Source organism: Hymenobacter sp. DG25B (genome assembly GCF_000801315.1).
GTDB lineage: Bacteria > Bacteroidota > Bacteroidia > Cytophagales > Hymenobacteraceae > Hymenobacter.
Genome location: NZ_CP010054.1, coordinates 2,413,348 through 2,470,396, shown reverse-complemented (window position 1 = coordinate 2,470,396; position 57,049 = coordinate 2,413,348). Strand labels below are relative to the sequence as shown.

General features: G+C 58.0%; 51 protein-coding genes and 1 pseudogene (2 of these 52 running past the window's edge). 24 read left to right on the top strand and 28 right to left on the bottom strand.

Features of this window, described 5'->3' with window-relative positions:
• Positions 1-254, bottom strand: the start of a protein-coding gene (gene dprA, locus PK28_RS10525; protein WP_044513676.1) for a DNA-processing protein DprA. 886 nt of this gene lie to the left of the window's left edge; 254 of the gene's 1,140 nt are visible here — the first part of the coding sequence; the start codon lies at positions 252-254; its stop codon lies off the left edge, out of view.
• A gap of 175 nt (positions 255-429) precedes the next feature.
• On the bottom strand, positions 430-786 hold the full coding sequence (locus PK28_RS10520) for a MerR family transcriptional regulator (protein WP_044513675.1): 357 nt from the start codon (positions 784-786) through the stop codon (positions 430-432).
• 290 nt (positions 787-1,076) lie between these two features.
• On the opposite strand from PK28_RS10520, the gene alaS reads away from it, so the two are divergent.
• Together alaS and PK28_RS19025 are read left to right on the top strand one after the other, a co-directional pair.
• Positions 1,077-3,761, top strand: coding sequence for an alanine--tRNA ligase (gene alaS, locus PK28_RS10515; RefSeq protein WP_044513674.1), 2,685 nt, complete (start codon positions 1,077-1,079; stop codon positions 3,759-3,761).
• Between the two features lie 114 nt (positions 3,762-3,875).
• Positions 3,876-4,598, top strand: coding sequence for an energy transducer TonB (locus PK28_RS19025; protein WP_048825876.1), 723 nt, complete (start codon positions 3,876-3,878; stop codon positions 4,596-4,598).
• A 130-nt stretch (positions 4,599-4,728) separates the two neighbouring features.
• On the opposite strand, the gene PK28_RS10505 is transcribed toward PK28_RS19025, so the two are convergent.
• The gene (locus PK28_RS10505) at positions 4,729-5,502 is read right to left on the bottom strand and encodes a PPK2 family polyphosphate kinase (RefSeq protein WP_044513673.1); all 774 of its coding nucleotides are present in this window, start codon (positions 5,500-5,502) and stop codon (positions 4,729-4,731) included.
• A 178-nt stretch (positions 5,503-5,680) separates the two neighbouring features.
• On the opposite strand from PK28_RS10505, the gene gatB reads away from it, so the two are divergent.
• Positions 5,681-7,138 (top strand): Asp-tRNA(Asn)/Glu-tRNA(Gln) amidotransferase subunit GatB, encoded by a 1,458-nt coding sequence (gene gatB / locus PK28_RS10500; protein WP_044513672.1) that lies wholly within the window; start codon positions 5,681-5,683, stop codon positions 7,136-7,138.
• A gap of 262 nt (positions 7,139-7,400) precedes the next feature.
• On the top strand, positions 7,401-8,549 hold the full coding sequence (locus PK28_RS10495) for a TlpA disulfide reductase family protein (protein WP_052430552.1): 1,149 nt from the start codon (positions 7,401-7,403) through the stop codon (positions 8,547-8,549).
• Between the two features lie 77 nt (positions 8,550-8,626).
• Here the strand turns inward: PK28_RS10495 and PK28_RS10490 are convergent, their stop codons facing one another.
• The 4 genes from PK28_RS10490 to PK28_RS10475 all read right to left on the bottom strand — a co-directional run bounded on the left by PK28_RS10490 (position 8,627) and on the right by PK28_RS10475 (position 10,714).
• The gene (locus PK28_RS10490) at positions 8,627-9,100 is read right to left on the bottom strand and encodes a hypothetical protein (RefSeq protein WP_044513671.1); all 474 of its coding nucleotides are present in this window, start codon (positions 9,098-9,100) and stop codon (positions 8,627-8,629) included.
• A 56-nt stretch (positions 9,101-9,156) separates the two neighbouring features.
• Positions 9,157-9,366 (bottom strand): hypothetical protein, encoded by a 210-nt coding sequence (locus PK28_RS10485; protein ID WP_044513670.1) that lies wholly within the window; start codon positions 9,364-9,366, stop codon positions 9,157-9,159.
• A 23-nt stretch (positions 9,367-9,389) separates the two neighbouring features.
• Positions 9,390-9,911 (bottom strand): acyl-CoA thioesterase, encoded by a 522-nt coding sequence (locus PK28_RS10480; protein ID WP_044513669.1) that lies wholly within the window; start codon positions 9,909-9,911, stop codon positions 9,390-9,392.
• Between the two features lie 149 nt (positions 9,912-10,060).
• Positions 10,061-10,714: a protein-L-isoaspartate(D-aspartate) O-methyltransferase gene (locus PK28_RS10475; RefSeq protein ID WP_044516819.1), complete on the bottom strand. Its 654-nt coding sequence runs from the start codon at positions 10,712-10,714 to the stop codon at positions 10,061-10,063.
• Positions 10,715-10,872: 158 nt separating this feature from the next.
• On the opposite strand from PK28_RS10475, the gene PK28_RS10470 reads away from it, so the two are divergent.
• From PK28_RS10470 to PK28_RS10460, 3 genes are all read left to right on the top strand, one after another.
• The gene (locus PK28_RS10470; protein ID WP_231576138.1) at positions 10,873-12,291 is read left to right on the top strand and encodes a sugar transferase; all 1,419 of its coding nucleotides are present in this window, start codon (positions 10,873-10,875) and stop codon (positions 12,289-12,291) included.
• A gap of 91 nt (positions 12,292-12,382) precedes the next feature.
• Positions 12,383-12,973, top strand: coding sequence for a riboflavin synthase (locus tag PK28_RS10465; RefSeq protein ID WP_044513667.1), 591 nt, complete (start codon positions 12,383-12,385; stop codon positions 12,971-12,973).
• A gap of 65 nt (positions 12,974-13,038) precedes the next feature.
• Positions 13,039-13,239 carry a hypothetical protein gene (locus PK28_RS10460; protein WP_044513666.1) on the top strand — a complete coding sequence of 67 codons (201 nt, stop codon included), beginning with the start codon at positions 13,039-13,041 and terminating at the stop codon, positions 13,237-13,239.
• 80 nt (positions 13,240-13,319) lie between these two features.
• Here the strand turns inward: PK28_RS10460 and PK28_RS10455 are convergent, their stop codons facing one another.
• The 3 genes from PK28_RS10455 to PK28_RS10445 all read right to left on the bottom strand — a co-directional run bounded on the left by PK28_RS10455 (position 13,320) and on the right by PK28_RS10445 (position 15,647).
• The gene (locus PK28_RS10455; protein ID WP_044513665.1) at positions 13,320-13,913 is read right to left on the bottom strand and encodes a phosphatase PAP2 family protein; all 594 of its coding nucleotides are present in this window, start codon (positions 13,911-13,913) and stop codon (positions 13,320-13,322) included.
• 2 nt (positions 13,914-13,915) lie between these two features.
• Entirely contained in the window at positions 13,916-14,872 is a 957-nt protein-coding gene (hemF, locus tag PK28_RS10450) for an oxygen-dependent coproporphyrinogen oxidase (protein WP_044513664.1), read from the bottom strand.
• 253 nt (positions 14,873-15,125) lie between these two features.
• Positions 15,126-15,647: a GNAT family N-acetyltransferase gene (locus PK28_RS10445; protein ID WP_044513663.1), complete on the bottom strand. Its 522-nt coding sequence runs from the start codon at positions 15,645-15,647 to the stop codon at positions 15,126-15,128.
• A 94-nt stretch (positions 15,648-15,741) separates the two neighbouring features.
• Between PK28_RS10445 and PK28_RS10440 the strand changes: the two genes are divergently transcribed.
• Complete coding sequence (locus tag PK28_RS10440; RefSeq protein WP_044513662.1) at positions 15,742-16,356, top strand: hypothetical protein; 615 nt, start codon at positions 15,742-15,744, stop codon at positions 16,354-16,356.
• 172 nt (positions 16,357-16,528) lie between these two features.
• Complete coding sequence (locus PK28_RS10435) at positions 16,529-18,640, top strand: alpha-ketoacid dehydrogenase subunit alpha/beta (protein WP_044513661.1); 2,112 nt, start codon at positions 16,529-16,531, stop codon at positions 18,638-18,640.
• Between the two features lie 60 nt (positions 18,641-18,700).
• On the opposite strand, the gene tamL is transcribed toward PK28_RS10435, so the two are convergent.
• Positions 18,701-21,238 carry a translocation and assembly module lipoprotein TamL gene (gene tamL, locus PK28_RS10430; RefSeq protein ID WP_156126345.1) on the bottom strand — a complete coding sequence of 846 codons (2,538 nt, stop codon included), beginning with the start codon at positions 21,236-21,238 and terminating at the stop codon, positions 18,701-18,703.
• Between tamL and PK28_RS10425 the strand changes: the two genes are divergently transcribed.
• Positions 21,229-21,975 (top strand): TrmH family RNA methyltransferase, encoded by a 747-nt coding sequence (locus tag PK28_RS10425; protein ID WP_044513660.1) that lies wholly within the window; start codon positions 21,229-21,231, stop codon positions 21,973-21,975. The genes tamL and PK28_RS10425 overlap by 10 nt on opposite strands.
• A gap of 83 nt (positions 21,976-22,058) precedes the next feature.
• On the opposite strand, the gene PK28_RS10420 is transcribed toward PK28_RS10425, so the two are convergent.
• The 5 genes from PK28_RS10420 to PK28_RS10400 form a co-directional block, all read right to left on the bottom strand.
• On the bottom strand, positions 22,059-23,264 hold the full coding sequence (locus PK28_RS10420) for an outer membrane beta-barrel protein (protein WP_044513659.1): 1,206 nt from the start codon (positions 23,262-23,264) through the stop codon (positions 22,059-22,061).
• Between the two features lie 13 nt (positions 23,265-23,277).
• Complete coding sequence (locus PK28_RS10415; protein ID WP_044513658.1) at positions 23,278-24,093, bottom strand: hypothetical protein; 816 nt, start codon at positions 24,091-24,093, stop codon at positions 23,278-23,280.
• Positions 24,074-24,652: an RNA polymerase sigma factor gene (locus PK28_RS10410; protein WP_044513657.1), complete on the bottom strand. Its 579-nt coding sequence runs from the start codon at positions 24,650-24,652 to the stop codon at positions 24,074-24,076. The genes PK28_RS10415 and PK28_RS10410 overlap by 20 nt, the downstream gene beginning before the upstream one ends.
• Before the next feature lie 177 nt (positions 24,653-24,829).
• Positions 24,830-25,195 (bottom strand): CoA-binding protein, encoded by a 366-nt coding sequence (locus tag PK28_RS10405; RefSeq protein ID WP_044513656.1) that lies wholly within the window; start codon positions 25,193-25,195, stop codon positions 24,830-24,832.
• Positions 25,196-25,290: 95 nt separating this feature from the next.
• Complete coding sequence (locus PK28_RS10400) at positions 25,291-25,701, bottom strand: hypothetical protein (protein ID WP_231576137.1); 411 nt, start codon at positions 25,699-25,701, stop codon at positions 25,291-25,293.
• Between the two features lie 167 nt (positions 25,702-25,868).
• Between PK28_RS10400 and PK28_RS10395 the strand changes: the two genes are divergently transcribed.
• On the top strand, positions 25,869-26,528 hold the full coding sequence (locus PK28_RS10395) for an RNA polymerase sigma factor (protein WP_048825871.1): 660 nt from the start codon (positions 25,869-25,871) through the stop codon (positions 26,526-26,528).
• Between the two features lie 16 nt (positions 26,529-26,544).
• Here PK28_RS10395 and PK28_RS10390 read toward each other — a convergent pair whose 3' ends face one another.
• A complete protein-coding gene (locus tag PK28_RS10390; protein ID WP_044513654.1) occupies positions 26,545-28,122 on the bottom strand; it encodes an NAD(P)/FAD-dependent oxidoreductase in 1,578 nt (525 codons plus the stop codon).
• Between the two features lie 200 nt (positions 28,123-28,322).
• On the opposite strand from PK28_RS10390, the gene PK28_RS10385 reads away from it, so the two are divergent.
• Both PK28_RS10385 and PK28_RS10380 read left to right on the top strand, forming a co-directional pair.
• Positions 28,323-29,165: an oxidoreductase gene (locus PK28_RS10385; protein WP_044513653.1), complete on the top strand. Its 843-nt coding sequence runs from the start codon at positions 28,323-28,325 to the stop codon at positions 29,163-29,165.
• 299 nt (positions 29,166-29,464) lie between these two features.
• Positions 29,465-30,019: a DUF2911 domain-containing protein gene (locus PK28_RS10380; RefSeq protein WP_044513652.1), complete on the top strand. Its 555-nt coding sequence runs from the start codon at positions 29,465-29,467 to the stop codon at positions 30,017-30,019.
• Between the two features lie 131 nt (positions 30,020-30,150).
• Here the strand turns inward: PK28_RS10380 and PK28_RS10375 are convergent, their stop codons facing one another.
• Positions 30,151-31,131, bottom strand: a complete 981-nt coding sequence (locus PK28_RS10375; RefSeq protein WP_044516814.1) for a tryptophan 2,3-dioxygenase family protein — start codon at positions 31,129-31,131, stop codon at positions 30,151-30,153.
• A gap of 165 nt (positions 31,132-31,296) precedes the next feature.
• Here PK28_RS10375 and sdaAB point away from each other — a divergent pair, with 165 nt between their 5' ends.
• The 6 genes from sdaAB (at position 31,297) to PK28_RS10345 (ending at position 37,636) form a co-directional block, all read left to right on the top strand.
• Positions 31,297-31,977: an L-serine ammonia-lyase, iron-sulfur-dependent subunit beta gene (sdaAB, locus tag PK28_RS10370; RefSeq protein ID WP_044513651.1), complete on the top strand. Its 681-nt coding sequence runs from the start codon at positions 31,297-31,299 to the stop codon at positions 31,975-31,977.
• A 24-nt stretch (positions 31,978-32,001) separates the two neighbouring features.
• The gene (locus tag PK28_RS10365; protein ID WP_048825870.1) at positions 32,002-33,513 is read left to right on the top strand and encodes a TolC family protein; all 1,512 of its coding nucleotides are present in this window, start codon (positions 32,002-32,004) and stop codon (positions 33,511-33,513) included.
• Positions 33,514-33,671: 158 nt separating this feature from the next.
• Positions 33,672-35,081 (top strand): efflux RND transporter periplasmic adaptor subunit, encoded by a 1,410-nt coding sequence (locus PK28_RS10360; RefSeq protein WP_044513650.1) that lies wholly within the window; start codon positions 33,672-33,674, stop codon positions 35,079-35,081.
• A gap of 171 nt (positions 35,082-35,252) precedes the next feature.
• A complete protein-coding gene (locus PK28_RS10355) occupies positions 35,253-36,242 on the top strand; it encodes an NAD(P)H-dependent glycerol-3-phosphate dehydrogenase (RefSeq protein WP_231576136.1) in 990 nt (329 codons plus the stop codon).
• Positions 36,243-36,290: 48 nt separating this feature from the next.
• Entirely contained in the window at positions 36,291-37,163 is an 873-nt protein-coding gene (locus PK28_RS10350; RefSeq protein ID WP_044513649.1) for a glycosyltransferase family protein, read from the top strand.
• Positions 37,164-37,207: 44 nt separating this feature from the next.
• Positions 37,208-37,636, top strand: a complete 429-nt coding sequence (locus PK28_RS10345; RefSeq protein ID WP_044513648.1) for an EamA family transporter — start codon at positions 37,208-37,210, stop codon at positions 37,634-37,636.
• On the opposite strand, the gene PK28_RS10340 is transcribed toward PK28_RS10345, so the two are convergent.
• The 7 genes from PK28_RS10340 to pdxH all read right to left on the bottom strand — a co-directional run bounded on the left by PK28_RS10340 (position 37,633) and on the right by pdxH (position 44,191).
• A complete protein-coding gene (locus tag PK28_RS10340; protein WP_044513647.1) occupies positions 37,633-38,091 on the bottom strand; it encodes a hypothetical protein in 459 nt (152 codons plus the stop codon). The two genes, PK28_RS10345 and PK28_RS10340, sit on opposite strands and share 4 nt — an antisense overlap.
• Complete coding sequence (locus tag PK28_RS10335; protein ID WP_156126344.1) at positions 38,091-39,428, bottom strand: glycosyltransferase family protein; 1,338 nt, start codon at positions 39,426-39,428, stop codon at positions 38,091-38,093. The genes PK28_RS10340 and PK28_RS10335 overlap by 1 nt, the downstream gene beginning before the upstream one ends.
• Complete coding sequence (locus PK28_RS10330) at positions 39,425-40,003, bottom strand: Maf family nucleotide pyrophosphatase (RefSeq protein WP_044513645.1); 579 nt, start codon at positions 40,001-40,003, stop codon at positions 39,425-39,427. Before PK28_RS10330 ends, PK28_RS10335 begins: the two co-directional genes overlap by 4 nt.
• Positions 39,981-41,291: a DUF1015 domain-containing protein gene (locus PK28_RS10325; protein ID WP_044513644.1), complete on the bottom strand. Its 1,311-nt coding sequence runs from the start codon at positions 41,289-41,291 to the stop codon at positions 39,981-39,983. The genes PK28_RS10330 and PK28_RS10325 overlap by 23 nt, the downstream gene beginning before the upstream one ends.
• A 43-nt stretch (positions 41,292-41,334) precedes the next feature.
• Positions 41,335-42,465: a dTDP-4-amino-4,6-dideoxygalactose transaminase gene (gene rffA / locus PK28_RS10320; RefSeq protein WP_044513643.1), complete on the bottom strand. Its 1,131-nt coding sequence runs from the start codon at positions 42,463-42,465 to the stop codon at positions 41,335-41,337.
• Between the two features lie 45 nt (positions 42,466-42,510).
• Positions 42,511-43,470, bottom strand: coding sequence for a glycosyltransferase family 2 protein (locus PK28_RS10315; protein ID WP_044513642.1), 960 nt, complete (start codon positions 43,468-43,470; stop codon positions 42,511-42,513).
• Positions 43,471-43,537: 67 nt separating this feature from the next.
• Positions 43,538-44,191, bottom strand: coding sequence for a pyridoxamine 5'-phosphate oxidase (gene pdxH / locus PK28_RS10310; protein WP_044513641.1), 654 nt, complete (start codon positions 44,189-44,191; stop codon positions 43,538-43,540).
• Between the two features lie 232 nt (positions 44,192-44,423).
• Between pdxH and PK28_RS10305 the strand changes: the two genes are divergently transcribed.
• The 3 genes from PK28_RS10305 (at position 44,424) to PK28_RS10295 (ending at position 48,619) form a co-directional block, all read left to right on the top strand.
• On the top strand, positions 44,424-44,981 hold the full coding sequence (locus PK28_RS10305; RefSeq protein ID WP_044513640.1) for a YqgE/AlgH family protein: 558 nt from the start codon (positions 44,424-44,426) through the stop codon (positions 44,979-44,981).
• Positions 44,982-45,038: 57 nt separating this feature from the next.
• Complete coding sequence (locus tag PK28_RS10300) at positions 45,039-47,324, top strand: DUF349 domain-containing protein (protein WP_044513639.1); 2,286 nt, start codon at positions 45,039-45,041, stop codon at positions 47,322-47,324.
• A gap of 875 nt (positions 47,325-48,199) precedes the next feature.
• Positions 48,200-48,619, top strand: coding sequence for a DUF4890 domain-containing protein (locus PK28_RS10295; protein WP_044513638.1), 420 nt, complete (start codon positions 48,200-48,202; stop codon positions 48,617-48,619).
• A gap of 615 nt (positions 48,620-49,234) precedes the next feature.
• Here the strand turns inward: PK28_RS10295 and PK28_RS10290 are convergent.
• The 3 genes from PK28_RS10290 to PK28_RS10275 form a co-directional block, all read right to left on the bottom strand.
• Complete coding sequence (locus PK28_RS10290) at positions 49,235-49,606, bottom strand: VOC family protein (protein ID WP_044513637.1); 372 nt, start codon at positions 49,604-49,606, stop codon at positions 49,235-49,237.
• Positions 49,607-49,872: 266 nt separating this feature from the next.
• On the bottom strand, positions 49,873-50,193 hold the full coding sequence (locus tag PK28_RS20440) for a hypothetical protein (RefSeq protein WP_156126342.1): 321 nt from the start codon (positions 50,191-50,193) through the stop codon (positions 49,873-49,875).
• Between the two features lie 291 nt (positions 50,194-50,484).
• Entirely contained in the window at positions 50,485-53,172 is a 2,688-nt protein-coding gene (locus PK28_RS10275; protein WP_044513634.1) for an ATP-binding protein, read from the bottom strand.
• A gap of 457 nt (positions 53,173-53,629) precedes the next feature.
• Between PK28_RS10275 and PK28_RS20135 the strand changes: the two are divergent.
• Positions 53,630-54,970, top strand: a pseudogene (locus tag PK28_RS20135) (DUF7149 domain-containing protein); the annotation flags it as partial.
• Between the two features lie 141 nt (positions 54,971-55,111).
• Positions 55,112-57,049, top strand: partial view of an Eco57I restriction-modification methylase domain-containing protein gene (locus PK28_RS10270; RefSeq protein WP_502213708.1) — the 5' portion only. 423 nt of this gene lie beyond the right edge of the window; 1,938 of the gene's 2,361 nt are visible here — the first part of the coding sequence; it begins with the start codon at positions 55,112-55,114; its stop codon lies beyond the right edge, outside the window.

Here is a 57,049-nt window from a genome sequence, read left to right as displayed (position 1 = left end):
CCGTCTTTTTCGGCTTTAAGCAGCGTGGCCTCGGCTTGTTTTAAGGCATTGGTGCGCTCCGCACCGGTGAGAATGGCCACCGTGGCGGGCCCCACGCCCGGAATCTTGCGCAGCTTGCCCGGCGGCAGGTGCAGTACGTTCTTGGCCGAGCCACCATAGCTCATCAGCTGCCGCGTGAGCTGCGGACCAATGCCGGGGAAAAGGGTGAGGGCTACTTCGTGCAGCAGGGTATCAGTAGGGGTAACAATAGACATTCAGAACTCCGATAAACTAAAAATAAAATAACCTCAAATCTTCTGTCATCCTGAGCTGGCGAAGGACCTTCTCACGCATGCACAGGTCGTTATGAGTAAAGTCGTTCAACTGTGAGAAGGTCCTTCGGCTACCGCCTCAGGATGACACAGAGGGTTTTTGAAAAGGGAGTTTATGCTACTCCGCCTTCCCCGCCGCGTCCACTTCCTTTTTCATCTTCACTAAGAAGCCGCGGATTTTCTCCAGGCTTTGAATCACGTCGATTTTCTCTTTTAGCTGGGGGCCTTTCTGGCGGAGCATGTCGCGGGCGCCGGGAATAGTGTAGCCGCGCTCCTTTACCAGGTGGTAAATGGTGCGAAAAATATCAATGTCCTGCGGGGTATACAGGCGGTTGCCTTTCTTGCTTTTGCGGGGGCGCAGCTCGTCAAACTCCGTCTCCCAGAAGCGAATCAGCGAGGGAGCCACGTTGAATTGCTGGGCTACTTCGCCAATGGTGAAATATTGCTTCTCGATGTCGCGCTCTTTATAGGGCATTTTGTAGGGCTTAGCGAGTTAGACCTTAGGTCTTTGGTTGGGGCTTTAGCTCAGGGGGTTGGCCGGAATTCAGGTAGTCTTTGGCTTTTCAGCAAGGTGCTCAACTGCCCGGAGCGGGTTGCCAAAATCCGGGCTGGGGCTGAAGACCTAAAATCTAAGCCCTAATACCTAATGGCTAATCCCTATTTTTGCGAAAAGTAGCCAAAATCCCGGCGGCCGCCAATTCATTGTCCGGCCGGTTTGTTCTAAGAAATTAACTATGCGCCCGGCCCTGGCCGGCGCTTCTGCCCATGTCACTTCCCTCAGCCTCCCACGTCCGCCAGCAGTTCCTGGATTTCTTCGCCTCCAAAGGTCACCACATTGTGCCCTCGGCGCCTATTGTGGTGAAGGACGACCCCACGCTGCTGTTCATTAACTCGGGCATGGCCCCGTTCAAGGACTATTTCCTCGGCAACAAGCCCGCGCCCTACAAGCGCATTGCCGATACGCAGAAGTGCCTGCGCGTGAGCGGCAAGCACAACGACCTGGAAGAGGTAGGCTACGACACCTACCACCACACCATGTTCGAGATGCTGGGCAACTGGTCGTTTGGGGATTACTTCAAGACCGATGCCATTGCCTGGGCCTGGGAACTGCTCACGGAAGTGTACAAGCTGCCCAAAGAGCGCCTGTACGTGACTTATTTTGAAGGTGATGCCGGCGACAAGCTGGAGGCTGACACCGAAACCCAGAACCTGTGGCGCCAATTCACCACCGACGACCGGATTTTGCCCGGCAACAAGAAGGATAACTTCTGGGAGATGGGCGACACCGGTCCCTGCGGCCCCTGCACCGAAATCCATATTGACCTGCGCGACGAGGCCGAACTGGCCCTGAAAGGCGGCGCCGAGCTGGTAAATGCCGACCACCCGCAGGTAGTCGAAATCTGGAACAACGTGTTCATGGAGTTCCAGCGCAAAGCCGATGGCTCGCTGGTGAAACTGCCGGCCCAGCACGTAGATACGGGCATGGGCTTTGAGCGCCTGATGATGGCCGTATCGGGTGTGAAGTCCAACTACGACACCGACGTTTTCCAGCCGCTCATCCAATTCATTGCTTCGGAAGCCGGCCTGAAATATCATGGCACCGCGCCGGCCACCGTCAACGACCAGCCCGCCACCGAAGAGGAGAAAACGGACATTGCCATCCGCGTCATTGCCGACCATATCCGCACCATTTCCTTCGCCATTGCCGATGGGCAGCTGCCCAGCAACGTGAAGGCCGGCTACGTAATTCGCCGGATTCTGCGCCGCGCCGTGCGTTATGCGTTTTCCTCGCTGGGCTTCAAGCAGCCCTTCCTCTACAAGCTGGTGCCCGTGCTGGCCGACCAGATGCGCCTGATCTTCCCCGAGCTGAAAGCCCAGACGGCTTTTGTGCAGCGCGTGATTGAGGAAGAGGAAATTGCCTTCCTCAAAACCCTGGAAAACGGCCTGCGCCGCATTGATGCCCTGGAAGAATCAGTTCGCGCTCAGGGTGGTGTAATTGATGGCAAAACCGCTTTCGAGCTGTCGGATACCTTTGGCTTCCCGTTGGACCTCACGGCCCTGATTGCCCGTGAAAAGGGTCTTTCAGTGGACGAGGCCGGCTTCCAGAAGGCCCTGGAAGAGCAGAAAACCCGCAGCCGCAACGCCCAGGAGTCGGAGCAGAGCGACTGGACCATTGTAATGCCCTCCGAGGAGCAGCCTGCCTTTGTGGGTTACGATTTGGAAGAAGCGCCGGCCCGCATTCTGCGCTACCGCAAAACCACCACCAAAGGCAAAACCGAATACCACGTGGTACTCGACCAGACTCCGTTCTACGCCGAATCAGGCGGACAAGTAGGCGACACGGGCTACCTGGAGTCGGACTTCACCCGGGTGCGCGTCATCGACACGAAAAAGGAAAACGACCTCATCGTGCACACCGTGCTGGATTTGCCGGAAGATCTGAACGTGCCCTTCAACGCCCGCATTGACCAGGCCCGCCGCGACCTGATCCGCAAAAACCACACGGCCACGCACTTGCTGCAGGCCGCCCTGCGTGAGGTAATTGGCACGCACGTGCAGCAGAAAGGCTCGTTGGTAAACGAGAAGCTGCTGCGCTTTGACTTCTCGCACTTCACCAAAGTAACCGACGACCAGCTGCGCGATATTGAGCGCCTGGTAAATGAGCGGGTCCGGCAGCAAATTTCCTTGGATGAGCGCCGCAATGTGCCCATTGAGGAAGCCAAGCAGCTGGGCGCCATGGCCCTGTTTGGCGAGAAGTACGGCGAGTTTGTGCGCGTTATCACCTTCGGCAAGGACCACTCCGTAGAGCTGTGCGGCGGCACCCACGTGCGTACCACGGGCGACATAGGCTTCTTTAAAATCACCTCGGAAAGCGCCGTAGGCGCGGGCGTGCGCCGCATTGAGGCCGTAACGGCCGGCGTAGCCGAAGCCTACGTGAACCAGCAGCTGGATGTGCTGCAACAAGTGCGCGAGGCCCTGGGCAACCCCCAGCACCTCATTCCTAGTATCGAAAAGCAGACGGAGGAAATGGCCGCCCTGCGCAAGCAGCTGGAGCAATTTGAGCAGCAAAGCATCAATCAGCAGAAAGACCAGCTGGTAAGCCAGGTAAAACCGCTGAACGACGTGAACTTTCTGGCCGCGCAGGTGCAGGTTTCGTCGGCTGATGGCCTCAAAACGCTGGCGTATAACCTGCGCCAGGCCGTTCCCAATCTAGTGGCGGTGCTGGGTGCTGAGATAGATGGTAAACCGCAACTAGCCGTGATGCTGGACGATGAACTGGCTAAAGCCGGCAAGCTGAACGCCAGCACGCTGGTGCGCGAGCTGGCCAAGGAAATTCAGGGCGGGGGCGGCGGTCAGCCGTTCTTCGCCACTGCCGGCGGGAAAAATGCGGCTGGTTTAGGCGCGGCTATTGCCAAGGCTGAGGAGCTGGTAGGTAAAACACTCCAGTAGATTTGATGTCAGTTCGTTAAGTAAACGGCTATTTTAATGGGCGTTATGTTGCATAACATAGCGCCCATTTTATGTAAATAATAAAGTGAAAAATCTGATTCTAGTTGTAAGCCTGTGTTTGCTGGCGCGTTTGAGCAGTGCCCAGGCAACACCCAGCAACAAACTCTATTCTTTGCCCAGCTAGACTCAGAAGCTGTAGACGAGCAGGAGGCCATATACCATGTGGTGCGGATGGAGGTACCAGGAAAATCCCGCTTGGATAGTGTGTTCTTTGTGGCCTCCCGAAAACTATTAAAAGTTCGAAAAAGCCTTTGGCAGCCCAACGGCGATACATTGACTGAAACAGTTCAATGGCGGGCAAACGGTAAAAAGCAATTCATACGGCACGAAGTAGGGAGTAAAACGCACGGCGAATACCTGAGCTTTTATGATAAGGGCTCAGTTCAAAAAAGGGCCCTCTATGATCATGATGTGGAGGTAAGTGCCGAATGCTTTTCAGAATCCGGTTCTTCCATTTCCTGTAAGGAATACAAATACAGTGAAAGGATGCCTGAGTTTCCCGGTGGTCAGCGTGCGTTGCTAAACTTCATTGGTAGTACTATTCGTTATCCAAAAGCAGCACTAAAGAGGCACCAGGAAGGGAAAGTATATATCACATTTGTGATTGACGAGACGGGTAAAGTCCGAAATGCTCAGGTGAAACAAGGTATTTCGCCGGAGCTGGATGCAGAGGCTCTTCGGATTATAAAGGCTATACCTGCCTTCAAACCAGGGCAGCAAGACGGTGAAAATGTGCCGGTTTACATGACTGTCCCCATAACTTTTGCTATTCGATAGTAGTCTGAATAGGAGCAGACTACTTTAAATTGTTTGGTTGATTCACTGCATTAGCTAGGGGCTACTTGCTTAACAGGCCGCAGTAGGCTGTCCTTTTCTGGGAACAGAAAAAAATAAAACCGTGGCCGTGCTATTTTGGCCGGTCGGTTTTGTGCTCTGGATATTTTAAGTTCAGCGTCACCAGCGCATGGCGCAGCGTACTGGCCACAACGTAGGCTTTGTACCAGTTCTGATCAGCGGGTACTATGTGCCAGGGGCAGCTCTCGGGGTTGCAGTAACGAAATACGTCCTCGTATACCTTCTGGTACTGGGGCCACTGCTCCGCTTTTTTCGTGTCGCCGGCTTCGTATTTCCAGCGCTTTGTAGGATCGGTGACGCGCTCCATCAACCGCTCGTGCTGCTCCTCCTGGGAAATATGTAGGTAGAATTTGAGGATGGTGGTGCCGGCATTCTGCAGGAGCTTTTCAAAGGCATTGATAGCCGCAAAGCGCCGCATGGCTTCCTCGGGAGTAATCAGGCCGGCTACCCGGGTAATCAATACATCCTCGTAATGTGAGCGGTTGAAGACCTGCATCATACCCCGGCGAGGCGTATGTTGATGTATCCGCCATAGGAAATCGTGGGCTAGTTCCTCATCGGTTGGCTCTTTAAACGAATGTACCTGCACGCCCTGGGGGTTTATTCCACTGAATACCTTTCGGATGAGGCCGTCTTTCCCGCTGGCATCCATTCCCTGCAGAATGATAAGAATACTGTGCTGGTTTTCGGCGTAAAGGCAGTTTTGGAGCGCAGACAGCTCCTGCACGAGGCGTTTTAACTCCACTTTGCTGGGCGCCTTGTGCATGGTGAGCGGGGCCCGCGTAGGCAGCTTGCTCAGATCGAAGCCAGTGGTAGCGTTATCCATAGTTCAGGTAGAAAAAGGGTTGGGCACTCAATCACGCATCAGACTAGCTTCATTATACCATACTACCAAGCCTGCTACGAATGTTGCTTTGCTTTTTGCCTGAATTAGGGCAGGAATAGTTTTTATCTTGCAGCCCGGTTGCAACTTCAACAGTTGTTCCCGCTCTCAATCTGCCCTCATGGACGAAAACATAAAATCAAAATACCAGCCCGTCATCGGCCTCGAAGTACACGCGCAGCTGCTCACGCAGAGCAAAATGTATTCTTCGGATGAGAATGAGTACGGCGCGCTGCCCAACCACAACCTCTCGGTTATTACCCTGGGCCACCCCGGCACGCTGCCGCGCGTGAACTACTCCGCCGTGGAGTTTGCCATGAAAATGGGCCTGGCTACCAGCTGCCACATCACGCGCACCAACCTGTTTGCGCGCAAAAACTATTTCTACCCCGACCTTCCTAAGGGCTACCAGATTACCCAGGACAAAACTCCCATCTGTACGGGCGGCCACGTGGTTATACGCCTGTCCGATGGTACGGAGAAGAAAATCGGCATTACGCGCATTCACATGGAGGAAGACGCGGGCAAAAGCATGCACCTGGCCGGCGAAACCGAAACCCTGGTGGATTTGAACCGCGCCGGCGTGCCGCTTATCGAAATTGTGTCGGAGCCCGACATCCGTACCTCGGAAGAAGCCTACGCCTACCTGGCCGAAATTAAGAAGCTGGTGCAGTACCTGGGCATCTGCGACGGCAACATGGAAGAAGGCTCGCTGCGCTGCGACGCCAACATTTCCGTAATGCTGAAGGGCGCCGACCAGTTTGGCACCAAGGTGGAGGTGAAAAACATGAACTCCTTCCGCAATGTGCAGCGCGCCATTGAGTACGAAATAGAGCGGCAAATTGCCTTGGTGGAAGCCGGCGAGATAATCGACAGCGAAACCCGTGGCTTTGACGCTACTACCGGCACCACCAGCGGCCAGCGCAGCAAGGAAACCATGAACGACTACCGGTACTTCCCGGAGCCGGATCTGCCCCCCGTAATTATTGATGATGCCTGGCTGCACCGCATGCAGCAGGAGCTGCCCGCGTTGCCGCACCAGCTCTACGCCCGCTTCACCGGCGAGCTGGCCCTGTCGGACTATGACGCCTCGGTGCTGACGGTGGAGAAAGACGTGGCCCTGTTCTTTGATGAGCTGACCCGCCTGACGCCCAACGCCAAAGCTGCCGCCAACTGGGTGCAGGGCCCGGTGAAGTCGTTCCTGAACGAGCGCGCCCTCACGCTGGACCAGTTCCCGCTCAGCGCCCGCCAGCTGGCCGACATCATCCAGCTCATCGACGACAACAAAATCAGCCACTCCGTAGCCGCCAAGCAGCTGTATCCTTATCTGCTGGAAAACCCCACGCAAACGGCGGCCGCTGCCGCTGAGGCGCAGGGTTTATTGCAGCAGTCGGATGCCGGGGCGCTGGAAGCCATGGTGCAGCAGGTGCTGGACGCCAACCCGGCCAAAGTGGCTGAGTACCGCGCCGGCAAGAAGAGCCTGACGGGCATGTTTATGGGCGAGCTGATGAAGCTGACCGGCGGCAAAGCCGACCCCAAGCTGGCAAACCAGCTGCTGCGCCAGAAGCTGGACGCATAGCTTTTCTTACCAATTACAGTAAACTGAAAAACCGCCAACAGTCCCATGCTGTTGGTGGTTTTTCGCTTTTAAGTTTCTCTTCTATACCTTGTTGTACAGGCTGGCTGCCAGGCTTTGCTGACAGCAGAAACCGCCGGAATGTAATTTGCAAAAGGCATGCTGCCCGGATAAACCCGAATTCAAACGAAAACCGGCAACTTGCAGCTCCAAACCTGGTCTTTGACCAAACGGCCGGTAAGCCCGCAGCTTGCCAAGACGACTGATGCTGAAAAATCCGAAAAGTCTGCTCCTGATTGGGTCTGTGCTGTGCATGGCCAATGCCTGTAATAAATCCAATGTGCCCACCACTACTGCTACCACTCCCGGCGCTGGCTACCAGATCAGCGGGCAGCTGAGCAATGCGCCGGCGGGTACCAAAGTGTATCTGGCGGAGCTGGGGGAGGCCCAGTTCGTCTCGCGCGATACCGCCTCGGTAGATGACAAAGGCCACTTCACCTTTAAAGGCACGGTGCCGGAGCCTAGCTTATACCAGGTAAAGCTGAACGACCAGAACCAGGCCCTGGTAGCCCTGGATAACAGCACCAATCTGGAGTTGAGCGGTGATGCCACCCGCCTCTCGGAAGGCTATACCGTGAAGGGCTCCGAGGACTCCGAGATGCTGCGCCAATTGGGTGCGGTGCTGGGTAAAGGCCGGGCTTCGGCGCAGGCACTGGAGCAGCGCTACAACGCCGCCGCCTCGGCCGGCCGCGCCGATTCTATGCAGGCCATTGAAGCCCAATACATGGCGGCCCAGGCCCGCAACTCGGCGGCCATCAAAAAGCTGGTGCGCCAGCGGCCTACATCGGTGGCCTCGGCCTTCGTGGTGAATAACCTCATCAACCCCGACGAAGAGTTTGCCTTCGCCGATTCTATGGCCACGCTTTTCAAAAAAGCCATGCCGGAGTCGCGCTACACCAAGGCCCTGGTAGCGCGCCTGGACCCCATGCGCGTAACGGCCGTGGGAGCCGAAGCCCCGGAAATTAACCTGAATTCGCCAGATGGTAAGCCCGTAGCCCTCAGCAGCCTGCGCGGCAAATATGTGCTGCTGGACTTCTGGGCCTCGTGGTGCGGCCCCTGCCGCAAGGAAAACCCCAACGTGGTAAAAGCCTATCAGAAGTTCAAAGGCAAAGGCTTTGAAATCTACAGCGTATCCCTGGACCAAAACCGCGACAAGTGGCTGAAAGCCATTAAGGACGACAACCTGACCTGGACCCATGTTTCGGACCTGAAGGCCTGGGACAGCGCGGCCGGCAAAGCCTACGGCATTACCTCTATTCCTATGTCTTTGCTGCTGGATCCGCAGGGACGTATTATCGCCAAAAACCTGCGCGGCCCCGCCCTGGAAGCCAAGCTGGCTTCGGTGCTGAAGTAAGTCTACCTATTTAATACATAAAAAGGCCTGCCAACAATGTTGGCGGGCCTTTTTATTATGGATATTTGATGAAATTCCTAGCTCAAAAACATGCGCTGCATGGCCTGCCAGAGTAGCTTTTTGCGGCTGTTGTCTTCTTCTATCAGCTCTATTTCGGCGGCGGGCAGGTAGGCAGCGTCGCCTACCAGCAGCACGGGTTCATACAGCTGGGTTTTGTGCACGGCTACGTCCAGCAGGTTTTTGCCGAAACCGATAATTTGTTTGCCGGCCAGCTTCTGCCGCAGCGTGCTCAGGGCCACCGGCAGGTGCGACTCCACATTTATCAAAACCACATCTTCCATCACCAGCCGAATAGCTTTCAGTAGGTTGTTGAGGAAGAAGTTGCGGGGCAGGCGCTGAAACCGTACGGGGTCCATGCGCACCAGGATAAGCAGGCCGTTGGGGTTGCTGCCCAGCGTAGTGAAGGGCGTTTCGGTAAGTGGGGGAGCGGTGCGTACCGGTGGCGCCGGAGCCGCTGGCACCGGTACGGCGGATGGAATGGGCGCGGCCATGGGGGCTACCGGTGGGGTTGGCTGAGGCTTTAACTGACCTAAGGAAGGCAGTCGACTTACGCTAACGGCGGGAGCAGGAGCCGGAACAGGAAGGGGGGCGCTACCGGCAGAACCGGCGTGGCTACTGGTGGGGTCACCAGCGTAGGAGCCATAGCCGGAGCTGCCACCGCCGGTTGAGCAGTGGGTTCGGTGGCTTCTTCCCCCACCGTGTACAACGTCACGTTGGCGTAGAACTCCTGAAAAAAAGCAAGGTTAGCTTCCTGCATGGTGGTAGCTCCGCGGGGGCTTACTACAGTTCGAAAAGGGCTTTCAGCTCGGTAGCATCGGTGGGCTGCATGCGGCCGGCCAGAATCAGACGCAGCTGGCGGCGGCGCAGGGCGCCATCATACAGCTTAATTTCCTCGCTGGTTTCGGGTACGGCCTCGGGTACATCAATCGGGCGGCCCGACTGGTCTACGGCCACAAACGTGAAGAAGGCTTCGTTGCTTTTCACCTTCGTGCCGCTGGGAATGTCCTCGGCCCACACATCAATGTGCACTTCCATGGAAGAGCTGAAGGCCCGCGTAACCTGCGCCTGCAGCGTTACCACGTTGCCCAGACGGATGGAGTCGCGGAAGGAAACGTTGTCGACGGAGGCCGTGACCACAATGCGGTTGGAGTGCTTTTGCGCGGCAATGGCGGCGGCTATGTCCATCAAATGCATCATGCGGCCACCCATCATGTTGTTGAGGGTATTGGTATCGTTGGGCAGGACCAGCTCGGTCATGTTTACGAATGAGTCTTTGACGGGCTTCTGTTTGCGCGCGAGCATGTATCGGTGTTAGGCAGGTTAGAGGTACTAAGGCCGCAAAGATACGAGCGGTGAAGTGGTGAAATAGTGAAAGGGTGAGTTTGTTGTTCTGGCGGCGTGGCCTTGCGTAATCAGAACATCAAAACTCACCCTTTCACTATTTCACCATCTCACTTCTGCCAGCCGGCTTCGCCCAGCAGGGGCACAAACCGGAAAACCTCAAAATCTTCCCGGGCAAAGGATTCTTCTGACTCCCGCACCACGCGCACCATACGCTGGCTGTTGGCGTCGCCCACGGGAATAACCAGCGCGCCGCCCACGCGCAGCTGGCGCAGCAGGGGGCGGGGCAGGGTAGGCGAGCCGGCCGTTACCAGAATCTTGTCGTAGGGGGCGTAGTCGGGCAAGCCCAGGGAACCATCACCACAAAACAAGTGGGCGGGCGCCTGCATGCGGGCCAGCAGGCGCTGCGTGCGCTCAAACAGCACGCGGTTGTACTCTATGCTATAAACCTGCGCCTGCAGGGCCAGCAGCACGGAGCACTGATATCCTGAGCCTGTCCCGATTTCCAGTACCCGGTCGGTGGGCTGCACCTGCAGCAGCTGCGACTGATAAGCCACCGTATAGGGCTGCGAAATGGTCTGGCCCTCGCCAATGGGAAACGCCTTGTCCTGATAGGCATGCTCCCGGAAGCCGGGCTCAAAAAACAGGTGGCGCGGCACCTGCTCTATGGCCGCCAGCACCCGCGCATCCTGAATACCTTTCTGGCGCAGCTCGGCAACCAACGCTCGGCGCTGTCCACGGTGCCGGTAAGTGTCAGTTTGCATATGCGCAGCAGGTTTAGGGTTCACCAGAATGCCTACCTTTGCGCGGCCCACCGGCACTTCGCAACGGAACTGGAGTCAGCAAAACTATCATTTGCCGGCCAGAAAACCGCGTTTTACTGGCCAGGGCTTCTTCATTTCCTAACCCGTATTTCCCTCGCTTGATCCGTACTTTCCAGAAGCTCAAACTTATGGCCGCCGACTTCGCCGGTGCATTCCTGGCCTGGATGGCGTTTTATCTGCTGCGCAAATACCTGCTTGGCGAGCTAGTGGAAGGATATCAGTTCACCAGCGGGGAGCTGTTTACGGTGGTGGGCTCGGCCCTGATGATTGCCTGCTTCTGGCTTATTCTCTATACCCTTATCGGCGAATACCGCGACATTTTCCGCAAGTCCAGGCTGGGCGAAATCATCCGGCTGGCGCAGATGTCAATGCTGGGGGCGCTGGTAATTTTCTTTGCCCTGCTGCTCGATGACCAGGGCGTGAGCAACTACCGGCTGTACTACCGCACCATTACCTCCTACTTTCTGCTGCATTTCCTGATTACGGCCGTGTTTCGCACCTGGGCCGTTACCAGCGTGCAGCACCTGGTGCGCCGGGGAGTTATTGCTTTCAATACGCTGATTGTGGGCTCCAACGGCCTGGCCTGCGAGGTGCACAAGGAGCTGAACCGCACCACCCGCTACCTGGGCCTCAAGGTTATCGGGTATGTGCCGGTGGGCAACTCGGTGGCCCCGGCGCTGGCGGAGGTACTGCCGCACCAGGGCAACTACCAGGAGTTGCCGGAGCTGATCCGAAGCCTGCAGGTGGAGCAGATTGTTATTGCCATGGAGCCCGGCGAGCATCGACTGGTGCAGGATATTCTTACCCTGCTGGAAGGCACGCCTGCCCGCATCAGCATTCTGCCCGACCTCTACCAGATGCTGCTGGGCTCCGTGAAGGTGAACCACGTGTTTGGCACTCCGCTCATTGAGATAAAGCAGGATTTACTGCCCGTGTGGCAGGAGGTGGCCAAGCGCGGCCTGGATGTGTTAGGTTCGGTGCTGTTTCTGCTGGTAGCCTGGCCCATTTATGCCTTCACCGCTATTATGGTGAAGCTCTCCTCGCCGGGGCCTATCTTCTACAGTCAGGAGCGCGTTGGCCGACAGGGCATTCCTTTCCTGATTTACAAGTTCCGCTCCATGTACGTGGATGCGGAGGAGCGCGGGCCGGCGCTTTCCTCGCAGAACGACCCGCGCATTACGCCCTGGGGCCGCTTTATGCGCAAAGTGCGCCTGGATGAGCTGCCCCAGTTCTGGAACGTGCTGAAGGGCGACATGAGCCTGGTAGGCCCGCGCCCGGAGCGCCAGTACTACATCGACCAGATTATGCTGGTGGCCCCGCACTACCGGCACCTGCACCGCGTGCGCCCCGGCATTACCAGCCTGGGACAGGTGAAATACGGCTACGCCGAAACCGTGGAGCAAATGGTGCAGCGTCTCAAATTCGATATCCTCTACATCGAAAACATGAGCCTGGCCATGGACTTCCGCGTGATGCTGTACACCCTCAAGATTATTCTGGAGGGCCGCGGCCAGTAGTTATTGATTTTTGAAGGGATTGGTCAAACAGTTTCGGCCCCAATCTATTTCATAGCGCAGCATACATACTTCATCAGCTAAGAACAACCTCATGTTCACCGGAATCATAGAAGGGCTGGGTACCATCCAGGATATAAAGCGCGAAGGCACCAACCTGCATTTCACCGTGGCCTCGCCGTTTGCCGCCGAGCTGAAGATTGACCAAAGCGTAGCCCACGACGGCGTGTGCCTGACCGTAGTGGCCGTGGATGGCATAGCCGGCACGCACGTAGTTACGGCCATCGACGAGACCCTGCAGAAAACCAACCTGAGCCAGTGGCAGCCCGGCCGCCGGGTAAACCTGGAGCGCTGCCTGGCCGCCAACGGCCGCTTTGATGGCCATATTGTGCAGGGCCACGTGGACCTCACGGCCACCTGCACCGCCGTGGAAGACCAGAACGGCAGCTGGGTTTTCCGCTTCCGCCACGAGCCCGGTCCCGGCCGCGTTACCGTAGAAAAAGGCTCCATCTGCATCAACGGCACCAGCCTCACCTGCTTCGACAGCACCGACGACACCTTTGCCGTGGCCATCATTCCCTACACCTACGAGCACACCACCTTCCAGGACCTGAAGCCCGGCGACAAAGTGAACCTGGAATTTGATATCGTGGGTAAGTACGTGGCCAAGCTCCTGGGGCGCTAGAGCGCTAGTGCTCAACATAGTACCGGGCATCTGCGTAGCAAGCTTTTCACCAGCCTTGTTATCCTATGTCTAAACGCGAATTAATAGAACCGAACGAAGGAGATAAGCGCTACATCCGCCGGGATAAAGACGGGCGCATTGAGCAGTCCGTTGACCAGCATAAGTCGCTTTCCCAGGATGATCAGCATAACTCTAAAAAGACCAGCCAATCCGGTCAGGGTGATAAGGGAGACGGCCACACCGGCAACCGGAAGCCGGCTAAATAAACCCAAATGCCTCATAAACAAACAGCCCCGCCTGATTCAGGCGGGGCTGTTTGTTGCTGTAGTATGATAAAGATATTTTCTCAGGCGTTGGAACGCTCTTTCTGCACGGCATGTGGCACTCGTACTACCAGCCGCTCATACAGCAAGGCAGCCAGCCAGGCCAGCAAACTGCCTAACAAAGCCCCGGCCGCAACGTCGCTGGGATAGTGCGCCCCCAGGTAAATGCGGCTATAGCTCACCAGGGCCGCCCACACAAACAGGATAACCTTGGCGAGGCGGAAGCGCCGGGGGAGAATAATGCACAGAAATACCGCCAGGGCAAAGGAGTTGGCCGCGTGCGAGGACAGAAAGCCGAATTGCCCGCCGCACCCATGCACCAGATTAAGCGTAGCGGAAAGCTCCGGGTCGTGGCAGGGACGCAGGCGGGCGAAGTACGGTTTGAACAGGCGACTGGAAATGCTGTCGGCCAGAGCTACCACCAGACCCAGCAGAGGCAGCGCCACCAGCGCCCGCCGCTGCAGGAAGTAGCCCAGCACTACTATAATGACAAGGTAGGACGGAAACCACACAAAGCGTTCCGAAAAGAACACCATCAGGCCATCAAGCCAATGCAGGTGGCGGGAATTGGCGGCTACCAGCAGCCAGCGGTCTAAGCCTTGCAGCAGTTCAATCAAACTTAAGAATGGGTGGCAAGCCAGTCTACTCCTTTGCGCAGCCAGGTTTGGGTGGCAGCTTCGGGCGAGCCGGGCTCGGGTTGCAGGTTATAGTGCCACTCGCACTGGGGCGGCAGGCTCATCAGAATGCTTTCGGTGCGGCCACCGGTTTCCAGGCCAAATTTGGTGCCCCGGTCGATGGCCAGGTTGAACTCGGCGTAGCGGCCGCGGCGCACCAGCTGCCATTTTTTCTGCTCTTCTGTGAAGGGCAGGGCCGCGTTGCGGCGCATGAGCTCCGTGTAGCTGTGGCCATAGACTTCGCCTACTTCGCGCACGAAGGCAAATAATTCTTCCTGGCTGCCGTCTTTGCCCACAGTGAGGCGGTCGAAGAAAATGCCGCCTACGCCGCGCGTTTCCTGGCGGAAGGGGATATAAAAGTACTCATCGGCCCACTCCTTGAAGCGGGTGTAGTAGGCAGGGTTGTGGCGCTGGCATACCTCCGCAATCTGCTCATGAAACCAGCGGGCCTGCTCCACATCCACGTAAATGGGCGTGAGGTCTAAGCCGCCGCCAAACCAGGCTTCCCCGTTGCCGGCCTCAAAATAGCGCACGTTCATGTGCGAGATGGGCACCATGGGGCTGCCCGGGTGTTGTACCACCGATACACCGGTGGCAAAATACTCCGGGTTAGGCATCAGCAGCACGCGGGCCGCCTGCTCGCTCATGGTACCCGATACGGCCGAAAAATTTACGCCGCCTTTCTCCAGAACATTCCCGTTGCTGATTACGCGGGAGCGGCCGCCGCCCCCACCGTGGTGTTGCCAGGCATCTTCCTGAAAGCGGGCCAGCCCATCGGCTTCTTCCAGCTGCTGGCACAGCCAGTCCTGAAACTGGCGCATCCAGTCGGCTACCGAGTCGCGGAAGGCAGGAGCGGGGGTGGGAATGGGGAAAGTAGGAGCGGAAGCGAGCATAGTATGCATAAAACAGTGGGGCTTAAGTTTGGGGCAAACCTCGGGGGTAAAAAGAACCCGAAACCTGATAAAAGTCAGGGCCGCCGCTGTTTTTTATTCTGCAAAGATAGGCAGTTTGGTCTGTAGCGCGAAGCTCCGGCTTCGCGTATGAGCGAAGAGAGTAATCCGGAAAGGAGCCGCTGGTATCAACATGCTGGAACTCGCTGCGCTCGTACGCGAAGCCGGAGCTTCGCGCTACTTATCGTTGTGACAGCTATCCACCTTAAATAGCTTTTTCCAGTACCAGCAGCTCCAGGGGCTGGCGGGGCAGGCCAAAGCGTGGGTCGGTGGGGAAGGGCACGGTGGCGCCGGTGCGCTGGTAGCCATGCCGCTCGTACCAGGCCAGCAGCTCGTGCCGCACAGAAATAACCGTCATGCGCACCAGCGGCAGGCCCAGCTGCCGGGCCCAGTTTTCGCCGGCCTGCATCAGCTGTTTACCAATGCCCAGCGCCTGCTTATCGGGGGCCACGGAAAGCATCCCCAGATAAAGCGCATCAGGAAGGTGCTGCAGATATACGCAGCCCACCAATGAACCATTGGTGGTGCGAGCCAGCAGAATGGTAGCGTTTTCCGGGGCCAGCAGGTCGCGCAGGTTATCGGCATCGGTGCGCTGCCCGCCCAACAGGTGAGCTTCGGTGGTCCAGCCTTGTTGAGATGCCTCGCCGCGGTAGGCGCTGTTTACCAGGGTAACAAGTTCTGGAATATCGGCTGGGGTAGCGGGAGAAATGCGTAGAGGGGTTGGCATGGGACAAAGGTAGTGCCTGGAAGATTTTTAGGATTCCTGCAACGCCTGGTTCTTGTTGGGGCTCTCCCCATAACAATCTTATACATTTTGCTCTATGAAGAAGAAACTATGTTTTAGCTGGCTGCTGGTCGGTAGCCTGGCATCAAGCGGAGCGGCGCAGGCCCAAACAGCCCCGGCTGGCGAAGCTCCCACCGGAAAGCCAGCCTTCCTCCGGCTGGGGTTAGGCACGACCTACGACATTGAGGGGTACTACCGCAGCGCCCGGGTGAGCGTGGAATACGCGCCCATGCTAACCCGGAAAATTGGTCTGGCCAGCCGGGTAGTGGGCATTGGGGGCAAACCCACCAGTGGTATGGAAACCCAACTGCCCAACCAGAACTACAAGGCCGGCTATCTGGAGCAGGAAGTGGTGTTTTATCCCTTCGGGAATAGCCAGCGGCTGAACCTGGGCATCGGAGCCGGCGGCTTTGCTGGTTTCTATCGGCTCAATGGCTTTAACAACTTCACCGCAGAGTCCGGCAAAGTCACGGACTACACCTTGGAGCGGAAGCAGGGCTTTCATGGCGGCTACCTGCTGTCTCTTAACCTAGACGTAGCCCTGGGCCAGGAGCAGCGCTGGCGGGTAGGAACGAAAGCCACGCTGCAAAACGGCGCGCTGGGCAACCGCCACAGCTCTACCTACAGTCTCACCCTGGCTCGCCGCCTCTAACCGGCCATTTTAGTAAAGTCAGCCACAAAAAGCCCGCTTGGCCATTCTGGCTAAGCGGGCTTTTTGTTGTCTTTTTTCAACGGGAAGCTGCCGGTACGGTATTCTGCAGGCAGCCTGTTAGCACCCCATCACCTTCATTCCGTAACTTCGCGCCAGCACCCACCCCTTGCCCATGACTTCTGAACCTGTTGCTGCGCTGAAAGCCGAAGTTACGAACACCCAGCCCAACCGTGCCACCCTCACGCGGGCCTACCGCCTCATGCGCACGGCCGATGAGATGGCCCGCCTCTACGAAGAAAACAAAGCCGTAACGGCCAAATACGTGCACGCCACGGCCCGTGGCCACGAAGCTATTCAACTGGCCGCCGCCTTTCACCTCACCGCCCAGGACTACGCCGCCCCTTATTACCGCGACGACGCCATGCTGCTGGGCATGGGTCTGCAGCCCTATGAGCTCATGCTGCAGCTCATGGCCAAGCGCGACGACCCCTTTTCCGGGGGACGCACCTACTACAGTCACCCGTCTTTGCGCCGCGCCGGCTTTCCAGTGATTCCGCACCAAAGCTCGGCTACCGGTATGCAGGCCATTCCGGCCACCGGCACGGCCCACGGCATTAAGTATCTGGAAAGCCAGGGGCTGCTGACGGATAAAAATGGCACGCAGCATTTCCCGGTTTCGCTGTGCTCCATCGGCGACGGGGCCATGACCGAAGGCGAGGTTTCCGAAGCCCTGCAAATGGCCGTGCTGCATCAATTGCCCATCATCTATCTGGTGCAGGATAATGATTGGGGTATCTCGGCTACCAGCCGCGAGATGCGCGCCATGGATGCCTATGAGTTTGCGGCCGGCTTTAAAGGCCTGCACCGAATGCAGTTTGATGGGGCCGATTTCCTGGCCAGCTATGCCGGCATGGCCGAGGCTTTTGAGTATGCCCGCCAGCGCCAGGGGCCGGTGCTGGTGCACGCTAAGTGCCCGCTGCTGGGCCACCATACCAGCGGGGTGCGTAGGGAGTGGTACCGCGGCGACGACCTGGCCGCGCATACCCTCAACGACCCGCTTCCCCGCTTCCATCAGCAATTATTGGAGCTGGACTTCACGGAAGAAGAGCTGCAACAGCTGGGTGAGGAAGCCCGCGCCACCGTGGCCGCCGACTACCAGCGCGCTCTGGCCGCGCCCGCGCCCGATCCGGCTACTTTCCAGGACCATGAGTTTGCACCCCCGGCCGTAACGGCAGAAGCCGGCGAGCGAAACCCCGCCGGCGCCGACAAAGCCCTGATGGTAGACGCCGCGCTGCACGCCGTAGATGATATTCTGAGCGAATTCCCCGAAGCCCTGTTTTACGGGCAGGATGTGGGTGGCGAGCTGGGCGGCGTGTTCCGCGAAGCGGCGCTGCTGGCTAAAAAGTACGGTGATGCCCGCGTGTTCAACACGCCCATTCAGGAGGCCTATATTGTGGGAAGCACCGCCGGCATGAGTGCGGTGGGCGCCAAGCCAATTGTGGAAGTGCAGTTCGCCGACTACATCTGGCCCGCTCTCAATCAGCTGGTGGAAGAGCTGTCGAAATCCTGCTACCTCTCCAACGGCAAGTTTCCGGTGCAGTCGCTCATTCGGGTGCCCATTGGGGCCTACGGTGGGGGCGGCCCTTACCATTCGGGCTCTATTGAAAGTACCCTGCTCACTATTCGGGGCATAAAGGTGGTATATCCCAGCAACGCCGCCGATATGAAGGGACTGATGCGCGCCGCTTTCCTGGACCCCAACCCGGTGGTCATGCTAGAGCACAAAGGTCTCTACTGGAGCAAAGTGCCCGGCACCGAAGATGCCAAAACCACCGAGCCTGCCACCGGCTATGTTATTCCGCTGGGTAAAGCCGCCGTTGCCCAGGAAGCCGCCCCCGACAAGCTTCGCAACGGAGAAACCTGCGTGGTGGTAACCTATGGCATGGGCGTTTACTGGGCCAAAACTGCCAGCAAACAGTTTCCCGGTCAGGTTGAAATTCTGGACCTGCGCACGCTGAACCCTTTGGATTTTGAGGCGGTACAGGCTGCCGTGCTACGCCACGGTAAGGTGCTGGTACTAACGGAAGAACCCCTGATGAATTCCTTTGCCGAAAGCCTGGCCGGCCGCATTCAGCGCCACTGCTTCCAGCAGCTGGATGCTCCGGTATTTACGCTGGGTGCTGCCAACCTGCCGGCTATTGCTCTCAATGTAGATCTGGAAAAGCAAATGCTCCCAAACCCTGATAAAGTGGTTACTGCTTTAGAAGAGCTGTTGGAGTACTAACCATAGCACGAAAAGTAGCGCGAAGCTCCGGCTTCGCGCTACTTTGATATACACCGCTTGCTAGAAAGGGTAGCCTATACCTACGTTTAGCGTAGGCGTGTTTTGCCAGGGTTTGTTCTTGTTGCGCCAGATGGCAAAACGGTTAATAGCCCACTTGTCGCCGTCTATGGCCGTAGGGTCATAGATTTTGGTGGCAATATCCAGGCGAATAATCAGGAAGGTGAAGTCGAAGCGGAAGCCAATACCGCTGCTCACGGCAAACTCTTTATAAAAACGGCCGGGGTCGAACTGGGCCCCGGGGCGAGGGTCGTTCTTCTGCAAAGACCATACGTTGCCGAAGTCCGTGAACAGGGCGCCATCCAGGTAATCATACAGCGGGAAACGGTACTCAGCGCTACCTTCCAACAAAAGCTCCCCGGGCTGCTCTACGTTCTCATCCTGAATAGGCTTGCCGCGGCTGTCTAACTGCACCACGCCATTGGTGGTAACTACCGACGTGTGGGAGCCCGGACCAAGCCGCCTGGGACGCCAGGCACGCAGGCTGGTACCTCCACCGGCAAAGAAATATTTGTCGTAAGGAATGATATAGGAGGTAGTGGTGCCGTTTTCCCCGGTGAAGCGCGTAGGCGTGAGGGCATGCGCCAGGCCACCATTCAGGCGCCACACAAAATAGGTTTGGGGCGTGAGCTTGTGGTAGCGGCGGAAGTCGGCATTGAAGCGGGCGTAGTCCAGCACCAAAACGCCCCCGATAGTGGTTTCCGCCGTGGCATCGGGCCGGGTATAGAGGCGGCGGCCCAGGCCGCCTACTTCCGCCGTGGCCCGGAAGGAACGGGCATCCCGGGTCTGGTTGAAATCATTGCTGTTGTAGTAGGATGTGGCATTGGCGCTGGGCACCAGCAAGCGGCCAAAACTGCGCAGCAGGGCCCCATTGTTCGCCAGCTTTTCCAGGGCCACCCGGTAGGCGCTATCCAGGCGGCTGGTATTCACCAGACTGATATTCTGCAGTGTGAGCACATACTGCTGGTAGGCACTCCGCTGCCAGATATAGTCGTAGCTGCCTTCCAGGTTGGTGCGCGTGTACTCGGGCCGGTCTACGTACGTGAAGCTGGTGGATATGCGCGTTTTCGGGTTGTACCGGGTTAAGAACCGGTTGGTGCGCCAAGGTACCAGAAACTGCGGTAGAATCAGGCTGGCATTTGCTCCCAGCTGGGTAGCATAGGCCGTAGGAATTCGGCTGCCTGGCTCTGCGGTTTGGCCCAGCCGGATCTGCCCTTCCAGGCCAGCGCGCAACCCCAGCTCCAATACCTCCGCACCGCCAAATACGTTGCGGACTTTCAACCTGAAATTAGTAAATGGGCCCGGCAGGTTGACCACAACGGTACCGCCCAACTCCGTGGTTTCCTGATATTTTTTTAGCGGCGAAGCATTTACTACTGCATCCAGCCGGTGCAGGCCATTAACTGAATCCCCGGCCACTTTCTGGTAGCTCACCGTATTAAAGCGGAACATGTCCAGATCAGCCAGCTGGCGCTGCGTGGTCTGGGTATTGTTGAGGCTGTAGATGGAACCAGGCCGAACTTCCACCCGCTGATTCAGCACTTTACTACTGATGCGGTGCTTGTAGGCTAAGAAGAAGATAGAATCCCGCACCACCGTGTCGCGCTTCACGCCAAAGCGGTTGGTGCCGGCGTCGGTGAGGAAATTTACGTGCCGGATGGTGTAGATATGGTGCCGCTCGCCGGGGGCGGGGTTGGCAATGAGGGTGCGCAGGCGCACGGTGCCGGGCTCAAAACTGGTATCGGCCTCCAGGGTAATGTACTGCTGCCGGAAATCGAAGTAGCCCGCGTTTTTCAGCAGGTTCTCCAGCCGGGCCCGCTCCAGCCCAATGGCTTCCTCGCTGTATTGGTCGCCTTTGTGAATGAGGGCCAGTTTCTGGTTCTCCAGCACCACTTTGGCTACCGCCGAGTCCGGAATATCAAAATCGAGCTGTGTGTAGTGGAAAGGCTGGTTTTCGGTTACCTGATACGTCACCGTCACGCGGCGGTCCTGCACGGCATCCCGCGCCGTTACCGAGCTCCGGAAAAATCCCTGCGACTTCAAAAACGTGCTCAGCTGCTCCGTGGTGCGTTCCGTGAGGGTAGAGTCGTACACCACGGGTGGCTCACCCAGGCGCATCAGGGCATTGCCTTCGCTCAGAACCAGCTGGTGGCGGCGCGTGTGCCGCTCGCGCTTAATCAGCAGCTTACCCACCGTTACGGAGTCGCGGCCGGCCTGCCGGATAAGGGAGTCGTATCGGGTGCGCTCCTCCTGCAGCTTGCGCTGCAGCTCGTCGGGTTTATAGAAATACTGCCCTAGCTGGTAGATTGCTAGCTTTGGGATGGGAAACCGGTTGTTGGGCTTTTGCTGATACAGGGTTTGCAGCCGGTCAGCGTTGGCCTGCTTCACGCCTTCCAGCTTTATCTTATACAGCAGGTTTTGCCCCGGCAGCAGCAGCCGGGTAGGAGAGCAGGCCGGCAACAGTCCACCTCCGGTCAGCAGCAGAAAAACAAGTAGAACTCGCCGGCGCGCGGTCAGCACAATAGAAGAATATGATTTCAAAAGCAGTTGCCAAGTACGTGCATTCTTTGCAGCAGAAGAAATATCGACTGCGCAACGGCACCTTTTTAGTAGAAGGCGGCAAGAACGTATGCGAGTTGCTAAGTTCCGGACTTCTAACGGAACGGCTGTTTATCACGGCTGAATTCGCCGACAAAAATGCGCATTTGCTGCCAAAGGGCGTGCCCACCGAGCTGGCCACGGAGGATGAGCTGACCAAATTAGGTACCCTGGCCACCAACAATACGGCCTTGGCCTTAGCCCGCATTCCGGAAGAAACCCCGCTGCAGCCCGCTTCCAACCAGCTCCTGCTGGCCCTGGACCAGGTGCGCGACCCCGGCAACCTGGGTACGCTTATCCGCCTGGCCGATTGGTACGGCCTGGCCGGCGTAGTGTGTTCCGATACCTGCACGGATGCCTGGTCGCCGAAAACCGTTTCGGCCACCATGGGCTCTTTCAGCCGGGTAGCCATCTGGCAACGCAACCTGCCCGAGTGGCTGGACTCATTGCCGGCCACCCTCCCGCGCTACGGCGCCCACCTGGAAGGGGATAATGTGCACCGGCTCAGCCTGACGCCCGGCGGCGTGCTCATCATGGGCAGCGAGTCGCACGGCCCGCGGCCGGAGGTACTGGACCGGCTGACGCAGCGCTTATACATTCCCGGGGCTGGCGGGGCCGAGAGCCTGAACGTAGCCGTGTCAGCCGCTATTCTGCTGGATAATTTTCACCGCCACTTGTAGGCATTCAGGTAAGTGCTAAGCAAAAAGGGCAGCCTACGGGCTGCCCTTTTTGCTGTTAAGATGTTAAAATACACCGGTGTAGATTAGAGGAAGGAGATGCCGAAGCTGACGGTTTGCCCACCCGGCCCCCGGCCCGGCCGGAAGGTTTCGGTTAGGTTATACTTGGCAAACAGACTTAAGCCTCTGTAGCCAATCATACCCTGCAATCCGCCCTGAAAATCTTCCAGGTTGTAAGAGTTACTGTCTTTGAACTTCTCAGTGCGGCCCTCCAATTCGTATTTAATCTTCACATGACTCCCGAGGCGGTAGCCAACATAGCCGCCAACTCCCACCCGGAAAGTAGACCTGCCCTCATCATTTCTGAAGTGTAGCTGAAACATAACGGGCAGGTTCAGCGTGCTCATGGCCAGCTTGCTTTTGCGCAGATTGCGCACCGTATCCGTTATAATGTAAGTTGTAGGGATATTTTCGTAGACGGGAGGCAGCGTAGCAGTATGTCGGTTATCATTAAAGAAGTACTGATTGTTATCCAGCATGAAGTTGTTAAACGCTAATTCAGGTCCGGTAACCAGATATAAGGGAGAACCTTTCTTGCCTAGCCGCATATTGTAGTGCCAGTTCAGGCTGATATAGCGGGAAGAAAGAGGCTTCAGGTCAAAGGGTTGACCGCTGATACCAGTTTCAGCGGAAGGACGGCTCACCAGGGTATTCACCCCCAGATCAACGGTGAAATCCTGATGTACGCGGCGGTTGGCCTTCTCCTCCTGCCTGGCCTTCTTTTCCGCGTTGCGGATAGAGTCCTGGGCCGGCGTGGAGCCAATATGCACCGATATGTGGTCGTCCTCATCATTGCCGGATTCAACTACCGTCACACCGAAGGCTTTGCCCATGATTACCTCCACCTTATCGGCCTTGGCTTTGCTTTTGGCCGTGCCGGGGGCGTCGTTGCGGACCGTGATGCGCACCAGCTCGGCCTGGGTGCCGGGGTGGTCTTTGGAGGGCTTGAACTCCAGCGTTACCTGGTCGGTTTTGGAATTGGCCCCGGCTTCCACGGCCTGGTTAATGTACCCGTCCAGCATGCGCATCAGGGAGTCCAGCTTGTAGGCCCGGAATTCGCGCAGCTGCTCTTTGTTTTTGACATACAGCGTCATGGTGGCCTGGTTGGGCAGCTTTACCATGATGGTATCATAGAAGGAAGAAGGAGAAATAGGGCCGGCAGCGGCCTGGGCGTGGCCCGGGGCCAGCACTACCAGCAGCAGTAGGGCCAGCAGTGAGAAGAGGCGTTTCATGACAAGAGGAAAATTAGAGTTGAATGACTTTGGTTAGGGTGTGACCGGCCACGCGGGCCTGTACCGTCACGGTTTCCGGCAGTCCGGCTTCGGCCAGGGTCACCTGGTCGCCGCGGAGTACGTTGCGGGCATGCCGGATTAGGGAGCCCAGCAGGGGCCGGGATGCCGGGCCATTGCTGGCCAGGGCTACCGGTGCCTGCGTTTGGCGGCGCACCTCTACCTCAATGGGACCAAGCGGCGCCGCTGGTTCCGGGGTGGTAGTGGTGCTGGCCAGGGCGGCCGGCAGGGGTTCAGGCGTAATGGTTGGAACAGGCTCGGTTTTCACTGTGCGCTCCGGTTGCGCAGGACGAGGCGTAGCGGCCGCTACGGCCCGGTTTTCAGTGGCTGCCAAACGCTGAGTATTGCGGGGGGCAGAAGCTGTTGTAGTAGTGGTTTGCTGCTTGGCCGGAGCCGGGGCAGCAGTGGCTACTGCTTTCGAAAGGCTAGATGCAGAGGCGGGAGTGGCCGTTGCCTGAGCGGTAGAAATTTCTTTTTCAATGGCCTCATTAGCAGACTGTGGCTGCGAAACAGCCGGCGCCGAAGGCCGCGAAACCACCGTGGCCATGTCAGCCGGGGCGGGCGTGAGGCCACCGGTGCGCAGCAGCCAGGCGCCGCCCGCTACGAGCAGCAGCGTGAGCACCGCCGCCGAGGCATAAAGCCACATAACAGGGCGCTTCTTACGGGCGGGCTGCAGCTCTGCTTCCAGCTTATCCCACAGAAAGGCGGGAGGCGTGGGCGCGTGGCCCTGCAGCCGGTCCCGGAACAGCTTATCAATATCTTCCGGTTGCATAATATTCTTTCGTTGAAGGGTGAGGAGCCGCTACCGTATTGGCGGCGGCTACGCGGCGCTGCAGCATGGCGCGGGCCTTGCTGAGCTGGGATTTGGAAGTACCCTCAGAAATACCCAGCAGCTCGCTTATTTCGGGGTGGGAGTAGCCCTCCAGGGCATACAGGTTAAATACAGTGCGGTAGCCGGCGGGTAGCTCTGCCAGCAAAGCCAGCAGGTCTTCGGCATTCAGTTGGCTATCGGCCTCGGCGGCCGTGGCGGGCACGTCGTGGGTCAGGTCATCAATAGCCAGGTGCAGGGGCTCCTTGCGGCGCAGCTGGCCCAGGGCTTCGTTCACCATAATCCGGCGAATCCAGCCCTCAAAGCTGCCCTCGTGCCGATACTGCTCCAGGGCCCGGAACACCTTCACAAAGCCCATCAGCATTACCTCCTCGGCGTCGTCGCGGTGGCGCAGGTACCGGATGCACACGCCCAGCATCATACCCGCAAACTGCTCATAGAGCTGTTTTTGGGCACGGCTGCTGCCTTGGCGGCAGGCGGCTATCAATTCGGCCTCGGTCACAACAGAAAAAGTAAATGTGGAACTATAGCGGTGGCGTTTGAAAGGGTAGATGCAGCCGTTAGGGTACCGGTTGCCTGAAGGAACACAAATTTTTATCGGGCTCTAAAAATAAACCCCGCTGCCGGTAGTACCGGGCAGCGGGGTTAGTCAGGAATACGCCTCAGGTGCAAGCCAGGGCTAGTATTGGCCGATGGATAGCATCACCAGCGTGCAGGCTTCTTCCGTTTGAATGCCGCGCTGCTGCGCCAGCTTCTCCAGCTCCGGGTTTTCAGTGCCGGGGTTAAAAATGATGCGCTTGGGGTTCAGGTCCAGGATGTAATCATACCAGGCGGGCTGGTTTTGCGGGCCTACGTACAGCGTTACGGTATCAATATCGGCGGACTGGGGCCGGTCGAGGGCAATATCCAGGCCGGCCACCTGGCCTTTTCGAATGCCGACGGGCACTACCTCGTGGCCGTGATTTTTCAGTTGATGAACTGCGCGGAAGGAGTAGCGGGCGGGGTTGTCACTAGCTCCCAGAACAAGGGTTTTTTTAGAAGACATCAGAAAAAAGTAAAGTCAGCTTAGGAGAGGCAGCTAAAAGTACTGCCTTCGCCTTATACGCAGTAGCCCCGCCGTAAGCTGCGTATGGCCGGGCTTTAGTGGTGCGGATGCACCCCGGCACTCAGCCGGGCCAACGACCACGCCCCCACGGCCATGGCCAGGTCGCGCACAGCCACATCCAGGTAGCGGCCGCTGGTAATCAGCGTGAGGGCAATGGCAATCAGCCAGGCCATCACCACCCAGGCGCCCACGCGGGGCCGCCAGAGCACCAGTACACCCGCTATAATCTCAATAATGCCCACCAGCAGCATGAAAGTATGCGCTGAAAAGGGAAGCATGCGCACCAGCGCCGGGTTCAGGTAAGCCTCCCAGTTGGTGAGCAGGTTGGTAAACTTGTCGGCCCCCGCTACTATGGGAATCAGGCCATAGGTGAAGCGTAGCACCTGGGCTACGCTGGGAGCGGCCGTAGGGGAGGAAGTCGTCGGGAAATGAAGGTCGGTTTGCATGACAGTTGGCGTTGGGTGAAAGATGTTTTGTCGCCATTGGATGCACGATATATAGCAGAGGTTACATATTTTTTCTTTGTAACTTCTGAAGGGTTGCCGCATCTATTGAATTGCCAGGTAAGAAACCGGCCTCCAGCACCTGCGTCATGCTACCCGTCCTTGTTCCCATGCCTTATACCCCGCTATCTGATCTGGAAGTAATTGAACGGGTGCTGGCCGGCGAAAAGCAGCTGTTTGAATTATTGATGCGCCGCTATAACCAGCGCCTCTACCGCACCGGGCTGGCCGTGCTGGGCGGCAACGTGGCGGAAGTGGAAGAGGCCATGCAAAACGCCTGGATAAAGGCCTTTCAACACCTGAATCGGTTTGCGGGCCGGGCCGGCTTTGCCACCTGGCTCACCCGCATTCTGTTAAACGAGTGCCTGATGGCCCTGCGCGGTCGGCATCACTTTGTGGATCTGCCCGAATCCAATACCCTGATAGAAGCCCCCCTCCGCGAAGAGCACACGCCCCTGCAGAATGTTATGGACCAGGAGCTGCGCCAGGCCCTGGAAAGCGCTATAGGCAAGCTGCCCGATACCTACCGCAGCGTATTTATGCTGCGGGAAGTGGAAGGCATGAGTGTAGGAGAAACCGCCCAGTTGCTACAGCTCTCCGAAACCAACGTAAAAGTGCGTCTGCTCCGGGCCCGGGAGCGGCTCCGTCACCAGCTGCAACACTACGCGCCCGAGCAAACCTTTACCTACATGGGTGCCCGCTGCGACGGCATGGTACGCCGCGTATTGGCTCGCATAGGAGAGCTTCCCGCCGAGCCAGTAATTCGTTAAACACCGCAAAGTGAGTTTAGCGCGTCCCCACCAGTGCTGCAACGGCTTCCGCGCACCGCTCGCCATCCATGGCTGCCGATACAATACCACCCGCGTAGCCGGCGCCCTCGCCGCACGGAAACAGCCCCGCCAGCGTGGGATGCTGCAGCGTATCCCGGTCGCGCGGGATGCGCACGGGCGAGGACGTGCGGCTTTCTACCCCCACAATCTGGCCCGCGTTGGTGGCGTAGCCGGGGATTTTGCGCCCGAAATTCTGAAAGCCCTGCCGCAGCCGCTCGGCCAGTCCCTGGCCCAGCACCTCATCCATGGAAACCGAAACCAGGCCCGGCTGATAGGAGGTTTCCAGCAGCTCAGCAGATACTTTTCCTTTCAGGAAGTCGGCCAGGCGTTGGGCGGGGGCCACCTGGGTGTTGCCGGCCAGCAGGCAGGCGCGTTGCTCTATTTCCTGCTGCAGGCGCAGCCCGGCCAGGGGGCCGTGCTGGCGCAGGTCCATTTCTTCCAGCTCAATGGCGGCCACAATGCCGGAGTTGGCAAAACGGGAATCGCGCCGGCTGGGGCTCATGCCGTTTACCACCACCTCGCCCTGGGCCGTGGCCGCGGGCACAATAAAGCCGCCCGGGCACATGCAGAAGGAAAACACGCCCCGCTGCTTGCCCTGCCACTGGGTTTGGTGCACCAGCGCATAAGAGGCCGCCGGCAGCTGGCCGCGGTCGGGCAGGCGGTACTGGGCCTGGTCTATCAGCTGCTGCTGATGCTCTACACGCACGCCCAGTGCAAACGGCTTGGCCTCAATCAGCACCTGGCGGCGGTGGAGTAGCTCGTAAATATCCCGGGCCGAGTGGCCGGTGGCCAGAATGGTGGCATCGGCCTCCAGGGCCTCGCCGGTGGCCGTTACCACGCCGCGCAAACGCTTTTGCTCAATAATCAGGTCTGTTACGCGAGTATCGAAGCGTACTTCGCCGCCGGCCTCGCGCACACTCTCGCGCAGGGCCGCTACCACGGCGGGCAGCTTGTTGGTGCCAATGTGCGGGTGAGCATCTACCAGAATATCGGGGGTGGCGCCGTGCTGTACAAAAAGGCGCAGAATGCGGCTTACGTCGCCGCGCTTGGAGGAGCGGGTGTAGAGCTTGCCATCGGAATAAGTACCCGCGCCGCCTTCGCCAAAACAATAGTTGGAATCGGGGTTCACGAGGTGCTCTTTGTTAAGCGCGGCCAGGTCGCGGCGGCGGGTGCGCACGTCTTTGCCGCGCTCCAGCACAATGGGCTTTATGCCGAGCTCAATGGCGCGCAAGGCCGCAAATAGACCGGCCGGGCCGGCGCCCACAATAATAACGGAGCGCCGGGCCTGGCTTACGTCCGGAAACCGGAACCAGGGCCCGAACAAGTCAGCTGGGGGCGCATCATGGTAAATATCGGCCCGCAGGCGTACCAGGGGCTGGCGGCCGCGCGCATCAATGGAGCGTTTGCGCAGGTGCACAAAATCGGCCTGGCCGGGCTGTAGGCCCGCGGCCTGCAGCAATGCGCGGTAACGCGCGTATTCGTTGTAGGCCACCTCCGGCGGGAGCATGACCTCAATTTCCTGTTTATCGGGCATCGGGTGAAAGGTGTTTAGCCTTTAGACCATAAAAGCAATGGAGCGGCAAAGATACAAGCTTGTTTGCGGGAGAAATAGTGCCGCCAGCCGGAGGAATTACCGGGCTGGCAAAACCCAGGGGCCCCTCCGGGAGTTGAACAACCCAAACGCCGCCAACCGGCCGCGGCTCTATCTACTCTCACACTACGCTATTCAAATACATGGCTGATACCCCCAAACATTGGTTTATTACCGGCGTGAGCACCGGTTTTGGCGCGGCTCTGGCCGATTTGCTGTTAGAAAAAGGCGACAAAGTAGCCGCCACTTTCCGCCAGCAGGAGCAGGCCGATGAATTCACGAAGAAAGCCGGCGCCAATGGCCGCGGCTTTGTGGTAGAAGTAACCGACGAAGCCCAGGTGAAACAGGGCGTGGCGGACGCCATTCAGCACTTTGGCCATCTGGACGTCATCGTAAACAACGCCGGCTACGGCTCCCTGGGCAGCATTGAGGAAATCTCGGCTGAGGAAGTGAAGCGGCAGTTTGAGGTGAATGTGTTCGGGCCCCTGCACGTGCTGCGGGCCGTGCTGCCCCACCTGCGCGAGCGACGCAGCGGGCACGTGCTCAATATCACCAGCATAGGCGGCCTGAAGACTTTCCCCGGTGTGGGCGTGTACAATGCCAGCAAGTTTGCCCTGGAAGCCATTGGCGAAAGCCTGGCCCAGCAGGTAGGCCCGCTCGGCATCAAAGTAACCAACATCGAGCCCAGCGGCTTCCGTACCGATTGGGCCGGCCGCTCTGCCAACATTATTACCACCGGCATTGAGGACTACCAAGCCACAGTGGGCGAGAACCTGAAAGGCATTCAGGGCTACAGCGGCCGCCAGCCCGGCGACCCGCAGCGCGCCGCGCAAATCATGTATGATTTGGTGCGCCAGGAAAATCCGCCGCTGCATTTGCCCCTGGGCAAAGCCGCCGTGAAAGGCGCCCGCGACAAATTTGCCAGCTTGGTAAAAGAGCTGGAAAGTGTAGCCAGCATCGGCGACTCTGCGGACTTTCCGTCGTAAACACGTTTTTAAATACCAAATGGGCCCGGTTGCATGCTGCTGCCGGGCCCAGTTGTTTTTCGACTGGCTGGTAATAGCGCTCCTTCGCCACAAAGTAGTTTCCCAGCACGGTGTAGAGACGCATACTTGCGTCTCGGCGTTGAACGATTGTAACGGCACCGAATAAACAACGATGAGACGCAAGTATGCGTCTCTACACGTTCTGAAAACTGTTTCAGCCTCAATGCGGCACACCCGAATGAAATGTTTTCTTGAAATCGTACCTTGGTAGTATTCGTTTCACTAACTCTCTTTCCGCTATGAAAAACACCCGTTTGCATTTCGCAGCGCTTTGCACCCTGTGGCTAGGTTTGCTGCTACTTTCCGTGCGAGGCTACGCGCAGGACACGCAGCCCGAAGATAAGTCCAAGCGGCCCAGCCCACCCGCGGTGGTTGCCGCCAAAACCCCGGCCGCCACCATCAGCATCGACTACAGCCGCCCCTCGGTGCGGGGCCGCAAAATTTTTGGCGAGCTGGTACCCCTGGGCCAGGTATGGCGCACGGGCGCCAACGAAGCCACCATGTTTACGGTGGATAAAAACGTGAAGATTGAAGGCAAACCCCTGCCCGCCGGTAAATACAGCCTGTTCACCATTCCCGGTCAGGACGAGTGGACTATCATCTTCAACAAAGTACCGGTGCAGTGGGGGGCCTTTAAATATGATGAAAAGCAGGACGCGCTGCGCGTGAACGTGAAGCCCCAGGTAACGCCCAAACTCACGGAGCAAATGACTTTTACCATTGATAAGAGTGGTAAAGTGTCTATTCTGTGGGAGAATACGCAGGTAGATTTTATGGTGAGTGCGGCTAAGTAATCTACTGCCTTAAAACCCATTGTCATCCTGACGCAGGAAGGACCTTATCCCGCCTGAACGAATCGTTTTTACGAAGCTCGTTCGGCGGTGATAAGGTCCTTCCTGCGTCAGGATGACAGTGCGGGTGAGGCTTACTTTCCTTCCCCCAATACGCTTTCCACCCAGGCTTTGCCCCACTCTTCGTGTTCCTGCTCGCTCCATACCTGGGGGTAGAAGATGCGCTTCTGGAACTTGGGAGGCAGGTATTTTTTCCAGTTAGTGCCACCTGTAGCGGCCAGGGCGGTGGGGTCGCGCTCCAGGTAGCGCACCGCCGATTTATAGTGCATCAGCGGCCAATTCACGTTCACATTCACATCCAGCTGGCGTAGCTGCCGGAGCAGGCGCGGGTGCTGCTGGTCTTCCTCGGGCAGGCGCTGCACCACGCTCCAAAGGTTGCGGTTCTGGAAACGGCGGGCGTGCTCGTGCAGAATATCTGTGTATTTCTCTTCGAATTGCGTCAGGGTAAGTGCCTTGGCGCCGGTTTCCTCAATGGTGGCGCCGGCTTTCCAGTAAATGCAGCCCATCAGGTCTTCGTGGGCGGCGGCTTCGCCCAGCAGGCGGCGCTTCTCCTTGTCGGCCAGGTTATAGAGGGAGGTGCTGGCCAGCTCTATCATGCGGTATTGCGCGCTCTGAAAGCCAGAGGCCGGCATCAGCGTCATTCGGAACTTCAGAAACTGCGCCTTTTCCATGCCATCCACCATCACCTCAAAAGAGTTGATGAGGTTCTCAAAATAGCGGTTGATGCGCCCTACCCGCAGCACCAGCTCCTGGAGCGTGGGCTCCTGCAGGTCCCCAATCTGCTCGTACTCACAGAGGCAGAGCTTGAAGTACAGCTCCGTAATTTGGTGGTAGATGATGAAAATCCGCTCATCGGGGAATTGGGTGAGCGGGCGCTGCAGGCTCAGCAGCGTGTCCAGCTCAATGTAGTCCCAGTAATTAATGTAGTCGGCGTAGTAGAGGCCTTCGAGGTAGCCGGCCAGGTCTTGGCCGTCGGCGGCATATTTCTGCTGCAGCCGACGAAGCTGCTCCAGCACGGCCGGAGAAAATTCATCGGGTGGAAGAGAGGTGTTCATGCGGGTGGGAGGGTGGTTAAGGCCTGCAAAGAACAAAAAACCAAGCAAAAGCACCATCACCAGGCCACCTCTATGGCTTTATCGACATCTATTAACAGAGAATAATAGCGAAGCTCATCCCGACAGTGCAAAATTCCCGGGCGAAACTTCTACTTTTAGCCCAACATGGCAGAAAAAAGCAGCATTTTTGATATGATTGGTCCCGTCATGATTGGACCCAGCTCTTCGCACACGGCCGGCGTAGTGCGCATTGCCAGTGCGGCCATCCGCATTCTGGGCTCCTTGCCCACCCACGCCGTCATCACCTTTTACAACTCGTTTGCCCGCACCTACGAGGGCCACGGCTCCGACCGCGCCATTATAGCCGGCCTACTGGGCATGGCCACCGATGATGTGCGCATTCGGGAGGCTTTTGACCACGCCAAAGCGGCTGGCCTGCAGTACACCTTTCAGAGCGTGGGCAATGCTTCCACCATGCACCCCAACACCATTAAGGTGCAGCTGCGCGATGAGCGCACGGGCCACGCGGTAGAAGTGGTGGGCCAGAGCCGGGGCGGCGGCGTAATTCGCATTGTGGAGGTAGATGGCTTCCCGGCCGACTTCTCCACCGCCCTGCACACGCTTATTATTGATGCCGATGACGTGCCGGGCTCCATTGCTTTCATTGCCTCCGTCATTGCCCACGATGACTGCAACATTGCCACCATGTCGGTGTCCCGAAAGGGTAAAAACGACGCGGCCCGTCAGTTTATTGAAATGGACTCCAGCCTGAAAGACATTACCCTGGAGTATCTGCGCCAGCTAAGCTGGGTGCACCGCGTTACTTATATTGCCGCCGCCGATTAAGTTTTTTTTGACTCTATTCATGCTATGAAAGCAGTTTTTACTCCCCGTTTGATTCGCTGGGCAGTGGCCGGCGCGGTACTGGCGGCGCTGCCGGTGGCGGCCCAAACCACTTCCCCCACGCAACCGCCCGCCGGCGCGCTGGTAACCACCCAAAGTGGCGGCTGGACGCTGCAGCGCGCCGTAGACTACGCCCTGCAGAACAACCTCACGGTGCGCCAAAACCAGCTTTCCGCGGATCTGGATGAGGCCGACCTGCGCCAGAGCCGCGCGGCGCTGCTGCCTTCGGCCAACCTCAGCGGTTCGCAGTCCTGGAACTTTGGTACCAGCCTGGACCCGCTCACCAACGACTTCATCACGCAGACTATTCGCTCTAATAACTTCTCGGCCTCATCGCAGGTCACGCTGTTTTCGGGGTTTCAGCTGCGCAATACCATCAAGCAGAACCAGCTTAGTCTGGAAGCCAGCCGCTTCGATATTACCAAAGCCCGCAATGATTTATCGTTGAACGTGGCCTCAGCTTTCTTGCAGCTGGTGCTGGCTGATGAGCTGGTAAAGACCAACTCCCTGCGCGTAAACAGCGACGAGCAGCAGATTGAGCGCACCCGCAAGCTGCTGAAAGCCGGGGCCGTTGCTGAGAGTAATCTGCTCGATAGCCAGGCCCAGCTGGCCTCAGACCAGCTAAACGTCATTACGGCCCAGAACCAGCGTGACCTGGCCCGGCTGCAGCTCTTGCAGCTGATGAACATGGATCCATCGTCGACGGATTTTCAAATTGAAGTACCCGTGCTCGGCGACCCTGACGAGGAAACGGAAGTGCGCCTGGATGTGAACGAAACCTACCAGACGGCGCAAACGCTGCTGCCAGAAGTTAAATCGGCGGAGCTGCGGGTGCGTAGTGCCCAATACGGCCAGGAAATTGCCCGCGGCGGCTACTATCCGCGCCTTACGTTTGGGGCCGGTATTTTCACCGGTTATTCCACGGCCCGCTCGTCCTTTATTCCTACCGGCGAGTTCACCCGAACCTACATTCCGGTCGTTGACTCGGTTACCAACCAGCCCTCCGGCACACTGGCCCTGCTGAATGTGCAGCCCAAGTACGATATCAAGCCCACGGCCTTCAACAGCCAGATTAAGGACAACCTGGGCAAGCAGCTGCAGATTAACCTGACCATTCCTATTCTGAATGGCCTGCAGGCCCGCACTAACGTGCAACGCTCCCAGATAGCCGTAAAACAGGCCGAGCTGCGGGCCGAGCAAACCCGCCTCACGCTGCGCCAGAGCATTCAGCAGGCTTACGCCGATGCCGTGGCGGCGCAGCGCAAGTTTGTGGCCGCCAAGCGCCAGGTAGAGGCCCTGACCACCTCTTACCGCAACGCCGAAATCCGGTTTAACAATGGCCTGCTCAACGGCACGGAGTTCAACATCTCCAAAAACAACCTGACGGCCGCCGAGTCCAGCATGATTCAGGCGAAATATGAGTTCATCTTCCGCCAGAAAGTGCTGGAGTTCTACCAGGGTAAGCCCGTAAGTCTGTAGCCCGTGGGCAGTCTGCCGCCTGCATGTGTTAGCCGCATGCCCGGGTGCTGGTTGCCGTTCCCATAAGCTCATCCATTCTTTGCCGCCTGCCCCGCTAAACTGCGCGCATTCGGCTGAAACACCAAGAAAATAAGTTCTCAAGAGCCTAAATCCCTACAATGAAAAACAACCGCCTTTTATACATCCTGCTGGCCGTGCTGGCTGTGTTGCTGATTGGATTTGTCGTTGCGAAGAAACAAGGCTGGGTGGGTGGCCCCGCCGGCATGGAGGTAATTTCCGCCAAAGCCAAGCCGGCCACCATTGTGGAGAAAGTAAGCGCCTCAGGCAAAGTGCAGCCCGAAACCGAAGTGAAAATCTCGCCCGACGTATCCGGGGAAATCATTGAGCTGTATGTGCACGAGGGCGACTCGGTGAAGAAAGGCCAGCTGCTGCTGCGCATCCGGCCCGATAACTACACGGCCATGGTGAGTCAGCAGTCGGCTATGGTGAACTCCCAGCGCGCCGGCGTAGGGCAGGCCAACGCCCGCCTGCAGCAGCTGCTGGCCAATGCCCGCCAAACGGAGCTGAGCTACCGCCGCAACGCCTCGCTTTACAAGCAAAAAGTTATTTCGCAGGCTGATTTTGAAGCCAGCAAGGCGGCATATGAGGCCTCGCAGGAAGAAATAAACAGTGCCCGCCAAAGCATTCGGGCGGCGCAGAGCAATGTGGCCAGCGCCCAGGCCTCGTTGGAGGAAGCCCGCAAAAACCTCAATAAAACCACCATTTATGCCCCCGTTAGCGGCACCGTTTCCAAGCTGAACGTGGAGCGCGGCGAGCGGGTAGTGGGTACTTCCCAGATGGCCGGTACCGAAATCATGCGCATCGCCAACCTCAACTCCATGGAAGTGCGCGTGAATGTGAATGAAAATGACATCATCAACGTGCACCTCGGCGACTCCGCCATTGTGGAAGTGGACAGCTATGCCAGCAAGGATGAGAAATTCCGGGGCATTGTAACCAGCATTGCCAACACGGCCAAAGATGCCCTCACGGCCGAAGCCGTAACGGAATTTGAAGTGCGCATCCGCCTGCTGCCCGAGTCGTACCGCCACCTGCTGCGCAATGTAAACGGCCGCACGCTGGTGCCTTTCCGCCCGGGCATGACGGCCTCTGTGGATATCATTACCGACCGCAAAACCAACGTGCTCAGCGTACCGCTGGCCGCTGTTACCACCCGCTCCGACAGCGCCTTTACCAAGGGTGGCGAGGATAAAAACGGCGCGCGTGAAGGCGGCCCCCGCCGCAGCGGCGGTGATGCCGAAGATGATAACGCGGCGCCCCGCGCCGATATTCAGGAAGCAGTGTTTGTGGTGAAGGATGGCAAAGCCATTCTCACGCCCGTTAAAACCGGCATCAGCGACTTCCAGAACATTGAAATTGTGAGTGGCATTACCAATGGCACCGAGGTGGTGAGCGGTCCGTTCCGGGCGGTATCCAAGAGCCTGAAAGATGGGGCTGCCGTGGTAGTGAAAGATGCCAAGAGCATCAGCAAAGTAGACATCAAGGAAGAAGAAACCGAAGAAAAGTAAGCCGCTAACCTCCTGAGAGGCACCGCGTAGGAGAGGCCGGTACCCGAAGCGGGTGCCGGCCTCTCAGTTTTTTTGGCTAAACTCGTCCCTTTCCGGCGGTTTGGGCATTTTAGCCGCCCTGGCCCGAACCTAGATTTAGCACCTTCTTCCGGTGTTTTACAGCATTTCCTCGTGGAAAAAATAGCCATGATTGGCGGCGGCTCCTGGGCCACTGCACTTACCAAGATTCTCTCTGAAAACGGGGCCCGTGTGGGCTGGTGGATGCGCAGCAAAGACGACGTGCAGCACCTGCAGCGCACCCGCCATAACCGCCGCTACCTGTCTTCGGTGGCCTTTGACCTCATGCGTGTGTTCCCCTCCACCGACCTGGAGGCCACCGTGAAGGAAGCCGACTGGCTGGTGCTGGCCGTGCCCGCCGCCTTCGTGAAGGAAGCCCTGGACAAGCTGGACCGGGACTCGCTGAAGAACAAGCGCATAATCTCGGCCATCAAAGGCATGATACCGGGCAAGAATATTCTCGTCACGGACTACGTGGCCGAGCGTTTCCGGCTCCCGCACACCCAGCTGGGCGTGGTGGCCGGCCCCTGCCACGCCGAGGAAGTAGCCCTGGAAAAGCAGAGCTACCTCACCATTGGCGGCACCGATATGTTGCTTGCTGAGGACTTCAGCCAACTGCTGCGCAACCGCTACACCAAGGCCTATCCCATGGCCGACCTGGATGGTATCGAGTACTGCGCCGTGATGAAAAACATCATTGCTCTCACCAGCGGCATAGCCCACGGCCTGGGCTACGGCGACAACTTTCAGGCCGTGCTGGTGAGCAATGCCGTGCAGGAAATGCGCCGGTTTGTGCACGCCATCAACCCTCAGCCCCGCGACCTGTCGGCTTCCGCTTACCTCGGCGACCTGCTGGTAACGGCCTATTCCCAGTTCTCGCGAAACCGCACCTTCGGCAACATGATTGGGCGCGGGTACTCCGTGAAATCAGCTCAGATGGAGATGAACATGGTGGCGGAAGGCTACTATGCTGTTAAGAGCATTCACGAGCTCAACAAAAAGCTGAACGTGTCGATGCCCATTACCTCGGCGGCTTATCACATTCTCTACGAGAAGATTTCGCCGGCCGTGGAGCTGGAAATACTGAAGGAGAAGCTGCGGTAAAGAGCCTGCTCAGCCAGAAGTTGTTTAATAGCTAATCAGAGGGTATTGATGAAGGTTTCCGGTTTCACGTTTGTGCGCAATGCCGTGCTGTATGACTACCCGGTGGTAGAAAGCATTCAGTCCCTGCTGCCGCTTTGCGACGAGGTGGTGGTGGCCGTGGGCAATTCCACCGATGATACCCTGGGCCTGATTCGGAGCATCAACTCCCCCAAAATCCGGATTATCGAAACTACCTGGGACGATACCCTGCGGGAGGGTGGCAAAGTGCTGGCCGTAGAAACCGATAAAGCCCTGGCCGCCATTGCGCCGGATGCCGACTGGGCCATCTACCTGCAGGCCGATGAAGTACTGCACGAGCAGGATTACCCGGCTATTCGGGAAGGCATGGAGCGCTGGCTGGCTTATAAACAGGTAGATGGGCTGCTGCTGAAATACCGCCATTTCTATGGCTCCTACGACTACCTGGGCGACGCCCCGCGCTGGTACCGCCGGGAAATTCGCATTGTGCGGCCCGGCGCCGGCATCTATTCCTACCGCGACGCGCAGGGTTTCCGCAAAAACCACGATGAAAAGCTGCGCGTGAAGCTGCTGGATGCCACCGTGCACCACTACGGCTACGTAAAAGCGCCCGCCGCCATGCAGCGCAAGCAGGAAACCTTTGGCAAGCTCTGGCATTCGGATGCGTGGATGGCCGAAAACGTGGTGCCCGCCACTGAGTTCGACTACAGCCAGGTAGACTCCCTGCAGCGCTACACCGGCACGCACCCGCAGGTGATGCTGGCGCGCATCAAGGCGCAAAACTGGCAGTATGAGCACGATATGTCCCGCAACCGCTACCGCCGCAAAGACCAGCTGAAACACCTGGTGGAAAAGCTAACGGGCTACCGCCCCGGTGAATACCGCAACTATAAGCTGGTGTAGACCACTGCGGAACAGCGTTTATCCTTCGTTTCCCCTGTATTGTTATGCCCTGGTTTCTGCTGGCCCTGCTCACGGCGTTTTGTCTGGCCCTCTACAACTTTTTTATCAAGCTGGCCTCTGACCATATTCCCGCCGCGGTAGGGGCGGTGGTGCTGCAACTGGTGGCAGCCCTGCTGGGCGGAGGGTGGCTTTTGTGGCTGAAGCTGCAGGGCCAGCCGCTGCCCATTTCGGGCAAAGGGCTGGGGCTGGCGGCCTTGGCAGGCCTGGGGGTAGGGCTGGCCGAGATTCTGACGTTTGTGATTTTCAGCCGGGGCGTTCCTTCCTCGGTGGGCACGCCCATAATTGTGGGTGGCTCCGTGTTGCTGACGGCGGCCTTGGGCTTGCTACTGCTGCGCGAATCCCTATCCATCTCGCAGGCGCTGGGGCTGCTGCTGATTGTGGGCGGCATTGCGCTACTGGCGCGCGGGCACTAAGGGGCACTAACTGCTATCGATGCCGCGGGGGCATAGATGCGTACATACTCATCTTCGAGCACGGGCACCCAACTCCGGCTGGGACACACATTGGGCTGCTGCCTGTCTAAAACCAGGTAATCGTAATGAGCCCCAAACTGATAGGTGGAGGAGAGATTCGGAATGCCCTGATTCTGCTTGGCATAGTAGTAAAAGAAGAACTGATAGTGGGGGTTCTCCACGTACACCTGTTGCGCATGCCGGGCTGCTAGCCAGGCGTAAGTGGCTTCTACCTGTAGCTGGCGTCGGCTCTGCCGGTTGGCGGTGCGCTGGGTGTGGTAAGCCTCGTACCCGGCATAGACTAAGGTAAGTGAAATTGCCGCCCAAAGCAGGAACCTGTCCGGTAGTTTCAACCGATGGCCCACCTGATTGTAGATAATGCCGAAACCCAAAAACAGGTAAAACATCAGATACATCAGGGTCCGGGCGGGGGGAATACTGATTGCCAGGTAATGATGCCATAAGGTAGCAGCAACACCAGTACTATTACCCCACCATACTGCCGTAACCAGGTGCCTGGCTTAGCTATAAATAGCCCAATCAATAAGACAACGTGAATCAGAAGCACCGACGCGGTTCCAATGCGCTCCTGACCAATTAAATACTCCAGCACAACGCCGGAATGGCTTGCAAAACCGCGGGTAAAAGTGGCAAAAGGCAAGGCCTTCAGATACTGATTACTAAATAGCATCCGGGGGCCGGATACCAGCATCACCGGCGCGTACAGGAGCGCACAGGCAACCCCGGTCAGCAGCCCGGTGGCCAGCACGGCTCCCGGAGCCACCTGCCCGGGGCGCCACAGGCTTCGGGTAGCCACCACCAGCATCAAGGGCAGAAAGGCGTAGGCGTAGGTGGGAATGGTGTAGAAACCTAGAATGCTGGTAACCAGCAGCACAAACCAATACAGCCGCAGCCGCGTGGGCCGATAGCAGATTCCCAGAACCGCCAGAAAACCCAAGCCGGAGCAGATGGCCTGCAGGAAATAGCCCCGGCCCACAAAAGAATAGTAGATGCTGTAGGGCGTAAAGCAAAACAACCCCACCGTGAGCAGCGCCACCGTGAAGCTGGTAAAGCGCAGCACGGCGGCAAACAACAGCACCGTGCCTCCCAGACTGATCAGAAAAGTAGGCAGGCGGGTGGTGAAGTGAAAACCAGTATTTATCTGGTGAAAGAATGTGCTGATGACGTTGTAGAGCACATGATTATTGGGCAGCGGGTAAAAGCTGGTGGCGGCCACTATTCCTTCGCTGCCAAAGCACATGTAGCTCAACACTTCGTCGCCTTCCTGCGGGAAGTAGAAAAAGAAATAGGTCCGGACGGCGGTAAGCAAAGCCAGCAGCAATAAAGCGGTAAGCTGGTAGGAGCGGGGCAAGTGACGTAGTGAGTGGCCTAGGGCCCGCCAGCTGTCCCGCAGCTCGGCTACCAAGGCTTGCATTTCGTGATAAAGCTTTTGTTTGCGGCGCTGTACCAGCACGAATGCAAGGGATGTTACTGCCCCGGCAGCCCACAAAGCCCAGCGGAAACCCTCGAACCCGGCCTTGCTCAGCTTCACAGGTAAAAGATGGTAGCCACTTTCCGGGTAAGTAATTTGCTGCAGGTGTTGAATTTCCGGGTACCCCCGGAAGCCAAACACCGCCACCAGAAACAGCAGAACAGCCCAGATAACCAGCAGCCCGCAGGCGCCAAAAAAGGCCAGGCCCGGGCGCATAGGCTGCCCGTGCGCCGCCATTAATCGGGCGAAAAAACGACTCATACGGGCAACGGCAGCCCGAATTTGTGCAGCTCTTCCCATACCCGATGGACGGGTAGCCCCATCACATTGAAGTAAGAGCCTTCCAGCCGGGTGATGGCCACCATGCCCACCCAGTCCTGCGCGCCATAAGCGCCGGCCTTATCCAGAGGCTGATACTGGCGCACGTAATAGTCGATTTCTGCCGGGCTAAGGGGCTTAAAATGCACCCGGGTCTGGTCGGAAAAGACCACCTGGCGGCCGTTGCCGCCCAGCAGGCATACGCCCGTGAATACGTCGTGCGTGCGGCCTTGCAGGCGGCCCAGCATCTGCCGGGCTTCGGCTTCGTCAGCAGGCTTATTCAAAACTTCGTCTTCCAGGCACACAATGGTATCGGCCGTGAGCACCACTTCATCCGGGGCCAGGCCGGCGGCATAGGCGGCTGCTTTATGGGCGGCCAGAAATTCGGCTATTTCGGCGCGGCGTAAATGGGCCGGGAAGCTTTCGTCTACCTCCTGCAGGCGCACCTCATAGGATAGGCCCAGGTCGGAGAGCAGCTGGCGGCGGCGCGGGGAGTTAGAAGCAAGCAGTAAACGCATGGGTGTGCTCGTCGTCGCGGATGGAGGTGAACAGGAAGCCACCAATGGTTTTAGGGTAGAAGAACGTGGATTTGGGCGGCATTACGGCGCCGCTGTGGCACACGCTTTCCACTTCCTCCATGGTTACTTCATTGGTAATGATGGCCGCGCGCGCTTCGTGGCGGTCTACGCGCGTGAGGCATTCGGAGAAGTTACGCACGTAGGCAATGCCCGTCCACTGCCGCTGGGCATCGGGGCCCACAATACCCAGTGCTTTTTCCAGCACAAAGAAATGCAGCACCGTCAGATCCAGCGCTTTTACTTCCGGGGTGGTGGGCCAGTTGAGCTGGGGGTGCATTTCCGGGCGCAGGCGCAGCTTGTAGGCCTGGCCATCTAAATACAGTCCAAAGGCCCAGCGCTTGCCCGCAATCAATTCCGGCAGGGAGTAGGCATCGTCCTTGGGCAGAATGATAAAGTAAGGCTCCAGGCGGGCAAGAAACTCAGCGTCCGTCAGGCCCGCCGGCAGTTCCAGCAGCAGCCGGTGCGTGGGCAGAATGCGCAGGTCATCGGAGGCGGAATTGGTGAGATACATCAGGTGATAGTTCCAGGCTTCCTGGCCGGTGGCGGCGGGGCTGGCCAGCTGGCGTGCCTGCCGGTAGGCCAGGGAGCCCTCGTAGCGGTGGTGCCCATCGGCCAGTATCACTTCCCGCTGCTGCAGAACCTGACGGAAGCGCTGAATAACGGCGGCATCCTGAATAACGGCCAGCACATCCCGCGCACCCTGGTAATCTTCGTCCGTTTCGTACAAAGGCGCTTTCATGGCCTCGTCCATAAACGGCTCCAGCTCGTGCAGCTCGTCGCGGTATAGGCCGTGGGTGGCGCTGGTCTGGAACTGGGTGCGGGCCAGCAGCTCGGCGCGGTCGTTTACGGCTACGGGAAGGGTGTTTTCGTGGCGCAAGACCACATTTTCGCTCCAGTCGTAGGCCCGGATATGGCACATAAAGCCCTTGCGGCAGTATTCGCGGGTGCTGCCCGGCAGCCGGAAATACTGGTAGTAGATATAGATGCCCGGCAGCTCATCCTGCACCAACACTTGCTTCTGCTGCCACTCCGTGAGCAGCGCCAGGGCCGCGCCGGCAGCATCTTCGCCCCGGGGCACGGAGAGATGAATGCTGTTCAGCGGGTTGCGGTACAGGGCTTCGCGCTGCTTCGGCGAAACCACGTCGAACAGCGGGGATACGTAGTCGTCTATGGCCGCGCTGAGCGCCGGATTATAGCGCCAGCCGCGCACGGGTTGAATTTCAGCCAAAGGAGCAGGTTAATTATTGCAGATGTAAAGGTATAAACCTGCCTTAGACGGTGGCGCTATAAAACCGGAGAACCTCCTCAATTATCATGGCCTGCTGAAGCGCTTCCAACTCATAAAACAAAGGTAACCGCACCAGACAATCCGCATAATGCTCCGCCCAAGGCAGTATGCGGCCATCATGCTGCGCCTGGTAGTAGGGACTCTGGTGCAGGGGTTGATAGTGGAATACGGCCAGCACCCCGCAGGCGCGCAAATGAGCAATAAGAGCGGTGCGCTCCGGTAAACTGCGGCACACCAGGTAAAACAGGTGGCCATTATTGGTGGCATAATCCGGCAGCACAGGCAGGCCCACGCCCAGCTCCCGGAGCGAGGCCAGACCGGTGGCATATTCCTGCCACAGCTGCTGGCGGCGCTGCTGAATGTCGCGCAGGTTTTCCAGCTGCGCGTACAGAAAGGCAGCAATTATATCGGAAGGCAGAAAGGAAGAGCCAATATCCACCCAGGTGTACTTATCTATTTCTCCCCGAAAGTAAGCGGAGCGGTTGGTGCCTTTCTCCCAGATGATTTCGGCCCGCTGGGAAAAGGCGGTGTCGTTAATGGCCAGTAAGCCGCCTTCACCGGAAATTATATTCTTGGTTTCGTGGAATGAAAAGGCCGCCAGATGACCAATGCTGCCCAGGGGCTGGTCTTTATAAAAGCTGTCGATGGCGTGGGCCGCATCCTCTACTACCTTTATATTATACTTCTGTGCCAGGTGCATAATGGCCTCCATGTCGCAGGCAATACCGGCGTAATGTACGGGTACAATGGCGCGGGTGCGGGGCGTAATAAGCGCCTCCAGCTGGGCAACGTCCAGGTTCGGGTTTGCTTCGGTACTGTCGGCAAACACCACTTTTGCCCCGCGCATCACGAAGGCATTGGCAGTGGATACAAAGGTGAAAGAGGGCATAATGACCTCTTCGCCGGGCTGAATGTTCAGCAGCAGGGCCGCCATTTCCAGCGCGGCGGTGCCGGAGGTGGTCATTAGCGTTTTGTTAAAGCCCAGCTGCTGTTCAAAAAACGCGTGGCACCGCCGGGTAAAAGCTCCGTCCCCGGATATTTTCCCCATCCGCACGGCCTCTTCAATGTAGCGGGTTTCCCGGCCGGAGAGATACGGCTTGTTAAAGGGAATCATGGGCAGGGGAGTTGGAGCGAAATTGAGAATTCAGGGTGATTAGAACTAGCGCTTGCTGCTTGATAAATCAGCTTGTAAATCCTGATCAATTATATAAAGGGGCCTGTTTTTCACGCCTTCAAACGTTTTACCGATGTACAGCCCTACCACGCCCAATAGGAATATAATCAGGCCGGAGAAAAACCAAATGGAGATAATTAAGCTGGCGTAACCCAACACAGTAATTTTGCCTTCCAGCCACCGGAACAGCGTGTAGAACACTCCAATAAAAGCCGTAGCCGAAATGAGTAAGCCCAGCTTAATGGTGAGCCGTAGCGGCTTGTCGGAATAAGCCAGGATAGTATTAATGGCTAAATGTAGCTTCTGGCTTAAGCCATACGAGCTTTTGCCGGATGGGCGTGGGGCGTGCGTGACTGGTAGCGTAGCGCTTTGAAAGCCCACCCACCGAATCATGGTGGGGAAATACCGGGCGCTTTCCCGCATCTGGCACAAGGCATCCACTACCCGGCGGTTATAAATGCCAAAGTTGGCGGTAGTGCTATCCTGTCGGGTATCGGTGAGGTAAGCCAAAGCGCGGTAAAACAGGCTGGAGAGGCTTTTCTTAAGCCAGCTGTCCTGGCGGTTGGCGCGCCGGGCAATAACCAGGTCAAACCCTTTCTGAGCCTCCGCATAAAGCGCCGGAATTTCCTCGGGGCGGTCCTGCAGGTCGCAATCCATCACCACTACCCATTGGCCCCGGCTATGATCCAGCCCCGCCGTAATGGCGCTGTGCTGCCCAAAATTGCGGCTGAGGCGTAGGCCGCGCACGCGGGGGTACTGTTGGGCCAACTCCTCCACCACCTGCCAGGAGTGGTCCGGGCTCCGGTCATCTACCAGAATAATTTCGAAATCCTCCGTAATCGGCCGCACGCTGGCTTCTATCCGGGCCACCAGCTCCGGGAGCAGCTTTTCGGCCAGATAAACCGGACTGATAACGGAGAGCAAGGGGGAGACGGTGGGTAGCAAGAAACGGAGGATATCGAAGGCAGACGCTGCAAGTTAACAGGGAATGGAGCAGGGCAATGGCGCCCGTTTACGGCGCCAGCCGGCTAATCATCCAGGTGTCGTCCGGGTTACGCTCATACACAATCCGGTCGTGCAGGCGGGAGGGGCGGCCCTGCCAGAACTCTATGCGCTGGGGCTGCAGCACGTAGCCCCCCCAGTGCTCCGGGCGCGGCAGCGGGTCCTGGGCCGCAAAAAGCGCGGCCGTATCCTGCTCCAGCTTTTCCAGCTCTTCCCGGCTGCTGATTTTCTGGCTTTGCGGCGAGGCCCAGGCACCTACCTGGCTGCTACGCGGGCGGCTCTGGAAATATTCCGTAGAAACACTGGCCGGCGCCTTTTCTACCCGGCCCTCCACACGCACCTGCCGCTCCAGGCCGGGCCAGAAAAAGGTTAGGGCCGCCAGGGGCTGGGCCGTCAGATCCTGGCCTTTGCGGCTGTCGTAGTTGGTAAAGAACAGAAACCCGGCATCATCAGGCAGACCTTTCAGCAGCACCACCCGGCCCGAGGGTTGCCCGGCAGCACTCACGGTAGAGAGCAGCATAGCCGTTGGCTCATCCAGGCGCGCATCCAGCGCCTCCTGCAGCCACGTGCGGAACTGCTGCACGGCATGGGGATGTACTTCTGCTTCCGTGAGGGTATGCTGCGCATAGGTTTGGCGCAAATCAGCCAGCTGCTGGTCATTCATAACACAAAAGGAAATGGTGGTGGGGTTGCGCGTGCGTTGGTGCGGTGCTGTAAAGGTAATGCGCCCGCAAGGTAATGGAATGCGGCTACGCCGGGAACCCTGGGACCTTGCTCACACGTACTGAACTTGGGAAACAACCATATCTTTTCCTGCATATTGATGCGAATCTGTGCATCTTTCGGCCCCGGCGGTGTTGCTGTTCGCAGGGCGTCTTTTCCAAGCCTTTTTGTGTATGAAACCCGGTAGCTTGCTTATCTCGCAGCCCTTCCTGGGCGACCCTAACTTCGAGCGTACAGTACTGCTGCTGTGCCAGGATTCGCCGGAAGAAGGCTCTTTTGGTTTAGTGTTAAACCGCCCCTCGGCCTTAATGCTGGGAGATGTCATGCAGCTGCCCGGCGGAGACGGATCCGCAGCCGCGCAGCTGCCCCTGGGCATTGGCGGCCCCGTGCAGGCCGATACCCTACACTACCTGCACCGCCGTTCCGATGTGCCTGGCGCCGAGCCCATTGGGCAGGATGTGTACTGGGGCGGAGACTTTTCCGTACTGCTGGGGCTGATAGAAAGCGGCAGCCTTGGGCCCGACGCCGTGCGCCTGTACGCCGGCTATTCCGGCTGGACAAACGGGCAGCTGGCCGAAGAAGTCCGGGAAAATGTTTGGATAGTGCATCCCAATGCTGCCGGGAAAGTATTTACTTTGGAAAGTGATGCATTCTGGCAAGCTATTTTGCGTGAGAAAGGCGGACGCTACCGCATGCTGTCCAATTACCCTGTAGACCCCCGGCTTAACTAATACCTCTGCCGGCCGCCTCCCATTCCCTGTGCCCCACAGGGCTTTTCTGCTGAAGTTATGGTACCTGAAAACGAACAAGCCACCCCTGTCAATCCCACCAACGGCACTGCCCCTGCGTCTGACTCCCCCATGAGCATTCTGGAGCGCCGGCTGGCTGAGATTAATGCCCAGGGCCAACCCGAGCAGGCTGCTGCTCCCGACCAAGCCCCTGCCTCTACACCCACCGAAGAAATTCAGGAGCAACCCGGGCAGGGAGCCCCGGCCCCGCCCGCCACTGAGCCAGTTGGCGCGGGTACTGCCGAGGCGCCCGCTCTATCAGAAACAACCGCTGCGGACCCTGCGGAAGAAGCCGTATCTGCGTCCCAGGCCCGTTCCCTGGACCACCCTGGCCCTCAAAACAAAGAAGCACTTATCACCGAAGAAATGGCGGCTGCCCCGGTTCCCGCCACGGAAACCAAGCCCACCATTGCCGCGGTTGCCGATGACGCCCTAAGCCCTGCTCCGCCGGCGGCATATGCCCCGCTGGGCACCCCAGATTCGCCTTCTTCTAATGCTGCGGCCCATGCTCCGGCCAGCGAAGAGGCCGGCGAGGAAGAAGAAGAATACGTTCCTGAAACTCCGGCGCCGGATTTTGCCACCCTGGATCTGGCCGGGCAGAGTGCCCACCTGCTCACGCTGCTGCGCCGGGCCGATGCCCGCCAGAACCGCAAGCAAATCTTCGACCTGCACCGCCTGTATGAAACGGCCGTTACCACCGACCGCAACGCCGCCCGCCAGCGCTTTCAGGAAGCCGGCAATGAGGCCGATGACTTTGCCTATGCCGGCCCCGAAGGCTACCAGGAAGTGGGCAAGGCCATGCAGGAGTTCCGCGAAAGCCGTGCCCGCGACGTAAAAGCCGAGGAAGAGCAGCGCGCCAAAAACCTGGCCCACAAACAATACCTGCTTTCCCAGCTTCGCCAATTGGTGGAGTCGGCGGAAACAAAGGATAGCTCGGCCCGCATTAAAGCCCTGCAGAACGACTGGAAAGCTACCGGCCCCGTGCCGCAGAAAGACGCCCAGGACCTGTGGAACAGCTACCACGCCCTGCTCGATATCTTCTATAACAACCGTGGCCTCTTCTTTGAAATGAAGGAGCTGGACCGGCGGCGTAACCTGGAAGCCAAAGAAGCGCTTATCCTGCGGGCCGAAGGTTTGCAGCAGCATACCAGTATTAATAAAGCCCTGCAGGAGCTGCGTCAGCTCCACGAGGAGTGGAAGCATATTGGCCCCGTGCCCCAGGAGCAGCGTGATGCCATCTGGACCCGCTTTCTGGCGGCTTCTGAAAAAGTGCACGACCGCAAAAAGGAGTTCCTGGATGCGCGCTCCGCTCAGGAAAATGCCAACCTTACCCGCAAACAGGCGCTGCTGGAGCAAATCAAGCCGTATGCTGATTTCCAGACGGACCGCGTAAACGAGTGGCGCAGCAAAACCGATGAGCTACAGAAGCTGAAAGAAGAGTGGGATGCCGCCGGCCTGGTGCCGCGCGACAAGGCCGAGCAGATGAACAAACAGTTCTGGTCCTCCTACAAGGGCTTTTTCCAGCGCAAAAATCAGTTCTTTAAGGCCCTCGACGAGGAAAAGAATGCCAACCTGAAGCGCAAGCTAGAGCTGTGCGAACAGGCCGAAGCCGCCCTGCAAAACCCCAATTGGGAAGAAGGCCGCGAGATTGTCATTCGCCTGCAGAAAGACTGGAAAACCATTGGCCGGGTACCGGAAAAACAGTCGGATAAGGTCTGGAACCGCTTCCGCACGGCCTGCGACGCCTTCTTTGAGCGTAAACACGAGGAAAGCCGCCAGCGGGAGACGCAAGCCCAGCAGGTAACCAAGGAGCAGGCCGCTTATTTAGATAGAGTGGCCGATACGGTGGCCGCGCTAACGGTAGATGAGCCCGGCACGCTGGAAGGCTTCCGCCAGCTTACTTCCGAGTGGCAGGCGTTTGCCGGCACCGGTGGGCGGGCAGAGTCGGAGCGGGCTGATGCCCGGTTCCAGGCCCTGATGTCGAAGTATCTGGATATGGTGCCGGCGCTTTCCTATGCCGAGCGGGCCGACCTGCTGTTCCAGCTGCAAATTGACCGCCTCAAGTCCTCGCCCGATTCTCAGCAGCAGCTCTATAAAAAGGAGCAGACCCTGCGCCGGGAAATCAACGAGCTGGAAAACGACATTTCCACTCTGAAAACCAACCTCGAGTTCTTTGCTCGCTCCAAAAATGCCGGTCAGCTGCGCGAGGAATACCAGGGCCGTATCGATGAAGCTCAACAGCGCATCGAAGGCTTAAAAAAGCAGCTGAAAATTGTTCGTGGTTAGCGCCGACTGATAGATAAAAAAAGGGAGCCCTGGCGGACGTCAGGGCTCCCTTTTTTATTGCCTCATCCAACAGGCTAAATGGCTCGGGAACTTGCAGACGCGAATTTCCGGGCCATTTAGCCATTGTAGTATGTGCGTCCACCTGCCGCAGCTCATTCCACAAATTCAAAAATCCAGCGGGGAAGAATACATTTCGTTAGGTGTGCTCCCTAATGGCGCCTGGTCTAAGTGCTTTGCATGAGGGTTTTTCAAAAACAATAGCCTCATCTAACCAGTCTGGGCCTGTTTTCCGCCGTGCTTGCCAGTTCACTGCAATGCCAGTCCAAAACCGGGAGCCGCCCTTTTAAATATGGCCGCGCGTGGCTAGCCCCAGCCTCCATTCCAGTCAGGGGTGCCGTGCGCCCGGCTGCCTTATACCGCTTACTTAAAAGCTGTTTGAGTATGCGAAGAGCTATTAGAACGATGACGAGACGCATGGTTAGGTCTCGTCGACCGCGCCTGTCGCACGATTGTCGTTTAACGCCGGAGAAGCAGCTATGCTTCTCCCCACTAATTCAAGAACCTGAAAATCTAGCGCAGACAGCTTCTTAAAGGATCTGCTCACAGTAGGGTAGATGCTTGCTTGGCTTAAAAGGTGGTGCAATAATCCAATAGCCTGTTGTACCCCAGTTCAGTAAACCCATATAGCTATCAACGACACCTTTGCAAGGTGAAAGTTTAATGGCCGAATTGACTATTTTTTATTATTCCTCAGAAGGGATTGGTTTCGAAAGTTGGCATTAGACTTGTCTTATACCTTGTCAGAAGCAGAAAACAAGCTGAAGCGCTGCTTGCTATACTGCCCTTTCAAACCAGACAAATCTAATACGACGTCCATGAAAAACATCCTTGTTCTCCTCGCCGCCTTCACCCTTTCCACGGGTGTGGCCTCCGCTCAGAGCGAAGTAACCCAGCAGCATAAAGTAAAGACCGAGCGCGGCACCAAAGCCCATAAAACCCCGGAGCAGCGTGCAGCGCACTCCGCCAAGCACATGGCCAGGCAACTAGGTCTATCTGCTCAGCAGACCGAACAGGTGCGCCAGCTGCAGCTCAGCCGCTATCAGGCCCAGCAGGGCCATGTAGCCAGCACTGGCGCCGTCAAAAGCAAGGGCCAGAAGCAGGAGCGTAAAGCCAGCAAAGCCCTGTATCAGGCTAAGCTACAGCAAATCCTGAGCAAAGAGCAGTATGCCAAATTTGAGCAGCTTCGCGCCGACCAGAAAGCTAAAAAAATGGCTGCGCATAAGGCCAAAGTGTAACCTTTCAGGTCTTATTCTTACCTGAATCGATGAAAAGCGCCGGCCGGTAGGCCGGCGCTTTTTGTGTGCCGCGTGGGTAGTTTGCCGGTAGGAGCACTCCCATTGGTTTTGGCGCCGCGCAGCAGGGGGCGCAGACGCATTTTGGCGGAGTACAGCCGGGCAATGCACGTCGTACGCACCGCTAGAGCGCCGGGCAAAAGGGTAGCTAAAGGCTTTTCGAACAGGATGCGCTGTGGTCGACGCGTTGGGCAATTAGTGCTCACGCCGGGCGCAGAGGCTAGTAACCCCAACGTCCCGCGCTGCTGACGGTCTTACCTGGGCAACCTGGCGCGGCCATGGCTGTCAAGGCTTATGATTCCAATAACGTGCTCGGCACACTGGTCCGGCATGGGATGGAAGCATTATCCCGCCCAAAGCCAAACGGCTTAATCATCCCTTCTACAATAAAAGCCTCTACACGGACCTCAACAAAGTCGAACGCTTCTTTGGTTGCTTCAAAGATGCGGGCCGCTTTGCTACCTGCTACGAGGAAACCGCCACGTCCTTTTTAGCGGTGGTGCATGTACAGACCGCACGCCATTAGTTGCGCTGGCTGTCTAAACAGGAGTGGGAAACCTACTGGCTTTTGTTAAACTCGCCGATATGCCACAGGATGCCGGAGGGGTCGTGGACGAAACCCTCCTTACCCCAGGCTTCCTGCCGAACAGGCAGAATTCGTACGCCCTCGTACTTGCCGGGTAAGTCTAGTGCCGCTAGTTCAGCCCAATACTGCTCCACATCCGCTACCTCCAGAAACAGCATGGTGTTATCCACCCAATCTTGCACGTATGCATCCTGCAGGTAAAAGCCTACGCCCTGTAGCCCGAAATACGACATAACGGGTGAGAGCACTATTTCAGTGAAACCGAATGCGCGGTAGAAGCTTCGCGAAACGGCGAAGTCGCTGGCTCCGATAAAAGGACGGATGGAAAGGGCTTGTGAGGGCATGTTTTCAAAAGTTGAAAAAGACTAATGCGGAATGTAGCCGGCATTGCAGCGCAAGATGGAGCTTCTCATCAAATTAAGCGTTTAAGCGGAGGCGGGCTATGAAATTTTCATTTGGAGCCTCATATCCACAGTTGTCAAGCTGCTGGTAGTCATCCTCCGGGCCTTCATCGATTCCCTCCGCGTGCCCGACAAGCCCGACGCCGCCGACATCCTCGAAATAGCCGACACGCTGGCCCACACTTACACCCACGACAGTCTCAAGGACATTATACCAAGCCATCGACCCCGCCCGCATCTACGAGCTGCTGCACGCCTACTTCGAGCGTAAGGCCCAATATCTGGAATCCCAGCACCTCGACCAGAAAGCCCACAGCGCCGGCGAGCAGGCCGCCACCCTGCACCAGCTCCAGCAAATAGCCCCACAGCTCACCACGGGCATCGGCCGCCGCATCCCTTCGGACCACCCCAACATCGAACACCTGCGCCTCAAGCTCACCATCATCAAGCAAAAGGAGCGCCGCGGCCTGCTCACAGTCGAAGCTGCCGAGCATCAACGCCGGCAGGTGCAGCTGGCCGCCCAGCGCCACCCGCGCCCCAACTGGCCGCCTCCCCCTGAAGCCTGACCAACTACCCAAGCTACTTAACGCGCCCACCTCCGCCAACCGCCCGCGAAGTATCCCGCTGGCCATGTTGCCGGGCCCTATGCACTTATCTAACAGGCAACGCCTCCAACGCATAGGTGTGCCGGAGCGTGTCATGTAGAGCACTGTCAGGCCCATAAACCCTGATGGAGCCATACGGACGTATCTATTGCCAAAAGCGGAAAGGGAAGGCGTCACTATTCCACCTCCACCCGTGGGCGCGCTCTGCTTTTTCGCCTACGCCAGGGCAGGCGGAGGAACCAGTGTGCGCAGCTTCGCCTGCAGTTCCTGGGCCGCCAGGCTGCAGGCCGCCTCAATCTTGGAAAACATAAACAGGAGCCCGGCCATTGCTTCCGCGCCGGCCCCTTCTCCGGTGGCAATCAAACGGTCCGCCTGCTCCTGGAGGGCTTTAGCCATGCCCTCCAGTTCAGGGTTCATCCCCATGGTGGCAAACGTGGGAATGATGGAATGCGTGGCGCCTTTTAAACCTGGCCAGTCTTTTTCGGCAATAGCCTGCTTCATGGTTTGCACCAGCTGGGGAATTTCCTGCAGGTAGAGGCCTATCATTTCAGCCATGCGCGCATCACTTTTGGTTATCCGTTTCAAATAATTGAAGTTGACGCAGTTCTCGGCCTGTGTGGTGGGGCTTTCCACAGCGGCTCCGGCGGTTTGGTCAGCGCCAGCCAGCTTCAGATACTTGATAATTTTGCTGTAAAGCAGCTTGTCATCAATGGGTTTGGAGATGTAGTCGTTCATGCCTACGGCCTTGCACTTCTGCACATCCACGGTCGTCACGTCAGCCGTCAGGGCAATGATGGGCACGTTCAGGCGCAGTTCCTGGCGTATGTGTTCCGTGGCCTCAAACCCGTTCATCACGGGCATTTGCAAGTCCATGAGCACAATGTCGTAACGGGTGGTGCGCAGCTTCTCCAGGGCTATTTTCCCGTTGCCCGCCACATCCATCGCAAAGCCGAAGTCTTCCAGCAGCGTCTTCATCAGCAGCTGGTTCAGGGCAATGTCTTCCACCACCAGAATCCGGACGTCCTGGAACCCGGCTTCCCGCTCCAGGATCAACCCCGATTCAGCATCCACTTTTTCGCTCGTTTTGCCAAAGCTCAGGATAAAGCTAAACGTGGAGCCCACGCCTACCGTGCTTTTCACGTGAATGGTGCCGCCCTGGGGCTCCACCAGGTTTTTAACAATGGCCAGGCCCAGGCCTGTGCCGCCGTACAGGCGGCTGGTGCCGCTGGTGGCCTGCTGGAAGTCGTCAAACACCGTGCTCAGCTTGGCTTCTTCAATGCCAATGCCCGTGTCGGTCACCGAAAACTCCAGGATGACTTTTTCCTGGTCCTGCACCAGCATGCGCACCCCCACCGTAATAGCGCCTTCGCTGGTGAACTTCACGGCATTGCTCACCAGGTTGAGAATAATCTGGTGCAGCCGCACGGGGTCACCCAGCAGCACCTCCGGGATTTTGGCGTCGTAGTCCATCACCAGGGCCAGGTTCTTTTCCTGAATCTTGGTTTCGAACAGGTGCACCATGGCCGATACCGACGCTGCGAGCTTGAACGGAAGTTGCTCAAACGTCATTTTGCCCGCATCCACTTTGGCCAGATCCAGAATGTCGTTGATGAGCACAATCAGCGTATCGCCGCTGAGCTTAATGGCCGTCAGGTATTCCCTTTGCTTATCCGTCAGTTCCGTACTGAGCAGTACTTTCGTAAAGCCGATAATGGCATTCATGGGCGTCCGAATTTCGTGGCTCATGTTGCTGAGAAACTGCTGCTTGGCTTTTACCGCGCTTTCCGCTTTGGCCTGGGCCTCTTCGGCCAGCACGGTAGCACGCTCGGCCGCGAATCGGGCTTCAATCAGCTCGGTGGCAATGCGCTTTTGGTCGGTCACATCCCGGGCCACAATCACCACGCCCAGCACCTGGCCCTCGTCGTTCTTATAGACGGACCCATTGAAGAGCACGTCGGTGAGCTTGCCGTTTTTGTGGCGCAGGGTGAGAGGTGAATCGGCCACCGCGCCCTTGGCAAATACTTCCTGATACACCTCGCGCGCCATCTGCGGGTCGGTGAAGTACACGAAGAAATCGGACCCAATCAGTTGTGCCCGGGGCATCCCGGTAATTTTCACCGTGGCTTGGTTCATGTCGGTGATTTTACCTTCCGGACTAATGGTCACCAGCGGGTCGCGGCTGGCTTCAATCAGACCGCGGGCATAGTTAGCCACGCGCAGCTCGGCGGCCCGCTTTACTTTCTCATCGTTCTGAAAGGCCAGTTCAGTGTTGGCCAGGACCAGCTCGGCCGCGCGCTTCTCCTTCTCGTCGTTCTGGAATGCCAACTCGGTGTTGGCAATACTTAATTCCTGGGCCCGCTTTTCCTTCTCGTCATTCTGAAAAGCCAGTTCTTTGTTGGCTACCCGCAGCTCCTGGGCCCGCTTCTCTTTTTCCTCATTCTGGAACGCTAGCTCCTGGTTGGCAATGCTGAGCTCGTCGGCGCGTTTTTCCTTTTCGTTGAGCTGAAAAGCCAGTTCCTTGTTGGCAATACCCAACTCGGCAGCCCAGGTCTTCCCGGCCGCTTCCCGGGCTACTAACACCGCGCCCAGAACCGCGCCCTGCTCGTTCTTATGCACGAAGCCGTCCAATAAAACCTCCGTCAAAGTGCCGCTGGCGTGGCGGATGGTGAAGGGCACGTTTCGAACCACGCCCTGCCCCATTGCCTCCCGGTAGGTATTCCTTACCAATTCCGGCTCCGTAAAAAAGGCGGAAAAATCAGCCCCCACCAGGGCGTTGCGTTCCACGCCTGTCAGCATAACGGCGGCCTCATTGCTGTCCATGATGGCGCCCTCCAGATTAAGCGTGACTAAGCAATCCTGGCTGGCTTCGATATACCGCCGATATTTTTTTTCGCTTTCCTGCATGGAGTCTGTATCACCAGCCTGACTGGCAAGTGCGGGTTGGTTGGTAGGAGGAGGGGAGTAGCCGATGCGTAGGGCGCAGCAGGCTGTCAGCCGGATAAAACCGCGGGTCCGGACTTCCAGGGCAAAGCTTTATAGCACTATACCTGGCTATCCGCTTGCCTGCCAGGCAAGATACGACCTTTCAGACGGAATAGCGGCTACGCTGGCCGGCATGCATCCTGATTAGCAGGACAACCGGTAGCGTATACGCTAAGCGGTTTCGCACCCCCGGCGTAACAGCGCGGGTAAACCAATCAGCCGGCTTAAAGGCTTCGGCAGCGAATTTTGACTTTTTTGAATAAGAATACCTACTCCACCTGGCTTTTATTTCTACCACCCCAACCCTCAACCCTCACCATTCCACCCCGCTTTTCAGTAGCTTGCCCGGCTATTTCCTTACCCCGTTTATCCGCTCGCATTGCTACCTAAGCTACTCACCCCCGCTCAGTCCCTCGACCTCGCCTACCGCCGCCAGAAACCCACCCGCGAGCAGCTCGACACCTTTGAAACCGGCCGCACCGCCCTGCTGCGCGACGTGGCCCACGCCGTGCAGCAAAACGAAACCGAGGAGTACGTCAAAAACCTCGTCGTCCGCTTCCTGACGAATACCAACTTCGGCGCCTACGACGTCAACGTGCGCCAGAAGCGCGACCTGGTTATCCGCACCGGCGCCCGCCCCCAGGACCCCGTCGGCGTAATCCTCGAGCTCAAGCGCCCCCAAACTGCAGGGGAAATGGTCACCACCACCAACCTCAACCGCCGCGCCTTCCACGAGCTGCTCTACTACTACCTGCAGGACCGCGACAAGCACGCCGACACCGACAGCAAAAGCCTCAAGCGCCTGGTCATCACCAACGGCTACGAGTGGTTCCTATTCGATGCCCTCGACTTCGACCGCCTCTTCTGGGCCAATACCACCCTGAAAAGCCAGTTCCGCGAGTTCGACCGCAAAGCCGCTTCCTCCAGCAAAACCAGCTTCTTCTACGACAGCATAGCCGCGCCCTTCCTGGAGGCCCTGCCCGCCGAGCTGCCCTTCACCTACTTCAACCTCACTGCCAAAACCACCCAGGAGCGCGACCAGATACTGCTCTGCAAGCTGCTTTCCCCGCCCCACCTGCTCAAAGAGCCCTTTGCCCAGGACGCCAACACCCTTAACCGCGCCTTCTACGAGGAGCTGCTCTACCTCATTGGCCTGGAAGAAGTAAAGGACAAGGGCCGCAAGCTCATCCAGCGCTGCGCCCCCGAGCGCCAGCAGCCCGGCTCCCTGCTCGAAAACACCCGTCTCATCCTCGACAGTGAAAACGAGCTGACCAACCTCACGCCCGCCTAGGCCGCCACCTACGGCGCCACCCCCGAGGAGCGCCTCACCGGCGTCGCCCTCGAGCTCTGCCTCACCTGGGTAAACCGCCTGCTCTTCCTCAAGCTCCTCGAAGGCCAGCTCCGCCGCTACCACCCCGGCCACGATGCCCGCTTCCGCTTCCTTACCCCCGAGCTCATCCCCGAGTACGACACCCTCAACAAGCTCTTCTTCCGCGTCCTCAACACCCCGCCCCAGGAGCGCAAAGAGCCCGTCAAAACGCAGTACAGCCACATACCCTACCTCAACTCCTCCCTCTACGAGCCCTCCCTGCTCGAAAACAAAACCATCAAGGTCAGCGCCCTCGAAGACCACCTCGCGCTGCCCCTGCACCGCAAGTCTGTGCTGCGCACTGCCGGCCCGGCGCCCCAGGCCCTGGCTTACCTGCTGCGCTTTCTCGATGCCTATGATTTTGCCTCCGAAGGGGAGGAGCAGGTGCAGGAAGACGGCAAAGCCCTCATTTCCGCCGCCGTGCTCGGCCTCATCTTCGAGAAGCTCAACGGCTACAAGGACGGCTCCTTCTACACGCCCGGCTTCATCACCATGTATATCTGCCGCCAAACCCTGCGGCGGGCCGTGGTGCAGCACTTCAACAAGCAGTACGGCTTTGGGGTGGAAACCATTCCCCAGCTGGCCGATGCCCTCGATGGTAAAAAGCGCCCGGAATACAGCCAGCACTTCAACCAGCTCACCGTCTGCGACCCCGCCGTGGGCTCCGGCCACTTCCTGGTTTCGGCCCTCAACGAGCTGCTGGCCATCAAGAGCGAATTATCCTTGCTCCTCGACGACGAAGGCCGTCGCCTCCGCTACTCCCTCGTCGTGGCCCGCGACGAGCTGGTGGTGAAAGACGAAGAAGACCAGCTGGTGCAGTACCGCGCCACCCTGGCCCCCAATGGCACCCGCACCGTGCCCCCGGAGCACACCCGCCTGCAAAGCGCCCTGTTCCGCGAAAAGCGCCACCTCATGGAGCACGCCCTGTTCGGCGTCGACCTCAACCCCAACTCCGTGCGCATCTGCCGCCTGCGCCTCTGGATTGAGCTGCTCAAGCACGCCTACTACCGCCCCGATACCCACTTCCAGGAGCTGGAAACCCTGCCCAACCTCGACCTCAACATCAAGCCCGGCAACTCTCTGCTCAGCCGCTTCCCCCTCGATGCCGACCTCTCCGAGGTGTTCAAACAGGGCAAGTTCTCCCTCAAAGCCTACCGCGAAACCGTCCACGCATACTTCAACAGCCGCGGCCGCGAGGCCAAGGATACCCTCCAAGACCACCTCCGGCAGATAAAGCAGCAGTTCACGGCCGTGCTGCACAAAAAAGACAAAAAGCGCGAAGACCTGCGCCGCTACCGGGGCCAGCACGCCGCCCTCGAAACCCAGCACTTCCTCATCCCTGAAACCGCCAAGCAATTGGAGGCGCGCCATTTTGAGATGCGCCGCCTGGAGCTCCTCGCCGACCAGCTGGAAAAGGAAATTACCGCCTACGAGCAGGGCGCCCTCTTCCGCGAGGCCTTTGAGTGGCGCTTCGAGTTTCCCGAGATTCTCGATGAGAAAGGCCAGTTCCGCGGCTTCGATGTGGTAATTGGCAACCCGCCCTATATCCGGCAGGAGGAGCTGGCACCCACCGCTAAAAAACACCTGAAAGACCATTATGAAACCGGTTCCAGCGGCGCCGACCTCTACATCTACTTCATGGAATTGGGAGCCAGGCTGCTGGCCCCCGGAGGCGAACTATCCTTCATCACCTCCAATAAGTGGCTGAACACCGGCTTTGGCGAACCACTACGGCGCTGGCTCCCTGTTTCTCACACCTTAGTTGAGTTCACTGATTTTGGTGACCTGTATGTGTTTCCGCAGGTCAAAGCCTATCCTGCTATACTTTCTTTCAAACGACAGCGCCCAGCCGAAGACACGGTTTTTCGCACCGCTTTAATTCCTTCGCTGCCTGAGTATTCACTTGAAGAGCTGGTAGATGAGCACGCCCGCTTGGTACTGCAAAGTACCCTCCTCGAAACGGGTTGGAGCCTGTCGGAAGCACCCAAGCAAAAGCAGGTTGATGCATTGCTAGCGGCCGGGGTTCCCTTAAAGGAATATGTGAAGGGTAAAATTTTCTATGGCATAAAGACAGGGCTTAATGAAGCCTTTGTGCTGGATGCCTCGACGTGTGAACAGCTTATTGCAGAAGACCCCGCTTCCGAGGAAATATTGAAGCCCTTTCTGGCAGGCCGAGACCTGAAGCGTTACCAGATGCCCAATAGCAAAACGTACTTGATTATGCTGCCCACTGGTTGGACACGGCGTCAGTTGGGTTGGCAGAAGGACAAGCGTGGAATCTATAATGTACCCCCGGTTACACCTGCACACGCAAACCCTTGGGAAGCACTAGAAGCCCGATACCCGGCTATTGCTAGGCATTTGTTACCCTTTGAAGCCGCCGCCTCTAAACGCACCGACAAAGGGCATTACTGGTGGGAGTTGCGCTCT

What these genes read in the sequence shown, in the direction of transcription:
- PK28_RS10520 (WP_044513675.1), bottom strand. Translation starts at nt 786, where the DNA reads ATGCCCTATAAAGAGCGCGACATCGAGAAGCAATATTTCACCATTGGC.
- alaS (WP_044513674.1), top strand. Translation starts at nt 1,077, where the DNA reads ATGTCACTTCCCTCAGCCTCCCACGTCCGCCAGCAGTTCCTGGATTTC.
- PK28_RS10505 (WP_044513673.1), bottom strand. Translation starts at nt 5,502, where the DNA reads ATGGATAACGCTACCACTGGCTTCGATCTGAGCAAGCTGCCTACGCGG.
- gatB (WP_044513672.1), top strand. Translation starts at nt 5,681, where the DNA reads ATGGACGAAAACATAAAATCAAAATACCAGCCCGTCATCGGCCTCGAA.
- PK28_RS10495 (WP_052430552.1), top strand. Translation starts at nt 7,401, where the DNA reads ATGCTGAAAAATCCGAAAAGTCTGCTCCTGATTGGGTCTGTGCTGTGC.
- PK28_RS10490 (WP_044513671.1), bottom strand. Translation starts at nt 9,100, where the DNA reads ATGGCCGCGCCCATTCCATCCGCCGTACCGGTGCCAGCGGCTCCGGCG.
- PK28_RS10485 (WP_044513670.1), bottom strand. Translation starts at nt 9,366, where the DNA reads ATGCAGGAAGCTAACCTTGCTTTTTTTCAGGAGTTCTACGCCAACGTG.
- PK28_RS10480 (WP_044513669.1), bottom strand. Translation starts at nt 9,911, where the DNA reads ATGCTCGCGCGCAAACAGAAGCCCGTCAAAGACTCATTCGTAAACATG.
- PK28_RS10475 (WP_044516819.1), bottom strand. Translation starts at nt 10,714, where the DNA reads ATGCAAACTGACACTTACCGGCACCGTGGACAGCGCCGAGCGTTGGTT.
- PK28_RS10465 (WP_044513667.1), top strand. Translation starts at nt 12,383, where the DNA reads ATGTTCACCGGAATCATAGAAGGGCTGGGTACCATCCAGGATATAAAG.
- PK28_RS10460 (WP_044513666.1), top strand. Translation starts at nt 13,039, where the DNA reads ATGTCTAAACGCGAATTAATAGAACCGAACGAAGGAGATAAGCGCTAC.
- hemF (WP_044513664.1), bottom strand. Translation starts at nt 14,872, where the DNA reads ATGCATACTATGCTCGCTTCCGCTCCTACTTTCCCCATTCCCACCCCC.
- PK28_RS10445 (WP_044513663.1), bottom strand. Translation starts at nt 15,647, where the DNA reads ATGCCAACCCCTCTACGCATTTCTCCCGCTACCCCAGCCGATATTCCA.
- PK28_RS10440 (WP_044513662.1), top strand. Translation starts at nt 15,742, where the DNA reads ATGAAGAAGAAACTATGTTTTAGCTGGCTGCTGGTCGGTAGCCTGGCA.
- PK28_RS10435 (WP_044513661.1), top strand. Translation starts at nt 16,529, where the DNA reads ATGACTTCTGAACCTGTTGCTGCGCTGAAAGCCGAAGTTACGAACACC.
- PK28_RS10425 (WP_044513660.1), top strand. Translation starts at nt 21,229, where the DNA reads ATGATTTCAAAAGCAGTTGCCAAGTACGTGCATTCTTTGCAGCAGAAG.
- PK28_RS10420 (WP_044513659.1), bottom strand. Translation starts at nt 23,264, where the DNA reads ATGAAACGCCTCTTCTCACTGCTGGCCCTACTGCTGCTGGTAGTGCTG.
- PK28_RS10415 (WP_044513658.1), bottom strand. Translation starts at nt 24,093, where the DNA reads ATGCAACCGGAAGATATTGATAAGCTGTTCCGGGACCGGCTGCAGGGC.
- PK28_RS10405 (WP_044513656.1), bottom strand. Translation starts at nt 25,195, where the DNA reads ATGTCTTCTAAAAAAACCCTTGTTCTGGGAGCTAGTGACAACCCCGCC.
- PK28_RS10400 (WP_231576137.1), bottom strand. Translation starts at nt 25,701, where the DNA reads ATGCAAACCGACCTTCATTTCCCGACGACTTCCTCCCCTACGGCCGCT.
- PK28_RS10395 (WP_048825871.1), top strand. Translation starts at nt 25,869, where the DNA reads ATGCCTTATACCCCGCTATCTGATCTGGAAGTAATTGAACGGGTGCTG.
- PK28_RS10390 (WP_044513654.1), bottom strand. Translation starts at nt 28,122, where the DNA reads ATGCCCGATAAACAGGAAATTGAGGTCATGCTCCCGCCGGAGGTGGCC.
- PK28_RS10385 (WP_044513653.1), top strand. Translation starts at nt 28,323, where the DNA reads ATGGCTGATACCCCCAAACATTGGTTTATTACCGGCGTGAGCACCGGT.
- PK28_RS10380 (WP_044513652.1), top strand. Translation starts at nt 29,465, where the DNA reads ATGAAAAACACCCGTTTGCATTTCGCAGCGCTTTGCACCCTGTGGCTA.
- PK28_RS10375 (WP_044516814.1), bottom strand. Translation starts at nt 31,131, where the DNA reads ATGAACACCTCTCTTCCACCCGATGAATTTTCTCCGGCCGTGCTGGAG.
- sdaAB (WP_044513651.1), top strand. Translation starts at nt 31,297, where the DNA reads ATGGCAGAAAAAAGCAGCATTTTTGATATGATTGGTCCCGTCATGATT.
- PK28_RS10365 (WP_048825870.1), top strand. Translation starts at nt 32,002, where the DNA reads ATGAAAGCAGTTTTTACTCCCCGTTTGATTCGCTGGGCAGTGGCCGGC.
- PK28_RS10360 (WP_044513650.1), top strand. Translation starts at nt 33,672, where the DNA reads ATGAAAAACAACCGCCTTTTATACATCCTGCTGGCCGTGCTGGCTGTG.
- PK28_RS10350 (WP_044513649.1), top strand. Translation starts at nt 36,291, where the DNA reads ATGAAGGTTTCCGGTTTCACGTTTGTGCGCAATGCCGTGCTGTATGAC.
- PK28_RS10345 (WP_044513648.1), top strand. Translation starts at nt 37,208, where the DNA reads ATGCCCTGGTTTCTGCTGGCCCTGCTCACGGCGTTTTGTCTGGCCCTC.
- PK28_RS10340 (WP_044513647.1), bottom strand. Translation starts at nt 38,091, where the DNA reads ATGTATCTGATGTTTTACCTGTTTTTGGGTTTCGGCATTATCTACAAT.
- PK28_RS10335 (WP_156126344.1), bottom strand. Translation starts at nt 39,428, where the DNA reads ATGAGTCGTTTTTTCGCCCGATTAATGGCGGCGCACGGGCAGCCTATG.
- PK28_RS10330 (WP_044513645.1), bottom strand. Translation starts at nt 40,003, where the DNA reads ATGCGTTTACTGCTTGCTTCTAACTCCCCGCGCCGCCGCCAGCTGCTC.
- rffA (WP_044513643.1), bottom strand. Translation starts at nt 42,465, where the DNA reads ATGATTCCCTTTAACAAGCCGTATCTCTCCGGCCGGGAAACCCGCTAC.
- pdxH (WP_044513641.1), bottom strand. Translation starts at nt 44,191, where the DNA reads ATGAATGACCAGCAGCTGGCTGATTTGCGCCAAACCTATGCGCAGCAT.
- PK28_RS10305 (WP_044513640.1), top strand. Translation starts at nt 44,424, where the DNA reads ATGAAACCCGGTAGCTTGCTTATCTCGCAGCCCTTCCTGGGCGACCCT.
- PK28_RS10300 (WP_044513639.1), top strand. Translation starts at nt 45,039, where the DNA reads ATGGTACCTGAAAACGAACAAGCCACCCCTGTCAATCCCACCAACGGC.
- PK28_RS10295 (WP_044513638.1), top strand. Translation starts at nt 48,200, where the DNA reads ATGAAAAACATCCTTGTTCTCCTCGCCGCCTTCACCCTTTCCACGGGT.
- PK28_RS10290 (WP_044513637.1), bottom strand. Translation starts at nt 49,606, where the DNA reads ATGCCCTCACAAGCCCTTTCCATCCGTCCTTTTATCGGAGCCAGCGAC.
- PK28_RS10275 (WP_044513634.1), bottom strand. Translation starts at nt 53,172, where the DNA reads ATGCAGGAAAGCGAAAAAAAATATCGGCGGTATATCGAAGCCAGCCAG.